This window comes from Pseudomonas sp. CGJS7, from assembly GCF_036961695.1.
The window spans coordinates 1-45,630 of sequence record NZ_JBAMDI010000092.1; the positions used below are offsets into that span (position 1 = coordinate 1).

The window sequence follows — 45,630 nt, forward strand, 5'->3', positions numbered from 1 at the left end:
CGCTGCCGGCGGCGGTGAGCAAGGCGGTATCGCGGTCGAGCTTGAACACTTTCATGCCACACCACAGGCCGATCAGCAGGGTACTGGTGACTACCAGCACCGACACGATAAGCCCCGACCAGCCGACTTCGGCAATTTCCTGCAGGCTTACCCGCAGGCCAAAAAATGCCACCGCAATGCGTAACAGGCCGCGAGCGGAAAAATTGATGCCTGCCGCCCAGCTTGCCGGTACGCCGTCACGCAGCGCGTTGCCATACAAGGCACCTGCGACGATACCCACGATCAGCGGGCTGATGCCCAGGTTGGCGATAGCGGGCAGGGCCGCCAGTTGAGTGACTGCGACCGCGAACAGCGCGACGAAAAGAATGCCATTGAGCCGCCCTCGGGTGGAGAGGGTAGGGGCAAAGGCAGGGTTGGACGGAACCGTGGCCATGTGAGTCCTCCGGAAAAGGTGTTTCGACAAGGCCTACGTTAATCTGGTTATAAGCTTATAAAAAATCGTAATTTAGGATGGCAAATATCCGAAAATCTGATAATTTTCAAAAATGACCCCAGAACAGCTGATAGCATTCGCCACGGTTGCCGAACACGGCAACATCAGCCATGCCGCTCAAGCCCTGCACCTGTCGCAGCCGGCGGTGTCCGGCCAGCTCAAGCTCTTGCAGGAGGCGTTTGGCGAACCCCTTTACCAACGTGCCGGCCGCGGCGTGCGGCTGACAGCGGCCGGTGAGCAGTTGCTGGCGCATGCCGAGCGCCTGCGCGAAACCTTCCGACAGGCGCAAGCATTGCGCGAGGCCATGCGCGGGCTGGAGCGCGGCACCGTGCGCATCGGCGCCAGTACCACGCCTGCCAGTTACCTGCTGCCTTACCTGATCGCCGATTTTCACGGGCGTTATCCGGATGTGCTGGTCAGCACCTCGCATGGCAACACGGCGGAGATCGTCGCCGCCCTGGACAGTGTTGATATTGCCCTGATCGAGGGGCCGCCCGGGCAGGAGTTGCCGTTGGGTACGCAAGTGACGCCGTGGCGCGAGGACGAGATCGTGGCGATTGTGCCCCGTGGGCATCCCCTGGCAAGCAGTGACCAGCAGACACTGGCGGCGCTCGGCACCTACCCCTTGGTACTGCGTGAAAGCGGCTCGGGTGTGCGGCAGATCGTCGAGCGGGCGTTTGCCCGTGATGGCGTGGCAATGCGAGTGGCGCTGGAGATCGCTGGCGTTGAAGGGGTAAAAGAGGCGGTCCGGGCCGGGATGGGGGTTGGCTTTGTGTCGGCGATGTCCATTCGTCATGAAGATGGGGCGCTGCACCGGCTGCAGGTTGCGCCGCAGGCGCTGGTGCGGCGTTTTTCCATTCTGTTGCCGCATGGGGCTACGCCTTCGCGGGCTGCCTCGCGGTTTCTTGAATTGTGTGTTGCCATGCAAGAGGTGGGTTGACTGTGCTGGCCTCTTCGCGGGCGTGCCCGGTCCCACAGGTTACAGCACAGATGTTGAAGACTGCGCTGTACCTGGACTGCCCGCCAAAATTTGAAAGCCTGCGCGCTGCGCTTGCTCAGCCGCTTCGCGCAATTGCGACCCTCTGACGGCGGTACTTGAGAGAGATGTTTGGGGGCTTCTGAGCAATGAGGATTGGCCAAATGGATCGGCGTCGGGGTCATTTTGCTCGTGCGATTAGCACGGTCAGGTCGTAAGTCAACACCGAACCGGTGCCGGCTACCTGCACAGCAATCGCGAGCGTGACCCAGCCGCAATCGTCTCGACGAGCGTGCTGTGAGACATTCATCACCTTTGCCGTCAGGCTGAGCCTATCTCTCGGCTTCACAGGTCGATGCATGATGAAGTTTTCAATGCGGTGCCCGGCCACGACATGCGTCACCGAAAACAGCGCATCACACAGCATTCGCTGAGCCAGTGCGAAGGTATGCACGCCGCTTGCACAATGTACGCCCAGGGGGCTGGAAAGCGCCTGAACGGGATCAGTGTGCATGTATAGCGGATCGTATTGCTTTGCGAAGGCGATGATTTCGTCTTGCGCCAACGCTTCATCTCGATGGTGTGTCCACGCCTGGCCGACAGAAAACTGCTCCCAGAACATCTCGCTGGCACTCATGGAAAGGGCCTTAAACAGGTGGGGTGACTATCCTGGATGCAGGGGCGAGAATGAAGCAATGCCCGCTTACCTCAGGTGTTGTGACCTCTCTGGGCGGTAATCCAAAACGTGTTGCAATAAAAAACAAGGGGCGTTGACACCTGGCACAGTGATATTGGTACGGTAGATCTTCTACGGGTGTGTCTGCTTTGCAAGGCAGCCTTTGGTATCGAGTTAGCAACGGAGCCCCAGATGGAGTTTTCTGCCCACAAAGGCACTACGTCGATCAGCCTCGTGCGGGACGCACTTCAAGGAGCAGAACTGCGTGGCCTGGATGTTGCTACTGTGCTCAGCCACGCGCATATTGATCCACGCCTGCTGGACCAGCGCTATGCCAGGGTACCTGCTGGTACGTTCTCCAGATTGTGGATTGCGTTAGCGGATTTGCTCGACGATGAGTTTTTTGCGGCAGACAGTCACCCTCTTCGCAGAGGTAGCTTCAAGCTGATGGCGCAATTGGCCCTCGGCTGCGACACCATTGGGCAGGCGCTCAAGCGGATTCTGGCGTTTCTCAGGACTGCTCTTGATGACATCTACGGGTCGGTGGAATGCGAGGGAGAGCATGCTGCAATTATCATTCATGATCATGGTGAGTTGCGAAGGGTGTTTTGTTACGGTGCCTGGCTGGTGCTCGTGCACGGCCTGCTTTGCTGGCTGTGCGACAGGCGCATTCCTATTGTGAAGTTATCGATGCGTCCTCCTCAGCCGGTGGACGACAGCGACTATCGAATGCGTTTCTGTGAGGAAATCGAGTGGAGGGCCGATAGAACCTCCGCTGTGTTCGAGAAGAGCTTTCTGGCGTACAAGGTTTGCCAAACGCCCGCTTCTCTTCCTGCCTTTCTAAAAGGCACGCCAAGTAACTTCCTTGTGAAATACCGTAACGACGACAGTACGAGCATTATGATCCGGCGGCGATTAAAACTGCTCTCTCCACACACGTGGCCTGAACTCGATGAGCTCGCCCGCGACTTGAGTATGTCCAGTTCCACCCTACAGCGAAGGCTCTATGCTGAGGGTTTCACCTACCAACGGCTCAAAGATAATCTAAGGCGGGATATTTCCATCAGTCTGCTGTGCCGGGCAGGTATGACGGTGGATGGCGTTGCGTCAGAGGTTGGCTTCATTGAGACCAGTGCGTTCCACAGGGCATTCAAGAAATGGACGGGTATCACCCCTGGTGCTTACAGACGCTCGTTGCGTAGCCCTCGAGGAGACTAGTCCGCTGCGCTTGGGCTGATCACCCTCTGTTCGGAGCCATCCGGTTTTCCAAAAACTGCCCGTTCCGGTCAAGCAGAATGATGCCATTGGGCATGGTTGGCGCTTGCCATAAGGCCTACGATTTTTCTCGGGCGCCGTCTAGTTGGTGCCTCTCAACTCTCCCGACTCACACGCGGAACCATGCGTACCTGTGCGTGTGGTCGAGTTGTGCCAGATCGCTATACGTATGTGGACTTCAAAAACACAACAATAAGATTGAAGGAGACACGGTATGAGTTCTTTGAATATGTACACGTTGACCGAAGAGTCGAAGTTCAACCGCTTTCATGGACTTATTCTATTCTGGTGCGTGTTGATTCTGATTATTGATGGTTACGACTTGGCAGTGGTGGGGGCTGCCCTGCCAGCCATCATGGCCGATATGCAAATTGACGCAACCAGCGCCGGGGTAATGGCTGGCTCAGCATTGTTCGGGACAATGCTGGGCGCCATTTTTTTAGGCACATTGGCAGATCGAATTGGCCGGCCGAAAATGATCGCGATGTGTGTCGCGCTGTTCAGCGTTTTCACCGCTGCGGCAGGGTTCACTGACAGCCCGCTGACCTTCAGTATCATGCGCTTTATCGCCGGCTTGGGAATTGGCGGTGTGTTGCCCATCTGTACGGCGCAGATGGGTGAGTTCTCGCCCTTGAAAGTTCGCACCCGGCTGGTGACCATCGTTTTCGCAGGCTATTCGGTGGGCGGAATTCTGGTAGCGCTGACGGGTAAACAACTGATCGAAAGCTACGGTTGGCAATACGTGTTTTACGTGGCAGTCCTGCCAGTGGTATTGATTCCTTTCATTCTCAAGACAATGCCCGACTCTATCGGCTTTATGTTGAAGCAGGGTCGACAAGACCAGTTGAAAGTCATCGCGCGTCGCCTTCGTCCTGACCTTGTGATCAAGGATGACACGCAATTCGTTGGCAATCCGCAGATTATCTCTGCTCAAGACAAGCCGGTACGAAGCCTTTTCCTGGAAGGCCGTGGATACAGCACGGTCATGATCTGGATGGCATTCATGACCGGGCTGTTCATGGTGTATGCGCTCAATTCGTGGCTCACCAAGTTGATGGCCATGGCGGGTTTCAGCCTCGGTTCAGCCCTGAATTTCGTCATCGTGTTCAACCTCGGTTCGATCTTCGGTGCAATTCTGGGTGGATGGCTTAGCGATAAATTCAGCATCAAACACGTCTTGGTGGTGTTCTATGTGGTGGGCGCGGTCGCACTCACGTTGCTGGGATATACCCGCTCCACCGAACTGCTCTTTGTCGTCGTGTTCATCGTGGGGGCCTCGACCCTTGGCACCCAGCTTCTGGCCTATGCATACGCCGGCGATTTCTATCCCTCCACCATCCGCTCGACTGGCGTCGGTTTTGCATCGGGGGTTGGTCGCGTCGGGGCGATTGTCGCACCTGTTTTGATTGGTGCCTTGGTGTCGATGGCGTTGCCGCTGGAGCAGAACTTCATGGCAATCGCGCTCGCCGGCCTGGTAGGGGCTGTTGCAGTGACCATGATCAACCAATCCCGCTCTGACTCGGCTGTAGTGAGGAAGAAGGCCACGGTTGCGCACGAGTTGACCTGACCGTAATTCTGAGAGACAGGTGCCAAGTATGCTTATTGATCGCTTGCGCGAATCACCGGTAGGTTCGGACGAAGCAGCCCGTTTGATCGACTGGGCAATTGTCTCACGTCGGAGCATCAGGTCGTTCCTCCCAACCCCAGTTCCGCTAGAGGAAATCGAAGCGATGCTGAACGTTGCTCGCTTTAGCGCAACAGGCGTCAACCTGCAGCCCTGGAATGTGCATGTTGTTACCGGTGATATGAAGGCACGGTTGTCCGCAGCACTTGCTGAGGTTGATGACCATCCGGCTGATGACCAACGCTTTTCTGATCCCTACGCGTATTACCCCAGGGAGTGGACGTCTCCCTACATCGAGCGGCGCAGGGAGGTAGGGTGGGGGCTCTATAGTTTGTTGGGCATCAGTCGAAGCGATAAACAAAGGATGCATGAGCAACACGGCCGGAATTATCGCTTCTTCGGGGCGCCTGTTGGCCTGTTCTTCACGATTGACCGCGTGCTTCAGGAAGGGAGCCTGCTGGATTATGGCATGTTCCTGCAAAGCCTCATGATTGCCGCACGGGGAAGAGGCTTGCACACCTGCCCACAGGCAGCATTCCTTAAATATCACAGCATCATCACTGAAATGCTGGAAATACCGAAGAGCCAAATGCTCGTCTGTGGGATGAGCTTGGGTTATGCCGATGATGGCAGCATTGAGAACACGTTGGTTACTGGCCGTGAGCCCGTGCGTGCATTCACTACCTTTCACTCAGAATAAAAACTGGCGTGCACCCTGTGCAAGTTTGGCGTCGGACAGGTGATGCTGTTTCGATCATTCCGCTAAAGCGGGCCTTAACCCATTTGTAGAACTGGCATTGCATGGGGCGCTTAGCGGCGGACCATGCTCAAGCACACAACAAGAACAAGGTGCCTGTGATGTCTATTGCTTTTAAAAAAACGTTGGCTTGTTCAGCAACACTGCTAGTCGCGCCTTATGCTTCTGCCGCGTTCGTGGAAGACTTCAAAGGCAGCCTTGAGCTCCGGAACTTTTACTATAATCGGGATTTTCGCAATGATGGCGCCACTCAGTCCAAGCGCGATGAGTGGGCGCAAGGTTTTATCTTGAACCTGCAATCCGGTTTTACAGAAGGGCCAGTGGGCTTCGGTATTGATGCGATGGGCTTGCTGGGGGTGAAGCTTGATTCCAGCCCGGACAGAACGGGATCAGGGCTGCTGGCCTACGATTCCAACAGGCAGGTTGAGGATGAATACGGTAAGTTCGTGGCCACCGCCAAAGCGAGGATGGGTAAGACGGAGTTGAGGATAGGGGGGGTAAACCCTCTGATGCCTCTACTCTGGAGTAATAACAGCCGCTTGCTGCCTCAGGTCTTTCGCGGTGGTTCGCTGACCGTCAACGATATCGATAAATTGACGGTAACGGCTACAAGAGTCAACGCAGTGAAGCAGCGTAATTCCACCGATTTCGAATCACTCACAGCCACTGGCTATGCCCCGGTTGAGGCGGACCACTACAACTACCTGGCATTTGACTTCAAGCCTGCGAAGGACATGACCTTCAGTTTGCACGCCGCCGAACTTGAAGATCTCTATAAATCCTACTTCGCCGGCATTAAAGTCATCAAGCCGTTGTGGGAAGGCAATGTGATCGCGGATGTTCGCGTGTTCGATGCCAGCGAGACGGGCTCCAAAAAACTGGGTGAGGTGGATAACAGAACGCTGAGCAGCTACTTCGCCTACAGCATCAAGGGACACACCATCGGTGGCGGTTACCAGAAGGCCTGGGGCGACACCTCGTTTGCGTTCGTGAACGGCACGGATACCTATCTGTTCGGCGAATCGCTGGTCAGTACATTCACTGCCCCTGAGGAGCGAGTGTGGTTCGCAAGGTACGACTTTGATTTCGCCGCGTTGGGTGTACCGGGCTTGCTGTTCACCACTCGGTACATGAAAGGTGATGATGTCAATCCTGATCTGCTGACCAGCCGCCAAGCTGCTTCACTCCGCCTCAACGGGGAGGATGGCAAAGAATGGGAGCGGGTCACTGATATCTCTTATGTTATTCAGAGTGGTCCGGCGAAGGGTGTTTCGTTCCAGTGGCGTAACTCCACGAACCGCTCGACCTACGCTGACAGCGCTAATGAAAATCGCCTGATCATGCGCTACACCTTCAACTTCTAAATAGCGAAACGGGCCGGCCTTCTGAAGCCGGCCCATTTTTCGCCATTTATTCCCAATCGAAGGGTTCGCTGTTTTCCGCCTGAATTGCACCAGGCGTTCGGACGCCTGCACCCAGCCGTTTCATCTTTTGCTACGAAAGGCCAGTACCGATTAAGCCACTGCTGCCAGCTTGGCGCTGGTCTGCCGACGACGGTAGGCACTGTCTCGGCTCGCCAGCCACCAGTACAGCGGCGAGGTGATCGCCAACCCTACCAGCCACGACAGGTCAGCCCCGTTGATGTGCTCGGAAATCGGCCCGACGTACAGCGGGGTGTTCATGAACGGTATCTGCACCACGATACCCACAGCGTAGGCGATCAGTGCCTGCGGGTTGTAGCGCCCATAGATCCCACCATCGACCTGGAAGATCGACTGGATGTCGTAGTCACCTTTGTGAATGGCGTAGAAGTCGATCAGGTTGATCGCCGTCCACGGCACCAGCACCACCAGCAGTACCAGCACCATGTCAACGAAGTGGCCGATGAAGTCTGCCGAAGCGAACACCGCTACCACGCAGCAGGCCGACAGCACGATCAGCGACAGCACTGCCCGGCTTTTGGCGGTGGGGATCCAGCGATAGGCGAACGTTTGCACCAGGGTGATGATCGACAGCACCGCGCCATACAGGTTGAGAGCGTTATGGCTGATCACGCTGAGCAGGAACAGCACCAGCATGATCGGGCCGAGCGTACCGGTGGCCAGCTTGACCGCGTCCATGGTGTCCATGCCGGCTGGGATCGCCAGCACGGCCACGGCGCCGAAGATGAACGACAGGCTTGAGCCCAGGGCCGAACCCAGGTAAGTGGTCCAGAAGGTCGAGCTGACTTTGACATCTGCCGGCAGGTAGCGCGAGTAGTCCGACACATAGGGCGCAAAGGCGATTTGCCACAACGCCGCCAGCGACACGGTGGCCAGCCAGCCGGCCAGGTTGAAGCTGCCACGGGTGAGGAAATCGTCGCTTTGTACATGGGTGAAGATGTAGCCGAAGCCGACCACGATACCGATACCCAGTACCCAGGTGCCAATGCGATTGAGCACGTGGATGAAGCGGTAGCCGATAATGCCGATGATGCCTGAACCCAGCGCCCCGATGACGATGCCCACCGGTACCGGAACGGCGTCGACCACGCCATGCAGGGACTTGCCGGCAAGGACGATGTTGGATGCGAAGAAGCCGATGTACATGACGCCGGCGATCACCACCACCAGCAGCGCACCGAGGGTGCCGAACTGGGCGCGGCTCTGGATCATCTGCGGAATGCCCATTTGCGGGCCCTGGGCCGAGTGCAGGGCCATCAGCACCCCGCCGACCAGGTGGCCGACAAGGATGGCGACGATGCCCCATACCAGGTTCAGGTGGAACAGTTGCACACCCAGCGCGCCGGTGACGATGGGCAACGGCGCGATGTTGCCGCCGAACCAGAGTGTGAACAGATCCCTTACCTTTCCATGGCGGTCTTGCGGGGGCACGTAGCCGATCGTGTGTTTTTCTATCAGGGGTGCCGAATTGGCTGCACTGGTCATGACTGACTCCAAGGCAAGGTAGGGCATTGGGAACTGCCCGGGGGCGTGCCGGCGGTGGGCGACGCGTTCTTGTTGGAGCGATGATGAGGGGCGCGGGGATAACGAGAAATTAGTAAATATGTACCCATAAGCGTTAAAAAAACTAAGGCTGACAAAAGCTTAAGCGGGTGACGGTAGCAAGGAGAGTGCCAGCTGGCTGAAGGCCTTGGGGTAGAGGGACGGCGGGGGTGGCAACCGGATCACGGTGGGCTGGGTTGGTGCGATGTGCGCGTTTTCAGGGCAGATGAAAGGTTGCCTGGGCCGGCCTCTTCGCGGGTAAACCCGCTCCTACAGCAGGCGCGGGTTTACCCGCGAAGGGGCCGGCACAAGAGGAAACAGCTACATGGGGAGCAACCGATCCTGAATCACTTCCTTCATCACCAAGGTCGAGCTCAAGCGTCTCACATTGGGAATACTGGTCAGGTGCTCGTCATACAGCTTCTGAAACGCCGGCAGGTCCTTGGCTACCACATGCAGCAGGTAATCCGGGTCGCCGAACAGCCGCTGCGCTTCGACAATCTGCGGGATCTGCGCCAGTGCCGTTTCAAAGTCCGCCACCGGCTGGCGGGTTACCTCGCGTAGCGTCACGAATACCAGCGCGGCAAAGTTCAGCCCAAGGGCGCTCGGTGCCAGCCGTGCGTGATAGCCCAGAATGGCTCCGGACTCTTCCAGTGCCTTCAAGCGCCGATGGCAGGGTGACAGGCTGAGCCCCACGCGGTCGGCCAGTTCGGTTACCGACAGGCGCCCGTCTTTTTGCAGCTCGGCAAGGATTTTTCGATCAGTTCTATCCATTGGGAAGAATCTTCCAATTCATGAATGCCAAGGGGAAATATACGAAAGAATATCCCCGAGCGAAATCCGTAATCTTTCGACATCCCAATGCAGTAGATAAGGAAGATTCAAGTGGCTATCAGTGTGCTGACGGCGTTCTGGGCTGTGTCGATGCTGTTCGTGATTACCCCGGGTGCAGATTGGGCCTATGCCATCTCTGCAGGCATGCGCGGTCGCTGGGTGATGCCAGCGGTGGCGGGGATGTTGTCGGGGCATTTCCTGGCCACGCTGGTGGTGGCGGCCGGGGTTGGCAGCCTGCTGGCTGGTCACCCGTTGGCGCTGACCTTGCTGACCCTGGCGGGGTGCACCTATTTGCTGTGGCTGGGCGGTAACCTGTTGCTCAGCCCGTCCTTGCCGGCGGCCGGGCAGGGCGGCGCGGGGGAGTCGGGCTCGCGCTGGGCGTTGAAGGGTTTTTGCGTCAGCGGCCTGAACCCCAAGGTATTCCTGCTGTTCCTGGCCCTGCTGCCGCAGTTCACCGACCCGCAGTCGAGCTGGCCCGTACCGTTGCAGATCTTGTTGCTGGGGCTGGTCCACCTGTGCAGTTCGCTGGTGATCTACACGCTGGTCGGCTATGGCGCCAAAGCGGTGCTGAGCACCCGGCCGGGGGCGGCAAAGCTGGTCGGGCGGGTGTCGGGGATGGCGATGATTACCGTGGCCCTGGGCTTGATAGCCGGGCAAATGACCTGAATTTACCGGTTCAGAATGACTTCAGATACACTCGCTGCACCCTCATGCACAACCAGGAAGTGCGCCATGCCCGAAACCTCGCAACTGCTCACGTTCGCCCTGATTTGCCTCGGCATGGTCCTGACCCCAGGGCCGAACATGATCTACCTGATTTCCCGCTCGATCTGCCAGGGCCGCCAAGCCGGGTTGATTTCGCTTGGCGGTGTGGCTCTGGGCTTCGTCATCTACATGTTCTGCGCGGCAATGGGCATCACGGCGCTGGTGATGGCAGTACCCTTTGCCTACGACGCGCTGCGCATCGGTGGGGCGCTGTACCTGTTGTACCTGGCCTGGCAGGCGCTGCGGCCGGGTGGCCAATCGCCGTTCCAGCTCCGTGAACTGCCCGCCGACAGCCCGCGGCGGCTATTCACCATGGGGTTTGCCACCAGCCTGCTCAACCCCAAGATTGCCGTCATGTACCTGTCGCTTATGCCGCAATTCATCGAACCGGGTCACGGCAGCGTGCTGTTGCAGTCGCTGGTGCTGGGTTCGACGCAGATCGCCATCAGCGTTACGGTCAACGCGCTGATTGCGATCATGGCCGGCTCCATCGCCGTGTTCCTGGCTGGCAGGCCACTGTGGCAACAGGTTCAGCGTTGGTTGATGGGAACGGTGCTGGCGGGGCTGGCGGTGCGCATGCTGGCAGAAGGGCGCCGTTGATCGTCCATTGCGACAAGTATCAGTGGCCGAGTACTTGCCCGAGCATCTGGCACACCTGTTCTGCCGAGTAGGGTTTGGCCAGGAAGGTGAACCCTTGGTGCCCGCCTTCGGCAATCGCATCGCTAAAGCCCGAAGTAAGGATCACCGGCAACTGCGGGCGCTGGCGGCGAAGTTCGCGGGCCAGTGCCAAGCCACCCATGCCGGGCATGACCACATCGGAAAACACCGCATCAAAATCACCTGCCGGGCCAGTCAACTGCGCCAGCGCTTCTTCTGCCGAACGCGCATAGCTGATTTGGTAGCCGTGGTCCTCGAGGAACTGAGCCGTGAAGCTGCCCAGGTCGGGATTGTCTTCTACCACCAGTATTCGTCGCCGCTCGCCCTGTACCTGCGGCTGGCTGCCGGCCGAGGCGTCTTCGGGCAAGGCCGCAGGTGAGTCCTCCTGCGGCAGGTACAGGGTAAAGGTGGTGCCCTGGCCGGGGATGCTGTTCACCTGTACATCGCCCCCGGATTGCTTGGCGAAACCGAACACCTGCGACAACCCGAGCCCGGTACCTTCACCCGGGGCCTTGGTGGTGAAGAACGGGTCGAAGATGCGCTCCAGCAACTCGCTGGCAATACCGACTCCGCTGTCGCTCACCGATATCGCCGCGAACGGGCCAGGCAGCGAAGGCTGACCGCGCAAGGCAGGCAGGCACTGGTCGGCCTGCAGGCGCAGCTGCAAGGCACCTTCGCCTGCCATGGCATCGCGGCCATTGAGCATCAGGTTGATCACCGCGGTCTCCAACTGGCTGAGGTCGGCGCGGATGTGGCAGGGCGCTTGCGGTAACTGCAGCTCGACCCGGATGCGCGCGCCAGTGACGGTGTCGAGCATGTCGGCCATGGCCTCCAGCCGAGGCCCGGCCTCGAACACCTGTGGGCTGAGGGCCTGGCGGCGGGCGAAGGCCAGTAGCTGGCCGGTCAGTTTGGCACCACGGTCGACCGTGTCGGACATGGTCTTGAGGTAGCGCTCGCGGCGCTCCTCGGCCAGGTTGGGGCGCTGCAGGAAGTGCAGCGACGAGCGGATGATGGTCAGCAGGTTATTGAAGTCGTGGGCTACGCCGCCGGTCAGCTGGCCAATGGCTTCCAGCTTCTGGGCTTGGCGCAGTACGGCCTCGGTGTGCAGCAACTGAGTGGTGCGTTCTTCGACGCGATGTTCCAAGGTGGTGTTGAGCGCTTCCAGGGCCGCCATCGCTTCGCGCACTTCGGCATGGGCCTGGGCCCGTTGTATATGTGCCCAGCATCGCTCGGTCACTTCGCTGATCAGTGTTTGCTCGTAGTCGGTCCATGCCCGGGGTACGCGGTCGTGAATCGCCATCAGCGCGGTCAGCCTGCCACCCTTGATCAGTGGCATGCAGATGGTGGCCGTAATGCCGATGGCCTGAAAAGTCGCCGCCTCGTCAGCGGCCAGTTCGCGCAGGTTGTCATTGATCACCAGGGCCAGGCCGCTGCGCAGGCGGCTGACAGCCAGGCGGCCGAAGTCATGCAGGTGATAGTGGCCCACCAGGCGTGGTGAACCGGGGGTCACCGCATCGCCGCAAATGGTGAAACCGTCCTCGTCGGGGTCCATCACCGCATAGGCGCAGCTGGACAGGCCAAGGTGCTCGACCAGCATGCGGGTGGTGATGGCCATGATCTGGTCCGGGTCGGTTGCCTCGGTCACGGCTCGCCCGAGGGCATCGAGAAAGTTCAGGCGTTGGTTGGTGACCACGCTGGCGGTGGTTTCGGTGACCGTGTCGAGCATGCCCAGAATCTCGCCATCATGGCCGCGAATCGGGCTGTAGCAGAAGGTGAAATAGGCCCGCTCCAAACCTCCGTTGCGGTCGATCATCAGCGGGAAGTCTTCGATGTACACCGCTTCACCGGCCAACGCACGGTCCGCCATGCTGCTGATTTCATCCCAGGCTTCGTGCCACACGTCGCGGAAGGGGATGCCCAAGGCCAGGGGCTTGCGACCGAGAATCGGCGTGAACGCATCGTTGTACAGGGTGATCAAGTCCGGGCCCCACAGCACGGCCTGCGGAAAGCGCGAGGCCAGGCACAGAGACATCGTGGTTTTCAGGGCGTCGGGCCAATGTTCCAGCGGGCCCAGGGGAGTGCTGGCCCAGTCGTGGTTGCGGATGCGTTCGGCCATTTGCCCGCCGCCGTCTAGCCATCTAGCCATGTGCTTTGCCGGTCCTCTTTCTCAAGGCCCTTAGGGTGCACCGAGAATAGACCGTTGGCGAGGGTTTTGTGAGGGGCTGTGCCACTGCACGAGCCTCTGCCACTGCGCGATCCGGGGGAGTGCAGATTCACCCGCGAAGAGGCCGGACAGGCTAGCGCATGAAGTGCACTTTGCCGGTGTCATCATTGCCCATGTAAATGCCATACACCCCGGCCTGCCGCTCGAGGATGTAGCGCTCGAGAATTTGCCGGATAGCCGGGTAGTAGATCTCATCCCAGGGGATTTCATCCGGTTCGAAGAACTTGTACGCCAGCGTCTCCGGCCCGTACTGCCCGGTCTCTTCGGTAACGATGGCACGGAAGATGATGTACACCTCGCTGATCTTTGGCACGCTGAAGATCGAATACGGCGAGACGATGTCCGCACGTACGCCGCTTTCTTCCCATACCTCGCGCAGCGCCGCCTGTTCGGTGGTTTCGCCAGCCTCCATGAACCCGGCAGGCAAGGTCCAGGTGCCGGGGCGAGGGGGGATGGCGCGCTGGCACAGCAGGTACTTTCCATCGCGCTCGATGATGCAGCCGGCGATGATCTTGGGGTTGATGTAATGGATGTAGCCGCAGCCGGTGCAATGCAGGCGTTCGTGGGTATCGCCTGTGGGAACGCCCCGGGCCAGTTCCTTGGTGCAGTGCGGGCAGTAGCGCGGGGCATTGGGCATGATCAGCGACCTATGCGGGGTTCCTTCAGGGCCAAGGGTTCGACAATGTCGCGCACCTTGGCGTTGTCATCCTGCTTCTGGCGCAGGTAGTCCAGGGCCACCTTGGCTGCGGCGCGGACGTGGTCGACCGAGGCCTGGTGGGCCACCAGCGGGTCGCCGCCCTTGATGGCCTCGACGATCTTTTCCATTTCGCGGTTGCTGGCGCCGCGGCGGTTTTCCTGCGATACCGAGGTGGCGCGCAGGTAGCTGATGCGTGCTTGCAACTGGCGCAACTGCTGGGCCGCCACCTGGTTGCCAGAGCCTTCCAGCAGCACATCGTAGAAACCTTGTACCGAGTCCAGCACCTGTTGCAACTCGCCTTCTTCCAGTGCTTCGCGGTTCACTTCCAGCGCGCGTTCCAGCGCACGGATGTCCTTGGCCTTGGCGTTGAGGGTGAACAGTTGCACGATCAGGCCTTCGAGCACACAGCGCAGCTCATAGATGTCACGTGCATCTTCCAGGGTGATGATGGCCACGCGCGGGCCTTTGGCGTCGGCGAACTCGACCAGGCCTTCGGACTCCAGGTGACGCAGCGCTTCACGTACCGAAGTGCGGCTGACGCCGAGGCGGTCGCACAGGTCGCGCTCGACCAGGCGGTCGCCGGGCAACAGGTGAAAGTTCATGATTGCGGTGCGCAGCTTGTCGAGCACGATTTCGCGCAGAGTAACGGGGTTGCGGTTGACCTTGAAGCTGTCGTCGAGTGGCTGGCGTTTCATCAGGTGCGCTCTTTATGAGGCTGTTGCGCCAACATTGCGGAATGCCCCGAACCGAGGCTTTCCATGCAGTGGTTCGAACAGCCCGTTGTTAACGGGTTGGCTCCGCATCGGCTTCGGCAAACGCTTCACGGGCCAGGCGGAAACTGTCCACCGCCGCGGGTACGCCGCAATAAATGCCGACCTGGAGCAGGATTTCGCGAATCTGTTCACGGCTCAGCCCATTGCGCAGGGCACCGCGAATGTGCAACTTGAGCTCGTGGGGCCTGTTGAGCGCGGAAATCATGGCCAAGTTTATCATGCTGCGCTCTTTCAGCGACAAGCCTTCGCGGCCCCAGACGTGACCCCAGCAATACTCGGTGACCAGCTCCTGCAACGGTTTGGTGAATTCATCTGCGTTCTGGATCGAGCGGTTGACGTAGTCCTCGCCCAGTACCTGGGTGCGGATTTTCAGGCCCTTTTCGTACTTTTCATTGCTCATGTGCAGTACTCCGGCATAAAAAAGGGGCCGCAACCGAGGGTGAGACGATTAGCGCGACCCCTGAAAACAGGGGCATCGGTGTTGGCTTCTTCGCGGGCTTGCCCGCTCCCACAGCTTCCGGAATCTGTGCGATACCTGTGGGAGCGGGCGAGCCCGCGAAGAGGCCAACACCGACTTCAGGATGTATCAGCCAAGCGGCGGCAGGGCGCCGAGCTTGCCCTTGTGGTACACCATCGGGGTCATCGGCTGCTCAGGCAACACCAGGTTCTTCACCGCGCCGACAATGATCGCGTGGTCACCGCCGTCGTACTCGCGCCACAATTCGCACTCGATGATCGCCGTGGCCTTGGCCAGCAGAGGGTTGCCCAGCTCGCTCAGGTGCCATTCGACGCCCTTGGCCTTGTCCTTGCCCTTGCCTGCGAAGGCATAGGCTTCGGCGGTCTGGTCGGCGGACAGCAGGTGGATGGCGAACTGCTTGCTGTCGCGCAGGATCGGGTAGGTGTCGGAGGCATAGTTGGGGCAGAACAGCACCAGCGCCGGGTCGATCGACAGCGCGCTGAACGCACTGGCGGTAATGCCGACGATGCCGCCGTCGGCGTCCAGGGTGGTCACTACCGTGACGCCTGACGGGAAGGAGCCCATCACGTCTTTGTAGATGCCGGGTTCGATCATCTCGTGTTCCTCCTAGCGCATCACGAACGGGTCGGGCATCGGCGCGGTGGACAAGTTGATCCACACGGTCTTCAGCTCGGTATAGGCCAGCACCGAATCGATGCCGCTCTCACGGCCGTAGCCGCTGTTCTTGAAACCACCTATCGGTGCCATGGCCGACACGGCGCGGTAGGTGTTGACCCAGATGATCCCCGAACGCACGTCGCGGGCCAGGCGGTGGGCACGGCCCAGATCGCGCGTCCAGATGCCGGCAGCCAGACCGAATTGCGAGTCGTTGGCCATGGCCAGGGCTTCTTCTTCGGTCTTGAAGCGAATTACTGCGGCGACCGGGCCGAACACTTCTTCCTGCATGATGGTCATCGCGTTGCTGTCGCACTCGAACAGGGTCGGCTCGTAGAACCAGCCGTCACCTTCAACGTCGGCACGCTTTCCGCCCATGTGCAGTTTGGCGCCTTCGGCCTTGGCCGCAGCCACCAGGCCTTCGACGACTGCCAGCTGTTGCGCGGTGGCCATCGGGCCCATTTCGCTGGCGTCGTCCTGCGGGTTGCCGATGCGGATGCGCTTGGCGCGGGCAATCAGGCGCTCGACGAACACGTCGAAGATTTCATCCTGCACCAGCAGGCGCGAACCGGCCACGCAGCTTTGCCCGGACGCGGCATAGATGCCGGCCACGGCGCCATTGATGGCGCTGTCCAGGTCGGCGTCGGCGAAGATGATGTTCGGCGACTTGCCGCCCAGTTCCAGCGACAGCTTGGCGAAGTTTTCGGCACTGCTGCGCACCACGTGGCGGGCGGTGGCGGCACCGCCGGTGAAGGCGATCTTGCGCACCAGCGGGTGGCGGGTCAGCGCCGCGCCGGTGCTGGGGCCGTAGCCGGTGACCACGTTGACCACACCGGCCGGGAAGCCGGCCTCAAGGGCCAGTCGGGCCAGCTCGAGGATGGTCGCCGAGGCGTGCTCGGACGGTTTGAGCACGATGGTGTTGCCGGCAGCCAGGGCAGGGGCCAGCTTGATCGCGGTGAGGTACAGCGGGCTGTTCCACGGGATGATCCCGGCAACCACGCCGATCGGCTCGTGCACGGTGTAGGCGAACAGGTCGGGTTTGTCCAGCGGCAGGGTACCGCCTTCGAGCTTGTCGGCCAGGCCCGCAGTGTAGTGGAAGAACTCCGGCAGATAGCCGACCTGGCCGCGGGTTTCGCGGATCAGCTTGCCGTTGTCACGGCTTTCCAGCAGGGCCAGGTGCTCCTTGTTCTCGGCAATCAGGTCACCCAGGCGACGCAGCAGCTTGCCGCGGGCGGTGGCGGTGATGCTGCGCCACGCCTTGCTGTCGAAAGCACGCTGGGCGGCCTGAACGGCCAGCTCCACATCGGCTTCATCGGCGTCGGGCAGTTGCGCCCAGGCCTGGGCGGTGGCCGGGTTGAGGCTGTCGAAGGTCTTGCCGCTCTGGGCATCGCGCCATTGGCCGTCGATGCACATCTGGAAACGAACGAGGGTCATGCAACAATCCCCTTGGCGGATTCGGTGAGGGTGCGGGCTTGGGTGAGGAAGTCCAGCAGCATCTTGTTGACTTCACGCGGTGCTTCCACCGGCATCATATGCCGTTGCTCGGCGAGGACCACACTGCGTGCGCCAGGAATGCAGGCGGCGAGCTGGCGGGTCATGGCCGGGGTGGAGCCCGAGTCGAGTTCGCCGGTGGCGATCAGCGTCGGCACCTGGATACTGCCCAAGTCGTCGGCGCGGTACATGTCCTGAGTGGCGAACAGCGAATAAGTGGTGTGGTAGCCCTGCGGGTCGTTGCTCGCCAGCACCTGGCGAATTGCGGCGACCTGCGCAGGGTTGGCAGCCTTGTATTCACGGCTGAACCAGCGGTCCAGGGCAGCATCGACGTTGGCGTCGGGGCCCAGCTCCGCCGCCTGGGCGGCACGCGCGATCACCCCGGCACTCTGCTCGGGGGTGCGGTTGAACACGCTGTTGAGCACAACCAGTGCAGCCAGGCACTGCGGGTAATTGAGGGCGAATGCACGAGCAACCAGGCCGCCCATGGAGAAGCCGATTACGGTGGCTTGTGCAATTTGCAGGTGGTCAAGCAGTTCGGCGAGCTGGTCGGCATAGCCTTCCAGCGGTGTGTCGGCAGCCGGTACGCGGCTTTGACCGTGGCCGAGCATGTCGTAGGCGATGACGCGGTAGTCGTTGGCCAGGCCAACGAACTGACCGCCCCACATTTCCTTGTTCAGGCCCACGCCGTGGATCAGTACCACGGGTTGGCCTTGGCCGACATCCAGATAGCTGGTGCCGGCAGGTGTGCGTTCAGCGACAGGCTGAATCATGGAGGGCGCTCCTTGAAGGTCGGGCGCGGCGGGTAAGCACGCCACGCCCCGGCCCGTCTTGGTTGTTGTTATTGAGCGTTGGCTTTTTCGGCAGCCAGTTCTTCCAGGTCGATGTAACGGTTGCCGATGCGCGGGTGCAGGCGGCCGCCATCGGCTGCGCCCAGGACCACGACGATTTCATCGGCACGCGGGGCGTCTTCGATCTGCATTTCCAGGGTGATGTAGTGCGAACGCAGGCCTTCGTCGTCCTTCTGCATCATCGGGATCTGGATCGAAGTGCCTGGGCCGCCGCGCTTGTTGGTGAAGCTCAGGTAGCTCTTGGCCTGAACTGCCTCGCGGTAGTGGTTGCCGAAGCGCAGGGTATGGATCACGGCCGAGGCGTGCTCGATTTCGCCATCAGCGCCGACGACGGCGGCTTTACCGTAGGCCTCGATCTTGTCGGCGCCGCCAATGGCAGCAGTCAGGCGCTCGACCATCAGGGCACCCAGCTCCGAGCAGTTGGCGCGAATTTCCGGCTTCAGATCTTCAACGAAACCGCGACCGGCCCATGGGTTCTTGATCACGACGGCCAGGCCGACCATGGTCACCGGCTTGTCAGTGGCCTTGCCGCCTTCGATGCGGGTCTCTTCGGAGTAGGTGACGATCTTGCGGATTTCGAAACTCATGGGTGGCTCCTGGTGAGGGTTATCAGCTCTTGTTGTCTGATGGTATACCATAATATTTGTTGTGCAAGAGGTGTCAGGAAATTTCTCTTGCCGGGGGACGAAAGGTGGCCTGATGCCTTGATTTCTCTGTTGTCTGTACTGGCCTCTTCGCGGGCTTGCCCGCTCCCACAGGGACTGCACAGGTTTCAAAAAAAAGCCCGCTCACGCAGGCCGAAGGGGCCCACGGGAGCGGGCGCGTCCCGCAATGATTCAGGCAATGGGAATTCAGGCGAACGCCGGCACCACTTCCTTGATGAACAGCTCGAGCGACTTTTTCTTCTCGGCGTGGGGCAAGCTGTTGTCGCACCAGAAGCTGAACTCGTCGACGCCCAGTTCCTGGTAGTACTTGATGCGTGCGATGATCTCTTCCGGCGTGCCGATCATGGTGTTCTTGCGGATGTTCTCCAGCTGGAACGCCGGCACTTCGGCGAACTTCGACTCCGGGCTCGGCTCCAGGAAGCCATTCACCGGGGTCGTCTTGTTGCCGAACCAGGCATCGAAGGTGCGGTAGAAGCGCGAGATCGCCTGGGCACCGACCTTCCAGCCTTCCGGGTCGGACGGGCTGTGCACGTGGGTGTGGCGCAGCACCATCAGTTGCGGGCGCGGCACGTCCGGGTTGTTGTCCAGGGCGGCCTGGAACTTGTTCTTCAGGTCCAGCACTTCTTCGTCACCCTTCATCAGCGGGGTGACCATGACATTGCAACCATTGGCAACGGCGAAGTTGTGCGAGTCCGGGTCGCGGGCGGCGATCCACATGGGCGGCGTGGCGTTGAACGGCTTCGGTACGCTGGTGGAGGTCGGGAACTTGTAGACTTCACCGTCGTGGGCGTAGTCGCCTTCCCACAGCTTGCGCACCACCGGCACCATCTCGCGCAGCGCCTTGCCGCCGTCGGTGGCCGGCATGCCACCTGCCATGCGGTCGAACTCGAACTGGTAGGCACCGCGGGCCAGGCCCACCTCCATGCGGCCGTTGCTGATCACGTCGAGCAGGGCGCATTCGCCAGCGACGCGGATCGGGTTCCAGAATGGCGCGATGATGGTGCCGGCGCCCAGGCGGATCTTCTCGGTGCGCGCGGCCAGGTAGGCCAGCAGCGGCATCGGGCTTGGCGAAATCGTGTATTCCATGGCGTGGTGTTCACCGATCCACACGGTGCTGAAACCGCCGTCTTCGGCCATCAGGGTCAGTTCGGTCAGGTCTTCGAACAGCTGGCGGTGGCTGACCTGTTCATCCCAACGTTCCATGTGCACGAACAACGAAAATTTCATGGGTTTTTCCTCAACGCTTGTTATTGCCCGTCAGTCAATCGGGCTTCAATGTGGGAGCGGGCTGCGTCCAACTGCAGGCTTCAGGCAAAGGCCGGCAGGCTGGCCATCTTGCCGCGGCAGTACACCATGGGCCGTGGTGCTTCTGCCGGGACGATCAGGTTGTGCACCTTGCCGACCATGATGGCGTGGTCGCCACCTTCATATTCACGCCACAGTTCGCATTCGATGACGGCGGTGGCGCCGGCCAGGATCGGATTGCCCAGTTCACTCAGGCTCCACTCGATACCGCTGGCCTTGTCCTTGCCCTTCCTGGCGAACGCGTAGGCTTCTGCCTGCTGTTCACCCGAGAGCAGATGAATGGCAAAGCGCTTCTGCTTGATCAGTACCGGGTAGGAGTCGGAGGTGTAGTTGGGGCAGAACAGCACCAGTGGCGGGTCCATCGACAGTGAGGAGAAGGCGCTGGCGGTCAGGCCGACGACCGAGCCGTCGTCGTCCTGGGTGGTGATGACGGTAACGCCGGACGGGAAGGAGCCCAGAACGTTCTTGTAGACAGTTGCGTCGATCATCGGGAGTACCTCTGAAGGGCTGCGGTGGTCCGCGGTTTTTATCGTTGATGTGTCTGATGGTATACCGTAATACCTATTTTGCAAGCGGAATTTTCAACCCTAGGTTTTCGCGATGAACGGCCAAAAGCCACGAAAACCGTGGCCTTGAGCGGTGAGGCGGTTTGTCGCAGGGGTTTCGCAAGCGGATCAGTGGCCGTTTTTTCATGCGGATCAGTGTTGTCAAAAGTTTGGAATACCATAATATGGTCCGCAGCTGAGAGGCCGCCTAGATGCGGTTTCCTTACAAAGATAAAAACGACCTTTCGAGCTGAAAACCATGTCCCAACCGTCGTCGCAACACCAGTTTGTCGAGAATCACACGGTCGATTACGTTCCACCTGCCGAGCGCCACGGGAAGGCGCGCGACCTGTTCACCCTCTGGTTCAGTACCAACATTGCACCACTGCCCATCGTCACCGGTGCCATGGTGGTCCAGGTGTTCCACCTGAACCTGTTGTGGGGGTTGATAGCCATCGTCCTGGGCCATCTGGTCGGGGGCGTGGTCATCGCCCTGGCCTCTGCGCAGGGGCCGCAGCTGGGCATTCCACAAATGGTGCAAAGCCGTGGCCAGTTCGGCCGTTACGGTGCCTTGCTGATCGTGTTCTTCACCGCGCTGATCTATGTCGGCTTCTTTATTTCCAACATTGTCCTGGCAGGCAAGACCATCCACGGCATCGCCCCGAGCGTGCCGATGCCTGGCGCGATCGTGATAGGCGCCCTGAGCGCTACTGCCATCGGCGTGATCGGCTATCGTTTCATCCACATTCTCAACCGCATCGGTACCTGGGTGATGGGTTCGGCTTTGCTGGCCGGTTTCATCATGATGTTCATCCAGGACCTGCCGGCAGACTTCTTCAGCCGCGGCGCATTCAACCTGTCGGGCTTTATCGCCACCGTGTCGCTGGGCACCATCTGGCAGATCAGCTTCTCGCCGTACACGTCAGACTATTCGCGCTATCTGCCGCGTGAAGTGGGCATTGCCAAACCGTTCTGGGCTACCTACCTGGGCGCCACCCTGGGCACCATCCTGTGCTTCAGCTTTGGTGCAGTGGCCGTGTTGTGCGTCCCGCAAGGCACCGACGCAATGGACGCGGTGAAGCAGGCTACCGGCTGGCTGGGCCCGATCCTGATGGTGCTGTTCCTGCTCAACATCATCAGCCACAACGCCCTCAACCTGTATGGCGCGGTGCTGTCGATCGTGACCGCAATCCAGACCTTCGTGGCCGAGTGGACGCCGAGCGTCAAGGTACGGGTGATCCTGGCCTCGGTCATTCTGGTGGGCTGCGGGATGGTGGCACTGAATGCCTCGGCCGACTTCATAGGTCAGTTCATCGGCCTGATCCTGGCGCTGCTGCTGGTGCTGGTGCCTTGGGCTTCGATCAACCTGATCGATTTCTACCTGATCAAGAAGGGCCAGTACGACATCGCCTCAATCTTCAGTGCAGACGGCGGCATCTATGGCCGCTTCAACCACCACGCGATCATTGCCTATGCCTGCGGCATCCTGGTGCAGCTGCCGTTTGCCAATACTTCGCTGTATGTGGGGCCGTACTCGAACATTGTCGAAGGGGCCGACCTGTCGTGGCTATTCGGCTTGCTGGTGACCGTGCCGCTGTATTACTGCCTGGCCACACGCGGGAAGGCGGTTAACAGTGCGCGGGTTATCAGCGTCAACGACTGACAACTGCAACATGGGGCTGCAAAGCAGCCCCGACTATGGCCGCTTGGTCGATTTCCGCGCTTTGCTGGGTCAGGCATGCCCGCGCCCGTCATGCTGCCTGCGATACGCCCCCGGCTGCACCCCCACTGCCTTGGCGAACGCCCGGGTGAATGCGGCCACCGACTGATACCCCACCTGCGCGCCCACCTGCTCAACGGTATGCCCCGCCTGCAGCAACTGGCTGGCATGGCGCATGCGCAGCGCCAGCAGCACTTGTCCCGGTGACTGCCCGGCCAGCTCGCTGAAACGCTTGAAAAAAGCCGACCGTGACAACCCGGTGCAAGCGGCCATGTTCTCCAGGGTCCAGGTTTGCCCCGGTTGCTCGATCAATTGCTCAAGCAATCCGGCAAATGCCGGCTGGCGGGCGAGGGCGACCAGCCCGCCCAGCGATTGCCCTGCGTGCACCTGCTGGCGCAGCACGTACAGGAACAACAAGTGCGTCAGCCGTTCCAGTAGCATCTGTGATGGCCCAGCATCTCGCCGGCATTCTTCCAGGATCAGCCCGAACAGCGCCCGCGCTGCGCTGCCGCTGGGATCTTCAGCGCGTAACAAGATCCAGTCAGCGAGACCCTCGACAATCAGCGAGCAGAGGCCCGACTGAAAATGGAAGAAGCCGCAGACCAAGCCAACGCCGTCGGCGGCCTGGCTATCCAGCGCCTGCATGGCCTGGCGTGGCTGAGCACAGGCGTCGACCGGGTCCTGATCGCTGGACAAGCGATAGGCCAGGTCACGCAGCAGGAACACGGCATCACCTTTCTCCAGGCGAATGGCCTGCGGCTGGCCGTCAATGTGCAGCCAGCAATGCCCTTGCACCACCAGGTGAAAGCTGGCGCGGCCCATGCCTTGGGTACTGGCATGCCAGCCGCCGCAATAGCGGCCTACATGAAACAGGCTGGCATCGAGCTCCAGGCTTTCTAATAACCAATCGACAAGCGGGCTGGACGAAATCATCTAATGCAAAGACTCAGGAGCAAGGAAAGGCGACTGACGAATATGGAGGGTAGTTCTTATAACCAACAGACTGTAGTGACACTCATCAAAGGAGATCACTGCATGTCCGCGCGCATTACTTTACACACGCTGCAGAGCGCCCCGGAAGCGGCACGGCCGTTCCTTGAGAACGCGCAGAAGAATTCCGGCTTCATCCCCAACCTGCTTGGTGTGCTGGCCAACGCCCCGGCGGCGCTGGAAACCTACGTGACCGTTTCGGCACTCAATGGCAAGTCTGAGCTTGGCCTGGCCGAGCGTGAAGTGGTGCAACTGATCGCGGCCACCCAGCATGGCTGCGACTTTTGCGTGGCCGGCCATACGGCCGTCGCGCTGAACAAGGCCAAGCTGCCGCAGGAGGTGGTCGATGCTCTGCGTGCCCGTGGCGAACTCCCGAACGCCCGCTACGAAACCCTGGCCGCCTTTGCCCGCGAAGTGATCGCCACCCGTGGCAATGTCAGCGAAGCCACCTACCAGGCCTTCCGTGAGGCCGGCTTCAGTGAAGGCAACGCCTTGGAGGTGATTCTGGGCGTAAGCCTCGCAACCCTGTGCAACTTTGCTAATGTTTTCGCCCAGACGCCACTCAACGAAGAGCTTGGCAAATACCGCTGGCAGCCTTCTGCGTAGTCCACCTGTGATAATGGCCATTACCAGGCCGTTGTATGAGCGGCCTTGTGCCGTGAACGGGCCGCAGAGCGGCCCCGGCGTTATCAAAGGAGCAAGACCATGCAAGATTGTGCATTTCGACACTGGCTGGATGCCAATGCCGAGGCCATCGACCGGGGCCTGTGCGAACCGCAGCAGGTGCTGGCGCAGATCGCAGAATCGCAGCTGCTGCGCACGGGGGTCGACCCAGCGCTGGGCGGTACGGGCGGGCAGGTGACCGACGCGGTCGAGGCCATCGCCGCCATTGCCAGCCGCTCATTGGCTGCGGCTTTCGTCTGCTGGGGCCAGCGTGCCTTCATCGAATACCTGCTGCACAGCCCCAACCAGCCCCTGCGTGAGCGCCTGCTGCCGCGGCTGTTGACCGGTGAATTGGCCGGTGCCACCGGGCTGTCCAACGCCATGAAGTTCCTGTCCGGTATCGAAGCGCTGCAGGTGCGTGGCCGCCCGGCAGCCGATGGCTGGCACCTGGAAGGGCGACTGCACTGGGTGACCAACTTGCGTAAAAGCGGCTTCGTGGTGGCGGCGGCCATCGAGGATGAAGCCGGCGGCGCGCCGTTTGTGCTGGCCATTCCTTCCGACGCTCAAGGCCTGGAGCGCTCTGATGATCTACAACTGATGGGCCTGCAGTCGAGCAACACGGCAGCACTGGCTTTTCACCAGGTGCCGCTGGCCCGCGACTGGTTGCTGCATGAAAATGCACGCGAATTCCTGCCACGGGTACGTCCGGCATTCCTGGCGCTGCAATGTGGCATGGCCATTGGCCTGGCGCGACGAGCGCTGGAAGAGGTTCAGGCGCATCTGCATGGCCGAGCCTCGTTCCTCGACGAAGCCCGTCAGGTGCTTGGCGAACGCCTGGAAAACACCGTCAGCGAACTCAAGCAGGGCTTGCTCGAAGGTCGCTTCCAGCAGCAGCCGGCGGCCTTGTTCAAGCTGCGCATCATCCTGGCTGAAAGTGCTGCTGACGCGGTACAACTGGAGTTGCAGGCCAGTGGCGGCAAGGCTTACCTCTGCGAATACGGCGAAGGGTTCGCCCGCCGCTGGCGGGAGTCGGCCTTCGTGCCGATCGTCACGCCCAGCCTGGTGCAATTGCGCGCCGAACTGCAACGCCAGGCAGGCGTTGCATGAGCGCGGTATTGCTGGAGGCCCGTGAAATTCGCTTGGGCTACCCGCGTGAGGGTGGTTGGCAGCAGGTGCTGGCGCAGTTCGACCTGCAGCTGGCGCCAGGTGAAGTCGTGAGCATCCTTGGCCCCAGTGGTGTGGGCAAGTCCAGCTTGCTGCGGGTGCTGGCAGGCCTGCAGCAGCCTGGCGGCGGCAGCGTGAGCTTGCACGGCCAGCCGCTGCAGGGGCCGCACCCGCGTCTGGCGGTGGCCTTTCAGGACCCAAGCCTGCTGCCATGGCTGAGCCTGGAGAAGAACGTCGCCTTCGGCCTGGACTTCGCCCGTCAGCCCAGGCTGGCGGATGCCGAACGCCGTGCACGCATCGACCATGCGATTGCGGCTGTGGGCCTGGCCCACGCCCGTGGCCAGTACCCGGCGCAGTTGTCTGGCGGCATGGCCCAGCGCACCGCGCTGGCCCGCTGCCTGGCACGCCAGCCCGAAGTCTTGTTGCTGGATGAACCCTTCGGTGCGTTGGATGAGGTGACCCGCGCCGACATGCAGCAGTTGCTGCTGCAACTGATCGCCACGCACAAGACCGCGGCCGTGCTGATCACTCACGATATCGACGAAGCCCTGCTGCTGTCAGACCGGGTTCTGCTACTGGGCAACCACCCAGCGCACATCCTCGGCCAGTGGCACATCGACCTGCCGCAACCACGGACGCAGCGGGTCGAAGAACTGGGCGCTTTGCGTATCGAAATCCTCAAAACCCTTCGGCGGGCAAGCCGCACAGTCGAACCTACCCCAACCTCGTTGCCCTCGGAGGCTGTCCATGTGCATGGATGACTGTTGTTCCTCTTCTTCGCGTCGTGACTTTCTCAAGCTCGGCGCCATGCTCACTGCTGCCGGTGCATTGCCGTTGCTGTCGAGCTTGCAGGCGCGTGCCGCTGCCGAGCCGGACGCGCCGGTGCGCATCGGCTACCTGCCGATCACCGATGCCACGCCGCTGCTGGTGGCACATAACAACGGCCTGTTCGAGGCCGAAGGCATCAAGGCCGAGCGCCCGGTGCTGCTGCGCAGCTGGGCGCAGGTGATCGAGGCATTCATCTCCGGCCAGGTCAATGTCATCCACCTGCTTTCGCCGATGACGGTATGGGCGCGCTATGGCAGCAAGGTGCCAGCCAAGGTGGTGGCCTGGAACCACGTGGGCGGTTCGGGCCTGACTGTTGCGCCGGATATATCCGACGTGAAACAGCTCGGTGGCAAGACAGTGGCCATTCCGTTCTGGTACTCGATCCACAATGTGGTACTGCAACAGTTGCTCAACGACAACGGCCTGACGCCCGTGTCGAAGCCGGCCAATGCGCAACTGGCCGCCAACGAGGTCAACCTGCTGGTGCTGCCACCGTCCGACATGCCACCCGCTCTGGCCAGCAAGCGCATTGCCGGCTACATCGTTGCCGAGCCGTTCAACGCACTGGCCGAGAACCTCAAGGTGGGCCGCGTGCAGCGCTTTACCGGCGATGTATGGCGCAACCATGCGTGCTGCGTGGTGTTCATGCACGAGCATGACCTGAATAACCGCCCGGAGTGGTCCCAGAAAGTGGTCAACGCCATCGTCAAGGCCCAGCAATGGACCCGTGACCATCGCACCGAAGCCGCCGCACTGCTGTCTAGGGCGGGCCCCAACAAGTACACCCCGCACGAGCCTGCGGTGCTGACCAAGGTCCTGGCGCCCGCCGCCGAAGACCGTGCTGGCTACATTGCCAGTGGCGCCATTCGCCATCAGCAGTGGGACGAAAAACGCATCGACTTCCAGCCATACCCGTTCCCGAGTTACACCGAAGAGCTGGTCAAGCGCCTGAAAACCACCCTGATCGAAGGCGACAATGCGTTTCTTGCCGGGCTGGATCCGGCGTATGCCGCCCGCGACCTGGTCGACGATCGCTTCGTGCGGAATGCCATCGCGGCAGTGGGTGGCCCGTCGGTGTTCGGCATTGCCGACAACTTCGAGCGTAGCGAGGAGTTTGCGGTCTGATGCGCACGCATGTCGTACATGCCGGCCTTGGGCTGGTCGGGTTGCTGGCCTTGTTGCTGTTATGGTGGGCCGGTGTGGCAATGTTCGGCCAGGCCCACGGCCTGTCGGCGCGCTTTTCGCCGGCGGCAACCCTGGCCAGCCTGGTCGAGCTGCTGGGGCAGGGCGAGGTCTATGGGCATATCTGGGTCAGCCTCAAGCGCATCCTGATTGGGCTGCTGCTGGCGCTGCTGATGGGTGTGCCGCTGGGCTTGCTGGTAGGCAGCTACCGGCACCTGGAGGCGGCGACCACGCCAGCATTCCAGTTTCTGCGCATGATATCGCCATTGTCGTGGATGCCTGTGGTGGTGATGCTGATGGGCGTGGGTGACCAGCCGATCTACTTCCTGCTGGCGTTTGCCGCGTTGTGGCCGATCTTGCTGAATACGGCGGCAGGGGTGCGTCAACTGGACCCGCGCTGGCTGCAACTGAGCCGCAGCTTGAGTGCCACGCGCTGGGAAACCTTGTGCAAGGTGATTGTGCCGGGGGTGATCGGTCACGTGCTGACGGGGGTGCGCCTGGCCATCGGTATTCTGTGGATTGTGCTGGTGCCGTGCGAAATGCTTGGGGTGAGTGCGGGGCTTGGGTATTTCATTCTTGATACCCGTGACCGGCTGGCGTATTCCGAACTGATGGCGATGGTGCTGCTGATTGGCGTGCTGGGGTTTGTGCTGGATGCCCTGGCGCGTGGGCTGCATCGGCGCTGGGTGCATGGCTGAGAGGCCAATGGGGCTTCTTCGCGGGCTCGCCCGCTCCCACAGGTACATCACCGGCCTTGGGCCTTAGGGTATTCCTGTGGGAGCGGGCAAGCCCGCGAACAGGCCTTTGGATCAATGCACGTTCTTGCGCTGGCGCACACATTCCTGGGCTTGAGCGGTCAGCTCATCCAGCCGCTCATCGCGCATCTGCTCCGCTTCGATCATCGCATCCTCACCCTGCTGGTTAAGCAGATAGGTGTGAATCTGCAGCACTTCAGCCGTCTGATAAATCGGCGCAATGTCCAGGCGCCCGATCAGCGCACCACTGGGCTGGCCGGTACTGCTCATCAGCACCTGCGGGCCGTTGGCGGCCACCACTTGCATGCCCATCGCCTCGAACCACGGCACCTGGTTGGCAAAGGCGTTCAGCTCTACGCAGGCATGGCGTGAGCGCAGGTCGCCCAGCAGAGCACGGGCGATGCCCTGGCGGCGATGGCTGGCGCACACGGCCAGAAAGGCCAATGCACAGGCCTGCCCATCGTCCTGGGCTGGCAGCGACAGCGCAAAGCCCAGCAATTGGTCCGGTGCTTCGGCATCCAGCGCCAGGGTAAGCGCCACGGCCAGACCGCGGGTGCCGTCCAGCGCTTGCAGGTACTGGTGGACTTCCATGCCGACGCCGTACTGGTACAGCGGGTACAGCGGGTTGTCGACGGCGATGGCGACACTGCTCAAATCGCCGACATTGTGAATGACCAGCTCGCGGATCTGGTTCTGGAAAGATTCGGGCGGCACGCTGTCGAGGCGGCTCAGGATGAACATCTGGGGGCTCCGGCGGATGAGAATACGACCCGCGCTGTGTTGGCGCGGGTTGTACAGTCTAACCGTTTTTGCCGTATCAGCCGTGTGCCTGTAAGGCACCGAGCATCAGGTCGAGGTTTTGCACGGCAGCACCAGAGGCACCTTTGCCCAGGTTGTCGAACACTGCGGTGAGCAGTACCTGGCCATGCTCGGGGTTGGCGTACAGCGCCAGGCGCAGGTCATTGCTGCCGTTCAATGCCTCGGGGTCGAGGTTTGCCGCAGCACCGCACTGATGCAGAGGCATCACCTGAACATGGCGGGCACCCTGGTAATGCTGTTCCAGGCAGGCTTGCAAATGCTCGGCGCTGACCTGTCCAGGCAACAGGCGAAGTTGCAGCGGAATGCTCAGCACGATGCCTTGGCGGTAGGCGCCATAGCCGGGCATGAACATCGGCCGCGCCGACAACCCCGCGTGCTGCTGGATCTCCGGTACGTGCTTGTGCGCCAGCTCCAGGCCATACAGCTGTAGCGCCGGGGCTTTGGCGGCGCCGGGCTGTTCATGCCGCTCGACCGCCGCGCGACCACCGCCGGAATAGCCAGACACGGCGTGGATGTTCAGGGGGTAGTCCGCAGGCAGCAAGCCGGCCTTGACCAGTGGGTGCAGCAGCGCGATGGCGCCGGTGGGATAGCAGCCGGGATTGCTGACACGCGTGCTTTGCGCGATGCGCTCGGCTTGCTGATGGTCAAGCTCCGGCAGGCCATACACCCAGCCTGGTGTGGTGCGGTGCGCCGAGCTGGCGTCGATCACCCGCACCTGTGGGTTGTGGATTGCGGCCACGGCCTCGCGGGCGGCGTCGTCGGGGAGGCACAGCAGGGCAATGTCGGCGCTGTTGATCGCTTCGCAGCGGCGTTGCGGGTCCTTGCGCTCGGCCTCGGGGAGGGTCAGCAGGCGAAGATCGCTCCGGCCCTGCAGGCGGGCATGGATCTGCAGGCCTGTGGTGCCTTGGTCGCCGTCGATGAAAACAACAGGGGTGTGCATGCTCGGGGTCCGGTTGGGGAAAGATAGCCTATGCTCGCCCGTAGCGTTGGTAATGAAAATTTGAATATGATGACCGATACATTCAGGTTTTCTGAATGATTTTTGAAACACGTGGTGAACCTGTGGGTTTACTCGAAAAAGGGCCTGCACTGACAATTGCGCGAAATCAGCCTCGACCGCCTCCGCACATTGGTGGTCATCACCGACCTGGGCTCCTTTGCCGAGGCCGCCCGCCAGCTTAACCTGGCGCCGCCCACCATCAGCTTGCACGTGGCCGAGCTGGAGGCGCGTATCGGCGCCCCGTTGCTCACCCGCACCCGCGGCCAGGTGCGGCCTACCGTCATCGGTGAAACACTGCTGGGGCGCGCCCGACGCCTGCTGGCGGACGCTGACTTGGCGCTGGACGAAGTACGCCGGCAGGTCGCAGGTTTGACCGGGCGTGTGCGCCTGGGCGCCTCCACCGGTGCCATCGCCCATTTGCTGCCGCAGGCGCTGGCGCGCCTGCGTGTGGAGCACCCGGGGATCGATGTGCAGGTTCAGGTGCTGACCTCCCAGGCATCGCTCGCGCGCTTGCGTGAGGGCACACTGGATATCGGCCTTGTGGCCTTGCCGCAGGTAGCCGGCAAAGGGCTGACGGTTACCCCCTGGCGGCGCGACCCGATCCTGGCGTATGTGCCGGCCGACTGGCAGCCGCCGGCCAGGATCACCCCGGCCTGGCTGGCGCAACGGGCGTTGATCCTGAATGACAGCACCACCCAGCTGTCGCGGGTTACCGGCGAATGGTTTGCAGCGGCGGGGTTGTACCCCGAACCGCGGATCGAGCTGAACTACAACGATGCGATCAAGAGCCTGGTCGGCGCCGGGTACGGGGCGACATTGTTGCCGCAGGAGGGGGAGGCGACCGAACTGGACCGGCGCATTGCCCGCCGACCGCTGCGGCCGGGGTTGTGGCGGCAGTTGGGTATTGCGTGTCGGGAAGGGCAGGTGGAGCGGGCCACGGGGTATGTGCTGGAGGCGCTGGAACGGTTGCGGTAGGGGCAGCTTCCGCTGCTGCAAGACCTGTGGCAGGCCGGCACGTTCCAGCCCCGACGCCTTGCCTAACTCAGAACCAGCGATCGTTCTTCTTGCGCCCACGGGTCAGTGCCGGCAGGATCAGCCCCGCCAGCAAGCCTGCACCGGCAATGCTGCCGCCATACACCATGTAGCGCATCATCACCTGCTTGTTCTCATCCCCCAGGCGGGCCTGGGTATCGCGCAGGTCCGACTGGCTCTGATCGAGCTGCTCGTTCAGTGCCTTGTTGCGCGCCTCCAACTCGTCAATCAGCTGCTTGCGCGAATCAAGCGTTTCCTGCATGCCCTGTACGCGGTTCTTCCAGCTGTCGTCGATGGTCTTCAACTGCCCGGTCAGTTCGGCGACCTGGGCATCGAGCAATGGCAGGCGCTCGTTCTGCCCGGGCACTGTCTGCAGGTCGTTGCTGAGGATCCACACCACATCGCCGTTCTGCCCGCGCACCTGGCTGTAATTGCCCTGGCTGCCGAGCAGGGTCAGCTTCTGCCCGGACTTGAGCGTGCCGACAATGCGGTGCCCGTCGGTCGGGCCGCTGCGCACGTAGGTGCTCAGGCTGTCACTGACCCAGCGTGCGTCGCTGGCAGGCTCTTCGGCGTGCACGGGTGCGACAAGACTCACCAAGGCGGCAATCAGGCCGATGCGCAGGGCAGGGAGGGCGGAAGCATTTGGGCGGGAATTGGGCATGTTGGGTCTTCGCTGAAACAGGACAAAAAGAAGGCCCGGTGACTGGGCCGATGAACCGGTCGGTGAGTTGACCGTCAGCGAAAGACCGTTTTTTTGTCAGCAGGTTCACTACCTGATGTCGGAAATGTCTGCAGAACCGGTACGCCGGGGCTATGAGGCTAGACTCAAGGCTCACCTTCGATCTTGGAGCAAGACCATGACTGCCAAGAACACCATCTGCCTGTGGTACGACCACGATGCCGAAGAGGCGGCGAACTTCTATGCCCGAACTTTCCCCGATAGCCGGGTGGTCGCTGTGCACCAGGCACCCGCCGATTACCCTTCAGGCAAGCAGGGCGATGTGATCACCGTGGAATTCACGGTAATGGGTATCCCTTGCGTGGGCCTCAATGGTGGCTCGGCCTTCAAGCACTGTGAGGCGTTTTCGTTCCAGGTCAGTACCGCGGACCAGGCAGAGACCGACCGCTTGTGGGATGCCATTGTCGGTAACGACGGCGAGGCCAGCGTTTGCGGCTGGTGCAAGGACAAATGGGGGATTTCGTGGCAGATCACTCCACGCATCCTCATCGAAGCCATCGGCCACCCCGACCGTGCGGCGGCCAAGCGTGCGTTCGAGGCCATGATGCAGATGGGCAAGATCGATGTGGCCAAGATAGCGGCGGCGTTGAAAGGTTGAAGCAGATCCATGTTTCAGCAGGCGCGGTCTCGCATCGCGAACGGGCTGCGTAGCAGCCCGTGGTCTTCGGGTTGACGCCGTCAGTTGCTGGTTACTTCGGCCTCTGCCGCTGTCTTGGCCGATGCCTTCTTCTCCTGCACCACAATGTAGAACTCCTCCCCATGCTTCACCGCCCCATACAGTACGGCCTTCTCGATCAGCTCGTTGCCGCGCAGGTGGCGCAGCATCATCGGGTCCTTGCGCAGGTCGCGGTACAGCGCCAGGCATAGCAGCACCATCACCACCACGAATGGCAAGGCCACGACGATGGTCAGGTTCTGCAGCCCGGTCAGCGCCTCGCCAGGGTTACCTGGATCGCCGATCGCCAGCATGATCGCCGCCACCGTACCGGTCAGCGTCCCCCAGAAAATCACTGTGCGTCGCGATGGCGCTGTGGTGCCGTGTTCCGACAGCGTACCCATCACCAGCGAGGCGGCGTCGGCACCCGAAACGAAAAAGATGCCCACCAGGATCATCACCAGCACCGACGTTGCCGAGGCCAGCGGGTAGCTGTCCAGCAACTGGTACAGCGCGTGGTTACTGTTGACCGCACCGTTGGCCAGCTGGAAGGCGCCCTCGCGCACGGCCTCGATGGCGGCGCCACCGAAGATGGTGAACCACACCAGGCTGACCAGGCTTGGCACCAACAGCACCCCGGTAACGAACTGGCGAATGGTGCGACCGCGGCTGATGCGGGCGATGAACATGCCCACGAAAGGCGTCCAGGAGATCCACCAGGCCCAATAGAACACGGTCCAGCCGGCCAGCCAGCTGTTCATCTGTTCGCCGCCGCTGGCGTTGGTGCGGGCCATCATTTCCGGCAGCATCTTGATGTAGATGCCGAGCGAGGTCGGCAACAGATTGAGCATCAGCAGCGTCGGCCCGACCATGAACACGAACACCGCCAGCACCAGTGCCAGCACCATGTTGGTGTTGGACAGCCACTGGATACCCTTGCCGATGCCCGACACCGCCGAGGTCACGAAGGCAATGGTCAGCAGGGTGATGATCGAGATGTAGAACAGTTTACCGGGGCTTTCGATCCAGCCGTTGTATTCCAGGCCGCCGGCAATCTGCAGCGCCCCTAGGCCCAGCGAGGCGGCCGAGCCGAACAGCGTGGCGAAGATCGCCATCATGTCGATCAGGCGGCCGAGAGGGCCGTTTGCGTGCTTGCCGATCAGCGGCCGGAAGGCGGCGGAAATCAGCTGCGAGCGGCCACGGCGGAAGGTGCCGTAGGCGATTACCAGGCCGACGATGGCGTACATGGCCCAAGGGTGCAGGGTCCAGTGGAACAAAGTGGTGGCCATTGCCACCTGCATCGCTTCGCTGGTCTGCCCGCTGGCCGAGCCGGGCGGCGGCGATATGTAGTGCGACAGCGGCTCGGCCACGCCGAAGAACATCAGGCCGATGCCCATGCCGGCGCTGAACATCATCGCGACCCAGGACACCGTGCGGAACTCTGGCTGTTCGCCATCGCGGCCCAGCGGCACCCGCCCGTAACGGCTGGCGGCCAGCCACAGCACGAACACCACGAAGAGGGAGGAAGTGAGCACGAAGAACCAGCCGAAATTGAGAATGACCCAGGATTGCGCGCTGGAGGCGCTGCTGGCCAGGCTGGCCTGGTTGAGGAAGCCCCAGAGCACGAAGGCGATGGCCAGAAGGCTGGTGAAACCAAAGACGATCCAGTCAAGCTTGCCCTCGAAATGTCGATCCTGGCGGGCTTCTGCGGTTTTCGAGGGGTCTGTGACGCCAAGATCGAGTGTTTCGGGGATGTGTTCCTTTGCCATGTATGATGAGGCCCCATTTGTGTATTGCCTGGACGCGCAGGCTTGTTGTGTGGGCTGCCGAGCACGATGACGGCCTCGGCGGGGTGGATTGCTGGCGGGATTATCCTGCGCAGCAGATAGCGGCTCATGTCCCCATAACGCCATGGGGCGTCCATTGCGCGACTTGGCAAATACTTTTAGTTCTGGGGGCAATGGCCCTTTCTGCCTCGGCTTCTGGTACCCTGATGGGCATAACCCGGGACCGCACATACGAGCATCGTAGAAGCGCTGCTGCTTGCGGGCCTGGCCGCACCAGGAAACGGAGATTCGTCATAATGGCCACTGACCGTGTGAGCCTGATTCATTTCGATAAATTGAGCATGAGCCCTGCCGCTGCCGATCGGTTCCAGAAAGCCCTCGACGCGCTGGAAGCGCTCAAGCTGCAGGACCGTTACGTGTATCTCATCGCTCCTTATCTGGGTGATATCGCTGACGCCTCCGACGCCGAGCAACTGGCAACAGCCCTGGAGCAGGGCTTGCGCGTGGTCGAAGAGTTGCTGGCAGCCAGGTCGGTAACCAAGGTCAAGGCCGAGGAAGTGCGCCAGGTGTTCCACAGCGCAGGCGAACGTGCGCGGGCAGAACTGCCTGGCTGAGCAGTGGCATGGCCAAAGACATCGACAACCCCTGCGTCTCGTTATGCCAGCTCAACAGCGAACTGTGCGTGGGCTGCGGCCGTACCCGTGACGAAATCCGCAAGTGGCGGGGCATGAAGCGGCCCGAGAAAATGGCCACTGTGCAGCGTGCGGCGACGCGAATGAAGGCTATCGCCAAAAAGGCGGCCAAGCGGCAGAATGCCGGCTGAACCTGCGTGCAATTGACGCAGCCTTTCCTGTTTGTCTGACGAGCCTGAAAATGGATTCTCACTCGCTGTTCGCGTTTACCCTGGTCGCCGCCATCGCGATCGCCAGCCCCGGCCCTGCCACCTTGATGGCTATCAACAACAGCCTTGCCCATGGCCAGCGCAGCGCGATCTGGTCGTCGCTGGGCAATGGCACGGGTCTGTTCTGTCTGTCGGCAGCGGCCATGCTGGGGCTAGGCGCACTGTTGGCCAGTTCTGAAGTACTTTTCAATGCCGTGAAGATCCTGGGGGCGGGCTATCTGTTCTACCTGGGGGCGCGCCAACTGCTGAAGAAGAGCCCGATGCTGGAGCAGGGTGCCGCAGAGCGTTCAGCCAAGGTGCGGCCCACGCCGCTGAAACTGTTCAAATCGGCCTTTCTCACTGCAGTGACCAACCCGAAGGCGACCATGTTCTTTACTGCACTGTTCCCGCAGTTCATCGACCAAGGGGCTGCGCTGTTGCCGCAGTTCCTGACCTTGACCGGGATTTTCGTGGCCTTGTCGCTCACTTCGCTAAGCGCGTATGCCGCCCTGGCTGCGCGGGCCAAGGGGGTGCTGACCCGGCCGTCGCTGTCGCGCTGGGTGAACAGGGTGGTGGGCACCACCTTTATCGGTTTTGGCGCGGCGATCCTGGCGATGCGACGGCAGGGTGCCTGAAAAGCCCAGGTTGTCGCCGGCCGTGCAGGCGCTCACTGTCTGTCCTTCGGCAGATTTATCAACGGGACGATGAAAGGCTCGTCTGCGGGTTGCTGATGGTCCAGACTGTCTACAGCGCGCAGATGATAGCTGCAGGCGACCACGGCAGGTGGCAGCCTTTGGCCACTACGCCGGATCGCCGGGTGTTTCATGTGCCGAGGGTCGTAGATGATCGAGCGTTGCTTCCGCCACGTCTTGCTCCTGATGTGCCTGTCACTGCTGCCCCTGGCTGCAACAGCGGATGATGCATGCCTACGGCTGACCGCCACAGGCAACCCGGAATACCCCCCGTACCTGTGGCGCGACCCGCTGAACCCTCAACGACTGATCGGTGCCAATGCCGACCTGCTCAAATACCTGGGCAAGCAGCTGGGGCTGGACATAGAGGTGGTTTATGCCGGGCCGTGGTCGCGAGCCCAGGAAGAAGTGCGCACCGGCCGGATCGACTTGATGGCCGGGTATTTCCTGACCGAAGCGCGCCGGCAGCACGTGGACTTCATTGCCCCGCCGTTTTTGCGCACGCCCAGCGTAATCTGGGTGCGCCAGGACAATGCCTTTGCCTACCAGCAATGGGCCGACCTCAAAGGCCGCAAGGGTGGCACTCTGGTCAACAACAGCCACGGCCAACAGTTCGATGAATACGCCCAGGCCAATCTCACCCTCGAAGCGGTGCCCACTGCCAGGCAGGCGTTCGAGAAGCTGATGCACAAGCGCAGCGATTACGTGGTGTACGAGCAGTATCCTGGCATGGCGCTGGCGCGCACATTGGGCATCGCAGCCACTGTGCAGGTTTTGCTGCCACCGGTGTCCAGCGAAGGGTTGTACCTGGCAATCTCACATGAGTCGCCTTGCAACCGGCCACTGCTGCGTGAGGCGCTGGCGCGGGAGATGGCGAAGATCGTTGGCGGGGCCTTGCCCGAGCAGTGGTTGAAACAGAATCTGGAGCGGTGGCAGTGACAGAGTGGCTCATGCGCTGCGCGGTCTTTGTTGGGGGCAGCCTCGCGTCGGTACATGTGCCACTCCAATTCAACGCATATGCAAGATGATGGGGCTGCTGCTAGCCGGGTCGGTATGCCCACGCAGCTTGCCTACTGCCTGCGCATCCACCGCACCCCCCTGGTTGCCCCAGGCCGTACGCACAAAGCTGAGCACGTCGGCAATCTCCTGATCACTCAACTGCTCGCGCAAAGCCGGCATGCGATAGGCGTCCGGCACCCCTGCAGCCACCACCCGCTGCGAACCATTGAGCGTGATATTGATTGCCGAGGCGCTCTCCTTGGCCAGTGCCGAAGTCGCCCCGGCCAAGGGCGGCATCCATTCGGCCTGGCCCTTGCCGTCCAGGCCATGGCACGACGCACAGCGTGTCACGTAGGTGCGCGCTCCCGGGCTGTCCAGCCGTGTCGCTGGCGATTCGGCCTGGTATTGCCATGGCGCGCCGTCCCGTTGGGGGTCGCCGGGCAGCGACTTCAGGTAGTGAGCGATGGCAGCCAGGTCGTCATCGTGCATGAATTGCGTGGAGTTGTTGAACGCCTCGGTCATCGAACCATATACCACTGCATGCCGGTTGCGCCCGGTCTTCAGGAACTGCGCGATCTCTGCCTCGCTCCAGCGCCCCAGCCCGGTGTTGTGATCGGCGCGTAGGCTGGGTGCATACCAGCCGTCGAGCAGTGCGCCGGACAGGAACGGCTTGCCGCTGTCATCCAGCGCCTTTTCATTGAAGGCCAGGCCACGTGGCGTATGGCAACTGCCGCAGTGTCCGGGGCCCTGGACGATATAGGCGCCACGGTTCCACTGTGCATCCTGCCCGGCCTTGTCGGTGTAAGGCGTAGTGGCGGCGAACAGGCCGTTCCACAAGGCGATGGGCCAGCGCAGGTTCAGCGGCCAGGGGATGTCGCTGCCCAGGTTGGCCTGCCGCGCCGGTTGCACGCCGTGCATGAAGAACGCATACAGCGCCTTGACATCATCATCGCTGAGCTTGGCGTAGGACGGGTAGGGCATCGCCGGGTACAGCCGTCGGCCACCCGGTGCGACACCCTGGCGCACGGCGCGGTCGAAGTCGGCCAGGGTGTAGTTACCGATGCCGCTGTCGCGGTCGGGGGTGATGTTGGTGGCGTGGATTGCCCCCAGCGGGGTGGCCATTTCCAGTCCGCCGGCGAACGGTTTGCCATCCGGTAGGCTATGGCAGGCCACGCAGTCACTGAGCCGGGCGACGTATTCGCCGCGGCTGACCAGCGCCGGGTCGGCAGCAGTGGCCTGTGCGTCGGCAAACGGTGATGCGGGTTCACGGGTGACATACCAGGCCAGCAGGCCCGCCGCGACCAGGCACGGCAGCGCCAGCCAGCCAGCGGTTCTTGCGAAACGATGGGTCATGAGGCGTCCCTTGTGCGATCAGCTGAAGGTGTGGCGGCTCAATGGCAAACTGCGCACGCGCTGGCCGGTGAGCTGCGCGACCGCGTTGGCCACCGCCGGGGCCACGGCGGGCAGCGGTGGTTCGCCGATGCCGCCCATCTTCGCCCCGCTTTCGATGATGCGCACATGCACCCGCGCCATGCGCGAAGGCGGCAGGATCGGGTACAGGTCGTAATTGCGTGCGCGCGGCTTGCCATCCACGTACACCGCTTCTTCCACCAGCGTCTGCGACAGGCCCAGGGCGACGGCGCCGTTGACCTGGTGCTCGATGATCGCCGGGTTGACGATGCTGCCCGGGTCGATGGCTTGCCAGATGTCGTGCACCCTGACCTGGCCGTTGTCGATCGAAACCTCGGCAATGACCGCAGCCTCCGAGCCGAACGGTGAGGCCATGGCCACGCCGCGTGCGCGCTTGCTGCCGTCCTCGGCGGTGAACGGTCCGCGCTTCCAGCCGCCGGACAAGTCGGCCACTGCGTTCAGCAGGGTGGTCAGTCTCGGGTTGTCGCGCAGCAGGTGCAGGCGCAGTTCAAACGGGTCCTTGCCACCTTTGTCCGCCAGTTCGTCCAGGAATGATTCGTAGAAGAAGTCGTTCAGCGAGTTACCTACCGAGCGCCAGTAACCAAGCATGGCCGGGCCTTTGACGTAGATCTGGGCAATGCGCTTGTTGGCGATGGCGTAGGACTTGCCTGACAGCCCCTCAAGCGCGGTCGGGTCGATCTTCTCCCCTTGTTTTCCAGCAAGTGCCTCGGTTGGGCCCTCGGTGGCGCTGACCGCTTCGAGCGCCACTGGCATACCGTCTGCGTCCAGCCCGGCGCGGAACTTCACCACTGCGACGGGGCGCAGTACATCGCGCAAGAACTCCTCTTCGCGACTCCAGATAAGCTTCACCGGCCGGCCAACCGCTTTGGCCAGGGCAATGGCCTGCGGGTAGGGGTTGGCAGAGTCGTACAGGAAGTGGCGGCCAAAGAAGCCGCCCAGCAGCGGCGAGTGCAGGTTGATTTGTGCAGGCTCCAGGCCGGTGCGTCTGGCAATGTCGTCACGGAACATGTCCGGGGCCTGGTTGGGCAGCCAGACGTCGAGGCTGCCGTCCGGGTTGAAGCGGGCGAGGGCGGACGGTGGCTCCAGCTGGGCATGGTTCAGGTACTGGTTGTGGTAGCTGGCCTCGACCTTGGTCTTGGCGTTGGCCAAGGCGCCGGCAATATCCCCTTCGTTCTCTTCATCACGGGACGGCCCTTGCACCGTAGCGAGGTGTTCGCGCCAGGCGTCGCTGGAAAAGTCGGCCGGCATCGGTCGCACTTTGCTGTCGGCGGCCGGTTCTTTCCAGTCCACCTGAATCGCCTCCACTGCACGCTTGGCGTGCCACCAGCGCTCGGCGACCACAGCCACGGCGCCTGGCAGCTGATGCACAGAATGTACGCCTTTCATGGCCTTGATCTGGTCTTCGTTGCGCAGGCTGCCAACCGTCATGCCCAGGCGCGGTGCATGCTGCACGGCAGCGTGGAGCATGCCGTCGACCTTGATGTCGATGCAGTACTGGGCCTTGCCGGTGGACTTGTCGTAGGCATCCAGGCGGCGTACGGGCTTTCCAATCCAGCGAAACTGGCTGGGGTCGCGCAGCTTGATGCTGGCCGGGTCGGGCACCGGCAGGTCCATGGCGCGACCGGCCAGCTCACCGTAGGGTACGGAACGTCCGCTCGTGGTATGTACTACGTTACCCGGCGTGGTAGAAAGCTCATCGACCGGTACACCCAGGTGTTCGGCGCCCGCCTGCAGCAGCATGCCCCGGGCGAGCGCGCCCAGGCGGCGCATGGTCGGGTAGCTCATGCGTACCGACATGCTGCCACCGGTGATGCGCATGCCGTTCTCCATCACCACGTAGGCTTCGCCCGGTGGTGCGCTATCGACCACGAAATGGGCCGGGTCGACATCCAGCTCTTCACCCACAATCTGCGCCATGGCGGTGAAAGGGCCTTGTCCGCCTTCCATGAAGGGGCTCAGCAGGCGCACCGTGCCGTCCGGGCGAATCTCCAGAAATGCAGGCACCTGGGTGCCGCGTTCAGCCGTTGCCGCAGCGGCGGCTGCTGCCTGCACGCGGGCCGAGCCCATGGGCAGGCCGAAACCTAGCACCAGGGCACCGACTGCGGTGCCGGCAAGAAAGCGCCGACGTGACAGGTTGACCGTTTCGCCCCGCTGCAGCCTGAGCAGTTCGGCGGGTGTATCGACTGGCGTGTTCATCAGGCCTGCTCCCCCTGGGCCAGGTCATGCACGGCGGCATGGATGGCGTTGTAGGTGCCGCATCGGCACAGGTTGACCATGGCTGCATCGATCTGCGCATCGCTGGGTTTGGGCGTGTGCTTGAGCAGCGCCGTGGCTGCCATTACCTGGCCAGACTGGCAATAGCCGCATTGAGCCACCTGGTGCTCAACCCAGGCGGCGACCACCCGTTTGCCGACGGGGTCGGCTTCGATCGCCTCGATGGTGGTGACCTCACGCCCCACCACACCGGCCACCGGGGTAACGCAGGCGCGCACCACATTGCCGTCCACCAGCACCGAACAGGCGCCGCACTGGGCCAAGCCGCAGCCATACTTGGTGCCGGTCAGCCCCAAGTCATCGCGGATTACCCACAGCAGGGGCGTGTCGGCGTCCGCCTCGACCTGATAGGTCTTCTGGTTGATGCGTAGTTCCATGGTTTCACCTGCCCGTCACGGTTGTTGTCGCTGTGTTTTTTCTGCATGGGGAATACGTTGTCCCCCGGTGCAGAAACGCTAGCACAGGAGGATGACCGCTGGTCTGGTGGCGGGGGTGGCTTCAGAGGATCAGGCAAGTAATCCGGTGGAATACGCAAGCCAGATTCGAAAAATCAAGCCTGCGGTCGGCGTTGAACAGGACTTGCGCAACGAAAACCCGGATAATGCCGGCCAATTTCGTTTTGCACGCTTAAATCACGGTAATCCCGCATGGAAATCAAGGTCAATTTTCTCGACAATCTCCGTCTCGAAGCCAAATTCGATGACTTCACGGTGATCGCCGACCAACCTATCCGCTACAAAGGCGATGGTTCGGCCCCCGGCCCGTTCGACTATTTCCTGGCGTCTTCGGCCTTGTGCGCGGCTTACTTCGTCAAGCTGTACTGCCAGACCCGCGATATTCCCACCGAAAACATCCGCCTGTCGCAGAACAACATCGTCGATCCGGAAAACCGCTACAACCAGATCTTCAAGATCCAGGTCGAACTGCCCGAGGACATCTCCGACAAGGACCGTCAAGGCATCCTGCGCTCCATCGACCGCTGCACGGTAAAAAAGGTGGTGCAGACCGGCCCTGAGTTCGTTATCGAAGTGGTCGACAACCTCGATGCCGATGCCCAGGGGTTGTTGATGCCGGTGTCGGACACCAGCACCTATATCCCCGGCAAGGACCTGCCGCTGGAGCAGACCATTGCCAACATGTCGGGCATCCTCGCCGGGCTGGGGATGAAGATCGAGATCGCCTCGTGGCGCAACATTGTGCCCAACGTCTGGTCGCTGCACGTACGCGATGCGCAGTCACCGATGTGCTTTACCAACGGTAAAGGCGCCACCAAGGAGGCTGCGCTGGCCTCGGCGCTGGGTGAGTTCATCGAGCGCCTCAACTGCAACTTCTTCTACAACGACCAGTTCTGGGGCGAAGACCTGGCCAACGCCCCGTTCGTGCACTACCCGAACGAACAGTGGTTCAAGCCGGGCCCGCGCGACGCGCTGCCGGCCGAGATCCTCGATGAGCACTGCCTGGCGATCTACAACCCTGACGGGGAGCTGCGCGGTTCGCACCTGTATGACACCAACTCGGGTAACACGGCGCGGGGCATCTGTTCGCTGCCGTTCGTGCGCCAGTCCGACCAGCAGGTGGTGTACTTCCCGTCCAACCTCATCGAAAACCTGTTCCTCAGCAATGGCATGAGCGCGGGCAACACCTTGGCTGAGGCGCAGGTGCAGTGCCTGTCGGAAATCTTCGAGCGCGCGGTGAAGCGCGAAATCCTCGAGGGTGAGTTGTGCCTGCCGGACGTGCCGCAAGAGGTGCTGGCCAAATACCCGGCGATCCTCGCTGGCATCCAGGGCCTGGAAGAGCAAGGCTTCCCGGTACTGGTCAAGGATGCGTCGCTGGGGGGCGAGTTCCCGGTCATGTGCGTGACCTTGATGAACCCGCGCACGGGTGGCGTGTTTGCCTCGTTCGGTGCCCACCCGAGCCTGGAAGTGGCGCTGGAGCGCAGCCTCACCGAACTGCTGCAGGGCCGCAGCTTCGAAGGCCTGAACGACCTGCCGCAACCCACCTTCGAAAGCCACGCGCTGACCGAGCCGAACAACTTCGTCGAGCATTTCATCGACTCTAGCGGCGTGGTGTCGTGGCGCTTCTTCAGCGCCAAGGCCGACTTCGAATTCGTCGAGTGGGACTTCTCCGGGCACGGCGAGGACTCCAACCAGCAAGAGGCCGCAACCCTGTTTGGCATCCTCGAAGACCTGGGCAAGGAAGTGTACATGGCGGTGTACGACAACCTTGGCGCCACCGCGTGCCGTATCCTGGTGCCAGGCTACTCGGAAATCTACCCGGTCGAGGACCTGATCTGGGACAACACCAACCGCGCCTTGTCGTTCCGTGCCGACATCCTCAACCTGCACAGCCTCGACAGCCGCTCGCTGAAGCTGCTGCTCAAGCGCCTGGACAACTGCGATGTGGATGACTACACCACCATCACCACGCTGATCGGTGTGGAGTTCGACGAGAACACAGTGTGGGGCCAACTGACCATTCTCGAACTGAAGTTGCTGATCTGCCTCGCGGTGCAGCGTTTCGAGGATGCCAAGGAACTGGTCGAGGCATTCTTGCAGTTCAACGACAACACCGTAGACCGCGGCCTGTTCTACCAGGCGCTGAACGTGGTGCTGGAAGTGCAACTGGATGACGAACTGGAGATGGATGACTACGAAGCCAACTTCCGCCGTATGTTCGGCAATGCGCGCATGGACGCGGTATTGGGCTCGTTGGACGGCAGTGTGCGCTTCCATGGCCTGACCCCGACCAGCATGAAGCTTGAAGGCCTTGATCGCCACCTGCGCCTGATCGACAGCTACAAGAAACTGCACGCGGCCCGGGCCAAGTTCGCCTGACAGGCGCTGCGCCCAATCATCGCCGGCAAGCCAGCGCCACAGGTATTGCACCGCTCTTGAGATTTGTGCCGAACCTGTGGGCGCTGGCTTGCCTGCGATAAGTCAGGAGCCGTCCTACAGCCCTTTGATCTGGGCGCCATCCTCATTCTGTCTTGCCGCGTTGCCATCCAGGCACGTAGCGTTCTCTTCCTATCCACTTCAGGTGGTGCCTATTCGGGCTTAGCAGGCCCCCCTTCGAAAGCCTCCGCCGGTGGTGGCGCTGCACGGACATTGAAAAGCTTGCAGACACAGTACCAACAGAGAGCGACGGTCAGGTTGTAGGGGAACAGCACCGCCCAGAACGGCAATTGCCAGTTCTTTTTGCCCTGCATTTCACCGGGCTCGCCGGTTCGCCAGGGGGCATAGTGGCGCCAGGCTTCTGCCGGGGTCAGGCAGATGGCGTGCAGTGGCTTGTGCCACCAGTTGGGTTCACCGGGCGGGGGGAGTTTGTCCGGGCCGTGGTCCATGAAGTGGCGGAGGTATTCCCACACTTCGGCGACATGCTTGACGCCGGGTTCGGTGGGTTCGTTGCTGTCGACCCAGAGGCAGTCTTTTTGATGCAGGCTGCCGTCTTCCCGGCGGGGGGCGAAGGCGAGGGCATAGCTGGTGCTGAACGATGAGCCGCCGTATTCGGTGCGCTTGAAGATGCCACCTCCGGTGTTGGCCCATTCGAATATTAGTACCTTACTCAGACGTTGGTAATAGATTTTTTGGGTTGACCGATTGAAGCAGAAACTTGATAGGCGTTTTATGAAATATATTCGATAGGCTAAGAATGGGAGGAAGATGAAAGGTGTAATTAGTGTAAGGAGGATAAAGGTATGACTAAAGGTGTATGGGTTCCAGGCTTCACTGGTTAGTAAGTAAGGGTAGGTGAAGACAACGAGCGCAATGGTCATTGCACAGTACAGCTTTCCCATAAAGACTGAGTCTGTTACCCAGGGGTTTTTCAGGCATAAGGTGGTTTTTGACAAGCTTGATAGTTGCCCGCCAATAGCGGGCTTATGCCCTGAACTTGAGCCTGAATTGAATATCCAGATGGTTGCCATGATCAGCGCTCCAGACGAAAAATTGACAGGGTCTCATTATCTTCGTCCAGGCCTTGATTGGCGTTGTAGGTTAGATGAAGTGAGACATGATTTTGGTTGGCTAGGGTGTTTTCGAAATGTAGAACTAAGCCAGCATCTACGATGTGGCCGGTCGGGCTGATTGGAAAAACGTCAATTCCTTGGTCGTCACGGAGGGAACTCAAACTTCCTGACCATTCACTTACGCCTAGCCTGAACGCAGGCAGCAGCACTGTGAATTCTACGGTTGGTTGGGATGTGGCTACTTCGTTATGTGTGATAGCTGTCCAATTTGGCGGCGACCAGTGGTTGTTCTGATGCCATCGGGTGTCGACTTTAGTTATGCCGAGGGATAGGGCCTGCTCGGCGGATAGTAGCTTGGGTCCGTAATGTTCATTGTGCCAAGCCTTAATTTCTGTTTGTAGTGAGGTGAAAGCAGGAAGTTTTTTGTCAAAGTCCAAGTTGATGTCAGCGTGCGACTCTCCATCATTGATGCGATTACCGAATATGCTACGTGCTGCCCACAGTTCTATTGGGCTGTGAAGGTGCTCATGTGCCTTGGCGTGCAGGTAGAGGCCTCCTGCAATGATGGCTACTCCTACGAGGACAAGGGCCGCTGCGGCCCATCCGGCAAAGGGCACAACCGATGTCACGCCCGCGATTGCAAGTCCTGCTTCAAGGACGACAGCGGAACCGACAGCCATGGTGAAACCACCAGTCAACGTGTAATCGGCAGCCGCTTGATTGCCGTTCGCTTTCTGGCGCCTTGCTTTGGAGATATCAGAAAGCAAGCTAAATGCAATTGCCGGGTAACCGGCTAAACGCGCAAACAGATTGCTACCCAAGAACTTGATAATCCCATTGCCAAAGGCCATGCCCGGCGCTGTGGCACTTAATCTCAGCATGACGGCCTTATGCGTTGCCCGCACGCTGACCATTGTTGCCGCCGCTGCACCGATCACCCCGAAAACAGATGAAGCGAACCCCAGGGTGTATTCCGGTGCGTCGCTCTTCTGCAGGCTGTTGTAGGCCGTCTTGAGCGATAAGATGTTGAACCACAGCATCCCCGCGTTTAAACCACCACCACCGCCGGAGGTGAGCAGCCCGAGAAAGTTAGGTTTCACCCGCGCAGTGGTGGTCAGCTCGATCGACACCGTGCGGCTACCCGAGATGCGCAACGCTTTCATCTCTTCAACCTGCGCCATGCCGCTCTTCAAATACCGCTGCACCTCCTGGCTAAATGGATTTTCCGTAATGGCCTGCTCGGTGATTCGATAGCGCGCCGCCAACAACCCCAGTGCTTTCTCGGCATTGGCCTCACGCGCTGCCAGCAACACTTGCTGGCGCAGGCCATGG

Annotated in this window: 44 protein-coding genes and 1 pseudogene; 21 read left to right on the forward strand and 24 right to left on the reverse strand. The window is 61.3% G+C overall.

All coding sequences use genetic code 11. The annotated features are described in order from the left end of the window. Window positions 1–433, reverse strand: a 433-nt coding sequence (locus tag V7787_RS37005; protein ID WP_336092574.1) for a putative sulfate exporter family transporter, incomplete at its 3' end; no start/stop codon positions are given. A 112-nt stretch (window positions 434–545) separates the two neighbouring features. Here V7787_RS37005 and V7787_RS37010 point away from each other — a divergent pair. Then, entirely contained in the window at window positions 546–1,433 is an 888-nt protein-coding gene (locus V7787_RS37010) for a LysR family transcriptional regulator (RefSeq protein WP_336092577.1), read from the forward strand. 217 nt (window positions 1,434–1,650) lie between these two features. On the opposite strand, the gene V7787_RS37015 is transcribed toward V7787_RS37010, so the two are convergent. Continuing rightward, on the reverse strand, window positions 1,651–2,106 hold the full coding sequence (locus tag V7787_RS37015; protein WP_004577493.1) for a MaoC family dehydratase: 456 nt from the start codon (window positions 2,104–2,106) through the stop codon (window positions 1,651–1,653). 231 nt (window positions 2,107–2,337) lie between these two features. Between V7787_RS37015 and V7787_RS37020 the strand changes: the two genes are divergently transcribed. From V7787_RS37020 to V7787_RS37035, 4 genes are all read left to right on the forward strand, one after another. Then, entirely contained in the window at window positions 2,338–3,363 is a 1,026-nt protein-coding gene (locus tag V7787_RS37020) for an AraC family transcriptional regulator (RefSeq protein ID WP_336092583.1), read from the forward strand. A 271-nt stretch (window positions 3,364–3,634) separates the two neighbouring features. Continuing rightward, complete coding sequence (locus V7787_RS37025; protein ID WP_336092585.1) at window positions 3,635–4,987, forward strand: MFS transporter; 1,353 nt, start codon at window positions 3,635–3,637, stop codon at window positions 4,985–4,987. A 28-nt stretch (window positions 4,988–5,015) separates the two neighbouring features. Further along, window positions 5,016–5,744 (forward strand): nitroreductase, encoded by a 729-nt coding sequence (locus V7787_RS37030; protein ID WP_020192108.1) that lies wholly within the window; start codon window positions 5,016–5,018, stop codon window positions 5,742–5,744. Between the two features lie 101 nt (window positions 5,745–5,845). Next, the gene (locus V7787_RS37035) at window positions 5,846–7,165 is read left to right on the forward strand and encodes an OprD family porin (protein ID WP_198748081.1); all 1,320 of its coding nucleotides are present in this window, start codon (window positions 5,846–5,848) and stop codon (window positions 7,163–7,165) included. A 150-nt stretch (window positions 7,166–7,315) separates the two neighbouring features. Here V7787_RS37035 and V7787_RS37040 read toward each other — a convergent pair whose 3' ends face one another. Both V7787_RS37040 and V7787_RS37045 read right to left on the reverse strand, forming a co-directional pair. Continuing rightward, window positions 7,316–8,728 carry a purine-cytosine permease family protein gene (locus V7787_RS37040; protein WP_014590635.1) on the reverse strand — a complete coding sequence of 471 codons (1,413 nt, stop codon included), beginning with the start codon at window positions 8,726–8,728 and terminating at the stop codon, window positions 7,316–7,318. Window positions 8,729–9,106: 378 nt separating this feature from the next. After that, on the reverse strand, window positions 9,107–9,559 hold the full coding sequence (locus V7787_RS37045) for an Lrp/AsnC family transcriptional regulator (protein WP_336092589.1): 453 nt from the start codon (window positions 9,557–9,559) through the stop codon (window positions 9,107–9,109). A 111-nt stretch (window positions 9,560–9,670) separates the two neighbouring features. On the opposite strand from V7787_RS37045, the gene V7787_RS37050 reads away from it, so the two are divergent. Together V7787_RS37050 and V7787_RS37055 are read left to right on the forward strand one after the other, a co-directional pair. Continuing rightward, entirely contained in the window at window positions 9,671–10,285 is a 615-nt protein-coding gene (locus V7787_RS37050; RefSeq protein ID WP_064493008.1) for a LysE family translocator, read from the forward strand. Between the two features lie 66 nt (window positions 10,286–10,351). After that, the gene (locus tag V7787_RS37055; RefSeq protein WP_198748083.1) at window positions 10,352–10,984 is read left to right on the forward strand and encodes a LysE family transporter; all 633 of its coding nucleotides are present in this window, start codon (window positions 10,352–10,354) and stop codon (window positions 10,982–10,984) included. A 19-nt stretch (window positions 10,985–11,003) separates the two neighbouring features. Here V7787_RS37055 and V7787_RS37060 read toward each other — a convergent pair whose 3' ends face one another. The 10 genes from V7787_RS37060 to V7787_RS37105 all read right to left on the reverse strand — a co-directional run bounded on the left by V7787_RS37060 (window position 11,004) and on the right by V7787_RS37105 (window position 20,667). Continuing rightward, window positions 11,004–13,187, reverse strand: a complete 2,184-nt coding sequence (locus tag V7787_RS37060) for a GAF domain-containing hybrid sensor histidine kinase/response regulator (RefSeq protein ID WP_064493007.1) — start codon at window positions 13,185–13,187, stop codon at window positions 11,004–11,006. A 151-nt stretch (window positions 13,188–13,338) separates the two neighbouring features. Continuing rightward, a complete protein-coding gene (locus V7787_RS37065; protein WP_010954491.1) occupies window positions 13,339–13,902 on the reverse strand; it encodes an NUDIX hydrolase in 564 nt (187 codons plus the stop codon). Window positions 13,903–13,904: 2 nt separating this feature from the next. Further along, window positions 13,905–14,657 carry a GntR family transcriptional regulator gene (locus tag V7787_RS37070; RefSeq protein WP_010954490.1) on the reverse strand — a complete coding sequence of 251 codons (753 nt, stop codon included), beginning with the start codon at window positions 14,655–14,657 and terminating at the stop codon, window positions 13,905–13,907. An 88-nt stretch (window positions 14,658–14,745) separates the two neighbouring features. Next, window positions 14,746–15,135 carry a carboxymuconolactone decarboxylase family protein gene (locus tag V7787_RS37075; protein ID WP_003256073.1) on the reverse strand — a complete coding sequence of 130 codons (390 nt, stop codon included), beginning with the start codon at window positions 15,133–15,135 and terminating at the stop codon, window positions 14,746–14,748. 186 nt (window positions 15,136–15,321) lie between these two features. Then, complete coding sequence (locus V7787_RS37080; protein ID WP_014590641.1) at window positions 15,322–15,807, reverse strand: flavin reductase family protein; 486 nt, start codon at window positions 15,805–15,807, stop codon at window positions 15,322–15,324. A gap of 12 nt (window positions 15,808–15,819) precedes the next feature. Then, window positions 15,820–17,301, reverse strand: coding sequence for an aldehyde dehydrogenase (locus tag V7787_RS37085; RefSeq protein WP_336092598.1), 1,482 nt, complete (start codon window positions 17,299–17,301; stop codon window positions 15,820–15,822). Beyond that, complete coding sequence (locus V7787_RS37090; protein WP_064493005.1) at window positions 17,298–18,131, reverse strand: alpha/beta fold hydrolase; 834 nt, start codon at window positions 18,129–18,131, stop codon at window positions 17,298–17,300. The genes V7787_RS37085 and V7787_RS37090 overlap by 4 nt, the downstream gene beginning before the upstream one ends. 68 nt (window positions 18,132–18,199) lie before the next feature. Then, entirely contained in the window at window positions 18,200–18,796 is a 597-nt protein-coding gene (locus tag V7787_RS37095; protein WP_003256068.1) for an amino acid synthesis family protein, read from the reverse strand. A 264-nt stretch (window positions 18,797–19,060) separates the two neighbouring features. Next, window positions 19,061–20,101 (reverse strand): LLM class flavin-dependent oxidoreductase, encoded by a 1,041-nt coding sequence (locus tag V7787_RS37100; RefSeq protein WP_010954486.1) that lies wholly within the window; start codon window positions 20,099–20,101, stop codon window positions 19,061–19,063. Between the two features lie 80 nt (window positions 20,102–20,181). Beyond that, window positions 20,182–20,667: a flavin reductase family protein gene (locus V7787_RS37105; RefSeq protein WP_014756273.1), complete on the reverse strand. Its 486-nt coding sequence runs from the start codon at window positions 20,665–20,667 to the stop codon at window positions 20,182–20,184. Between the two features lie 316 nt (window positions 20,668–20,983). Here V7787_RS37105 and V7787_RS37110 point away from each other — a divergent pair, with 316 nt between their 5' ends. Further along, a complete protein-coding gene (locus V7787_RS37110) occupies window positions 20,984–22,387 on the forward strand; it encodes a purine-cytosine permease family protein (protein WP_010954483.1) in 1,404 nt (467 codons plus the stop codon). A gap of 69 nt (window positions 22,388–22,456) precedes the next feature. On the opposite strand, the gene V7787_RS37115 is transcribed toward V7787_RS37110, so the two are convergent. Further along, on the reverse strand, window positions 22,457–23,377 hold the full coding sequence (locus tag V7787_RS37115; RefSeq protein WP_064493004.1) for an AraC family transcriptional regulator: 921 nt from the start codon (window positions 23,375–23,377) through the stop codon (window positions 22,457–22,459). 102 nt (window positions 23,378–23,479) lie between these two features. On the opposite strand from V7787_RS37115, the gene V7787_RS37120 reads away from it, so the two are divergent. The 5 genes from V7787_RS37120 (at window position 23,480) to V7787_RS37140 (ending at window position 27,969) form a co-directional block, all read left to right on the forward strand. Beyond that, entirely contained in the window at window positions 23,480–24,040 is a 561-nt protein-coding gene (locus V7787_RS37120; RefSeq protein WP_029615376.1) for a carboxymuconolactone decarboxylase family protein, read from the forward strand. A gap of 99 nt (window positions 24,041–24,139) precedes the next feature. After that, on the forward strand, window positions 24,140–25,204 hold the full coding sequence (locus V7787_RS37125; RefSeq protein WP_104887781.1) for an acyl-CoA dehydrogenase family protein: 1,065 nt from the start codon (window positions 24,140–24,142) through the stop codon (window positions 25,202–25,204). Beyond that, entirely contained in the window at window positions 25,201–26,022 is an 822-nt protein-coding gene (locus V7787_RS37130) for an ABC transporter ATP-binding protein (protein WP_104887780.1), read from the forward strand. The genes V7787_RS37125 and V7787_RS37130 overlap by 4 nt, the downstream gene beginning before the upstream one ends. Then, entirely contained in the window at window positions 26,009–27,214 is a 1,206-nt protein-coding gene (locus tag V7787_RS37135) for an ABC transporter substrate-binding protein (protein ID WP_064493001.1), read from the forward strand. Before V7787_RS37130 ends, V7787_RS37135 begins: the two co-directional genes overlap by 14 nt. Then, window positions 27,214–27,969, forward strand: a complete 756-nt coding sequence (locus tag V7787_RS37140; protein WP_336092611.1) for an ABC transporter permease — start codon at window positions 27,214–27,216, stop codon at window positions 27,967–27,969. The genes V7787_RS37135 and V7787_RS37140 overlap by 1 nt, the downstream gene beginning before the upstream one ends. Before the next feature lie 111 nt (window positions 27,970–28,080). Here V7787_RS37140 and V7787_RS37145 read toward each other — a convergent pair whose 3' ends face one another. Continuing rightward, window positions 28,081–28,767, reverse strand: coding sequence for a GNAT family N-acetyltransferase (locus tag V7787_RS37145; RefSeq protein WP_064492999.1), 687 nt, complete (start codon window positions 28,765–28,767; stop codon window positions 28,081–28,083). 76 nt (window positions 28,768–28,843) lie between these two features. Beyond that, window positions 28,844–29,785: an N-acetyl-gamma-glutamyl-phosphate reductase gene (gene argC, locus V7787_RS37150; RefSeq protein WP_064492998.1), complete on the reverse strand. Its 942-nt coding sequence runs from the start codon at window positions 29,783–29,785 to the stop codon at window positions 28,844–28,846. A gap of 156 nt (window positions 29,786–29,941) precedes the next feature. On the opposite strand from argC, the gene V7787_RS37155 reads away from it, so the two are divergent. Then, window positions 29,942–30,820 carry a LysR family transcriptional regulator gene (locus V7787_RS37155; RefSeq protein WP_014590656.1) on the forward strand — a complete coding sequence of 293 codons (879 nt, stop codon included), beginning with the start codon at window positions 29,942–29,944 and terminating at the stop codon, window positions 30,818–30,820. Window positions 30,821–30,887: 67 nt separating this feature from the next. Here the strand turns inward: V7787_RS37155 and V7787_RS37160 are convergent, their stop codons facing one another. Continuing rightward, the gene (locus V7787_RS37160; RefSeq protein WP_020190496.1) at window positions 30,888–31,538 is read right to left on the reverse strand and encodes a TIGR04211 family SH3 domain-containing protein; all 651 of its coding nucleotides are present in this window, start codon (window positions 31,536–31,538) and stop codon (window positions 30,888–30,890) included. A 196-nt stretch (window positions 31,539–31,734) separates the two neighbouring features. Here V7787_RS37160 and V7787_RS37165 point away from each other — a divergent pair, with 196 nt between their 5' ends. Further along, the gene (locus tag V7787_RS37165; RefSeq protein ID WP_014590658.1) at window positions 31,735–32,214 is read left to right on the forward strand and encodes a VOC family protein; all 480 of its coding nucleotides are present in this window, start codon (window positions 31,735–31,737) and stop codon (window positions 32,212–32,214) included. Window positions 32,215–32,294: 80 nt separating this feature from the next. Here V7787_RS37165 and V7787_RS37170 read toward each other — a convergent pair whose 3' ends face one another. Beyond that, window positions 32,295–34,040 carry a BCCT family transporter gene (locus V7787_RS37170; protein WP_064492996.1) on the reverse strand — a complete coding sequence of 582 codons (1,746 nt, stop codon included), beginning with the start codon at window positions 34,038–34,040 and terminating at the stop codon, window positions 32,295–32,297. A gap of 314 nt (window positions 34,041–34,354) precedes the next feature. On the opposite strand from V7787_RS37170, the gene V7787_RS37175 reads away from it, so the two are divergent. From V7787_RS37175 to V7787_RS37190, 4 genes are all read left to right on the forward strand, one after another. Next, a complete protein-coding gene (locus tag V7787_RS37175; protein WP_003256033.1) occupies window positions 34,355–34,672 on the forward strand; it encodes a hypothetical protein in 318 nt (105 codons plus the stop codon). An 8-nt stretch (window positions 34,673–34,680) separates the two neighbouring features. After that, window positions 34,681–34,881 (forward strand): DUF1289 domain-containing protein, encoded by a 201-nt coding sequence (locus V7787_RS37180; protein ID WP_064492995.1) that lies wholly within the window; start codon window positions 34,681–34,683, stop codon window positions 34,879–34,881. Between the two features lie 50 nt (window positions 34,882–34,931). Continuing rightward, complete coding sequence (locus tag V7787_RS37185) at window positions 34,932–35,573, forward strand: LysE family translocator (protein WP_010954467.1); 642 nt, start codon at window positions 34,932–34,934, stop codon at window positions 35,571–35,573. A gap of 207 nt (window positions 35,574–35,780) precedes the next feature. Continuing rightward, entirely contained in the window at window positions 35,781–36,569 is a 789-nt protein-coding gene (locus V7787_RS37190) for a substrate-binding periplasmic protein (RefSeq protein ID WP_064492994.1), read from the forward strand. Window positions 36,570–36,638: 69 nt separating this feature from the next. On the opposite strand, the gene V7787_RS37195 is transcribed toward V7787_RS37190, so the two are convergent. The 3 genes from V7787_RS37195 to V7787_RS37205 are packed head-to-tail and all read right to left on the reverse strand — an operon-like array spanning window position 36,639 to window position 40,711. Then, window positions 36,639–37,982, reverse strand: coding sequence for a c-type cytochrome (locus V7787_RS37195; protein ID WP_064492993.1), 1,344 nt, complete (start codon window positions 37,980–37,982; stop codon window positions 36,639–36,641). 18 nt (window positions 37,983–38,000) lie between these two features. Then, window positions 38,001–40,256, reverse strand: a complete 2,256-nt coding sequence (locus V7787_RS37200; protein WP_064492992.1) for a xanthine dehydrogenase family protein molybdopterin-binding subunit — start codon at window positions 40,254–40,256, stop codon at window positions 38,001–38,003. After that, a complete protein-coding gene (locus tag V7787_RS37205) occupies window positions 40,256–40,711 on the reverse strand; it encodes a (2Fe-2S)-binding protein (RefSeq protein WP_003256023.1) in 456 nt (151 codons plus the stop codon). Before V7787_RS37205 ends, V7787_RS37200 begins: the two co-directional genes overlap by 1 nt. A gap of 91 nt (window positions 40,712–40,802) precedes the next feature. Between V7787_RS37205 and V7787_RS37210 the strand changes: the two genes are divergently transcribed. Further along, a complete protein-coding gene (locus V7787_RS37210; RefSeq protein WP_336092622.1) occupies window positions 40,803–41,048 on the forward strand; it encodes a hypothetical protein in 246 nt (81 codons plus the stop codon). Further along, entirely contained in the window at window positions 40,982–43,168 is a 2,187-nt protein-coding gene (locus tag V7787_RS37215; protein ID WP_014590666.1) for an OsmC domain/YcaO domain-containing protein, read from the forward strand. Before V7787_RS37210 ends, V7787_RS37215 begins: the two co-directional genes overlap by 67 nt. A gap of 209 nt (window positions 43,169–43,377) precedes the next feature. Here V7787_RS37215 and V7787_RS37220 read toward each other — a convergent pair whose 3' ends face one another. Together V7787_RS37220 and V7787_RS37225 are read right to left on the reverse strand one after the other, a co-directional pair. Then, on the reverse strand, window positions 43,378–44,256 hold the full coding sequence (locus V7787_RS37220) for a DUF6708 domain-containing protein (protein WP_064492991.1): 879 nt from the start codon (window positions 44,254–44,256) through the stop codon (window positions 43,378–43,380). 2 nt (window positions 44,257–44,258) lie between these two features. Then, window positions 44,259–45,630: pseudogene (locus tag V7787_RS37225) on the reverse strand (T6SS effector BTH_I2691 family protein); the annotation flags it as partial.

What these genes read in the sequence shown, in the direction of transcription:
- V7787_RS37065 (WP_010954491.1), bottom strand. Translation starts at nt 13,902, where the DNA reads ATGCCCAATGCCCCGCGCTACTGCCCGCACTGCACCAAGGAACTGGCC.
- V7787_RS37015 (WP_004577493.1), bottom strand. Translation starts at nt 2,106, where the DNA reads ATGAGTGCCAGCGAGATGTTCTGGGAGCAGTTTTCTGTCGGCCAGGCG.
- V7787_RS37175 (WP_003256033.1), top strand. Translation starts at nt 34,355, where the DNA reads ATGGCCACTGACCGTGTGAGCCTGATTCATTTCGATAAATTGAGCATG.
- V7787_RS37035 (WP_198748081.1), top strand. Translation starts at nt 5,846, where the DNA reads ATGGGGCGCTTAGCGGCGGACCATGCTCAAGCACACAACAAGAACAAG.
- V7787_RS37025 (WP_336092585.1), top strand. Translation starts at nt 3,635, where the DNA reads ATGAGTTCTTTGAATATGTACACGTTGACCGAAGAGTCGAAGTTCAAC.
- V7787_RS37095 (WP_003256068.1), bottom strand. Translation starts at nt 18,796, where the DNA reads ATGAGTTTCGAAATCCGCAAGATCGTCACCTACTCCGAAGAGACCCGC.
- V7787_RS37115 (WP_064493004.1), bottom strand. Translation starts at nt 23,377, where the DNA reads ATGATTTCGTCCAGCCCGCTTGTCGATTGGTTATTAGAAAGCCTGGAG.
- V7787_RS37100 (WP_010954486.1), bottom strand. Translation starts at nt 20,101, where the DNA reads ATGAAATTTTCGTTGTTCGTGCACATGGAACGTTGGGATGAACAGGTC.
- V7787_RS37145 (WP_064492999.1), bottom strand. Translation starts at nt 28,767, where the DNA reads ATGTTCATCCTGAGCCGCCTCGACAGCGTGCCGCCCGAATCTTTCCAG.
- V7787_RS37215 (WP_014590666.1), top strand. Translation starts at nt 40,982, where the DNA reads ATGGAAATCAAGGTCAATTTTCTCGACAATCTCCGTCTCGAAGCCAAA.
- V7787_RS37040 (WP_014590635.1), bottom strand. Translation starts at nt 8,728, where the DNA reads ATGACCAGTGCAGCCAATTCGGCACCCCTGATAGAAAAACACACGATC.
- V7787_RS37010 (WP_336092577.1), top strand. Translation starts at nt 546, where the DNA reads ATGACCCCAGAACAGCTGATAGCATTCGCCACGGTTGCCGAACACGGC.
- V7787_RS37210 (WP_336092622.1), top strand. Translation starts at nt 40,803, where the DNA reads ATGACCGCTGGTCTGGTGGCGGGGGTGGCTTCAGAGGATCAGGCAAGT.
- V7787_RS37105 (WP_014756273.1), bottom strand. Translation starts at nt 20,667, where the DNA reads ATGATCGACGCAACTGTCTACAAGAACGTTCTGGGCTCCTTCCCGTCC.
- V7787_RS37085 (WP_336092598.1), bottom strand. Translation starts at nt 17,301, where the DNA reads ATGACCCTCGTTCGTTTCCAGATGTGCATCGACGGCCAATGGCGCGAT.
- V7787_RS37220 (WP_064492991.1), bottom strand. Translation starts at nt 44,256, where the DNA reads ATGGCAACCATCTGGATATTCAATTCAGGCTCAAGTTCAGGGCATAAG.
- V7787_RS37180 (WP_064492995.1), top strand. Translation starts at nt 34,681, where the DNA reads ATGGCCAAAGACATCGACAACCCCTGCGTCTCGTTATGCCAGCTCAAC.
- V7787_RS37160 (WP_020190496.1), bottom strand. Translation starts at nt 31,538, where the DNA reads ATGCCCAATTCCCGCCCAAATGCTTCCGCCCTCCCTGCCCTGCGCATC.
- V7787_RS37080 (WP_014590641.1), bottom strand. Translation starts at nt 15,807, where the DNA reads ATGATCGAACCCGGCATCTACAAAGACGTGATGGGCTCCTTCCCGTCA.
- V7787_RS37205 (WP_003256023.1), bottom strand. Translation starts at nt 40,711, where the DNA reads ATGGAACTACGCATCAACCAGAAGACCTATCAGGTCGAGGCGGACGCC.
- V7787_RS37120 (WP_029615376.1), top strand. Translation starts at nt 23,480, where the DNA reads ATGTCCGCGCGCATTACTTTACACACGCTGCAGAGCGCCCCGGAAGCG.
- V7787_RS37045 (WP_336092589.1), bottom strand. Translation starts at nt 9,559, where the DNA reads ATGGATAGAACTGATCGAAAAATCCTTGCCGAGCTGCAAAAAGACGGG.
- V7787_RS37195 (WP_064492993.1), bottom strand. Translation starts at nt 37,982, where the DNA reads ATGACCCATCGTTTCGCAAGAACCGCTGGCTGGCTGGCGCTGCCGTGC.
- V7787_RS37135 (WP_064493001.1), top strand. Translation starts at nt 26,009, where the DNA reads ATGTGCATGGATGACTGTTGTTCCTCTTCTTCGCGTCGTGACTTTCTC.
- V7787_RS37020 (WP_336092583.1), top strand. Translation starts at nt 2,338, where the DNA reads ATGGAGTTTTCTGCCCACAAAGGCACTACGTCGATCAGCCTCGTGCGG.
- V7787_RS37030 (WP_020192108.1), top strand. Translation starts at nt 5,016, where the DNA reads ATGCTTATTGATCGCTTGCGCGAATCACCGGTAGGTTCGGACGAAGCA.
- V7787_RS37110 (WP_010954483.1), top strand. Translation starts at nt 20,984, where the DNA reads ATGTCCCAACCGTCGTCGCAACACCAGTTTGTCGAGAATCACACGGTC.
- V7787_RS37075 (WP_003256073.1), bottom strand. Translation starts at nt 15,135, where the DNA reads ATGAGCAATGAAAAGTACGAAAAGGGCCTGAAAATCCGCACCCAGGTA.
- argC (WP_064492998.1), bottom strand. Translation starts at nt 29,785, where the DNA reads ATGCACACCCCTGTTGTTTTCATCGACGGCGACCAAGGCACCACAGGC.
- V7787_RS37070 (WP_010954490.1), bottom strand. Translation starts at nt 14,657, where the DNA reads ATGAAACGCCAGCCACTCGACGACAGCTTCAAGGTCAACCGCAACCCC.
- V7787_RS37185 (WP_010954467.1), top strand. Translation starts at nt 34,932, where the DNA reads ATGGATTCTCACTCGCTGTTCGCGTTTACCCTGGTCGCCGCCATCGCG.
- V7787_RS37140 (WP_336092611.1), top strand. Translation starts at nt 27,214, where the DNA reads ATGCGCACGCATGTCGTACATGCCGGCCTTGGGCTGGTCGGGTTGCTG.
- V7787_RS37130 (WP_104887780.1), top strand. Translation starts at nt 25,201, where the DNA reads ATGAGCGCGGTATTGCTGGAGGCCCGTGAAATTCGCTTGGGCTACCCG.
- V7787_RS37060 (WP_064493007.1), bottom strand. Translation starts at nt 13,187, where the DNA reads ATGGCTAGATGGCTAGACGGCGGCGGGCAAATGGCCGAACGCATCCGC.
- V7787_RS37125 (WP_104887781.1), top strand. Translation starts at nt 24,140, where the DNA reads ATGCAAGATTGTGCATTTCGACACTGGCTGGATGCCAATGCCGAGGCC.
- V7787_RS37055 (WP_198748083.1), top strand. Translation starts at nt 10,352, where the DNA reads ATGCCCGAAACCTCGCAACTGCTCACGTTCGCCCTGATTTGCCTCGGC.
- V7787_RS37170 (WP_064492996.1), bottom strand. Translation starts at nt 34,040, where the DNA reads ATGGCAAAGGAACACATCCCCGAAACACTCGATCTTGGCGTCACAGAC.
- V7787_RS37090 (WP_064493005.1), bottom strand. Translation starts at nt 18,131, where the DNA reads ATGATTCAGCCTGTCGCTGAACGCACACCTGCCGGCACCAGCTATCTG.
- V7787_RS37190 (WP_064492994.1), top strand. Translation starts at nt 35,781, where the DNA reads ATGATCGAGCGTTGCTTCCGCCACGTCTTGCTCCTGATGTGCCTGTCA.
- V7787_RS37200 (WP_064492992.1), bottom strand. Translation starts at nt 40,256, where the DNA reads ATGAACACGCCAGTCGATACACCCGCCGAACTGCTCAGGCTGCAGCGG.
- V7787_RS37165 (WP_014590658.1), top strand. Translation starts at nt 31,735, where the DNA reads ATGACTGCCAAGAACACCATCTGCCTGTGGTACGACCACGATGCCGAA.